Origin of the sequence: Kineosporia sp. R_H_3 (assembly GCF_002198675.1) — a bacterium.
Taxonomy (GTDB): Bacteria; Actinomycetota; Actinomycetes; order Actinomycetales; family Kineosporiaceae; genus R-H-3.
Genome location: NZ_MWLL01000242.1, coordinates 1 through 55445, shown reverse-complemented (window position 1 = coordinate 55445; position 55445 = coordinate 1). Strand labels below are relative to the sequence as shown.

Sequence of the window (55445 nt, the reverse complement as noted above, 5' to 3'; positions counted from 1 at the left end):
CCTGGCACCACCGCGCACACGTCGCTGCTTGACCAACCAACCCATGGGATGTCTGACCGCGCCTCCGACGCACCGGGAGTGCCCTCATCGCTGCTCGGCAGGGTCCTCCGCCACGAGCTCGACCTCGAAGCCGGACTCGTCCTCCAGGTATGCGGCGTAGTGCTGCGGGCCGCCCGCGTAGGGATGACGGTCGGGGAACATGAGCCGCCACCCGTGGTCACCGCAGCCGGCGACGAGCCGGTCGACCTCGTCGCGGCTTCCCGCGTGGAACGCCAGGTGGTTCAACCCCGGTCGGAGACGCTCGTGGCCACCATCGGCCACGTCAGGACCCGCCTCGAGGACGAGGTACGTCTCTCCGTACCGCCAGGAGCGTCCCACCGGCCACGAGCCCTCCTGCGCCCAGCCAAGCTCCGCGAGCAGCCAGCCGAAGGACCGCACGGCGCCGTCCAGATCGGCGACCCAGATCTCGAGGTGGTGCAGCCCGCCTCTCACCACGCCCTCGTTCCTCCCACGCGTCGACGACGTTGCCAAAATGCGTGATGGCCACCCCGTGTGGGGTGGCCATCAGGCAATGGGTGTCCGGCGGCGTCCTACTCTCCCACCCGGTCCCCCGGGCAGTACCATCGGCGCAGGCAGGCTTAGCTTCCGGGTTCGGAATGGGACCGGGCGTTTCCCTGCCGCTATGGCCGCCGTAACTCTGTCGAACTGTCAACACGCGACCCCACCCGATGCTCAGGGCTGTTGGCCCGAGGGGTGGGGGTGTTGGTGGTTCGGGAACCGCACAGTGGACGCGAGCAGTGCTTGAGTACCAGATCCCCGCCGGCACCGGTTTCCCGATGGGTGGGGTGTGGCAAGTTATCGGCTTATTAGTACCGGTCAGCTACACGAGTCTTTCGTCCTCGCGTCCACATCCGGCCTATCAACCCAGTGGTCTAGCTGGGAGCCTCTCAGACCTAAGTCCATGGAGACCTCATCTTGAAGCGAGCTTCCCGCTTAGATGCCTTCAGCGGTTATCCCTTCCGAACGTAGCTAACCAGCGGTGCCCTTGGCAGGACAACTGGCACACCAGAGGTTCGTCCGTCCCGGTCCTCTCGTACTAGGGACAGCCCTTCTCAAGTCTCCTGCGCGCGCAGCGGATAGGGACCGAACTGTCTCACGACGTTCTAAACCCAGCTCGCGTACCGCTTTAATGGGCGAACAGCCCAACCCTTGGGACCTACTCCAGCCCCAGGATGCGACGAGCCGACATCGAGGTGCCAAACCATGCCGTCGATATGGACTCTTGGGCAAGATCAGCCTGTTATCCCCGGGGTACCTTTTATCCGTTGAGCGACCGCGTTTCCACATACCACGGCCGGATCACTAGTCCCGACTTTCGTCCCTGCTCGACATGTCTGTCTCGCAGTCAAGCTCCCTTGTGCACTTACACTCGACACCTGATTGCCAACCAGGCTGAGGGAACCTTTGGGCGCCTCCGTTACCTTTTAGGAGGCAACCGCCCCAGTTAAACTACCCACCAGGCACTGTCCCTGATCCGGATCACGGACCGAAGTTAGACATCCAGAACGACCAGAGTGGTATTTCAAGATTGACTCCACAACCACTGGCGTGGCCGCTTCACAGTCTCCCACCTATCCTACACAAGCCGTTCCGAACACCAATACCAAGCTGTAGTAAAGGTCCCGGGGTCTTTCCGTCCTGCTGCGCGTAACGAGCATCTTTACTCGTAGTGCAATTTCGCCGAGTTCGCGGTTGAGACAGCGGAGAAGTCGTTACGCCATTCGTGCAGGTCGGAACTTACCCGACAAGGAATTTCGCTACCTTAGGATGGTTATAGTTACCACCGCCGTTTACTGGCGCTTAAGTTCTGAGCTTCGCCTTACGGCTAACCCGTCCCCTTAACGTTCCAGCACCGGGCAGGCGTCAGTCCGTATACATCGTCTTGCGACTTAGCACGGACCTGTGTTTTTAGTAAACAGTCGCTTCTCCCTGGTCTCTGCGGCCCTCAAGAGCTAGCCGGCAAGCGGCTTCACCCCTCAGGCCCCCCTTCTCCCGAAGTTACGGGGGCATTTTGCCGAGTTCCTTAACCACGATTCACTCGATCGCCTTGGTATTCTCTACCTGACCACCTGAGTCGGTTTGGGGTACGGGCGGCTCGAACCTCGCTAGATGCTTTTCTTGGCAGCATAGGATCACCCTGCTTCCCGCTGATGCGGTCACCATCAGGTCTCAGACTCCACATTGAAGTGAGAGGTGCGGATTTGCCTACACCTCGCCCTACACCCTTGGACGTGGACTACCATCGCCACGCGGCGGCTACCTTCCTGCGTCACACCATCGCTTACCTACTACCGGATCGGATCCCACGCTCCGCCCAAGCCCCCCGAAGGGAACTCAGGTTTCAGGTGGTTAGCATCACCGGGTTCGATATGGGCGGTTCTTCGCCGGTACGGGAATATCAACCCGTTGTCCATCGACTACGCCTGTCGGCCTCGCCTTAGGTCCCGACTTACCCAGGGCGGATTAGCCTGGCCCTGGAACCCTTGGTCATTCGGCGGACGGGTTTCTCACCCGTCTTTCGCTACTCATGCCTGCATTCTCACTCGTGTGGCGTCCACGACTGGGTCACCCCGCCGCTTCACTCGCCACACGACGCTCCCCTACCCATCCACACGCCTGGATCCGAAGACCTGGCACATGCGTGAATGACACAGCTTCGGCGGTGTGCTTGAGCCCCGCTACATTGTCGGCGCGGAATCACTTGACCAGTGAGCTATTACGCACTCTTTAAAGGGTGGCTGCTTCTAAGCCAACCTCCTGGTTGTCTGTGCAACTCCACATCCTTTCCCACTTAGCACACGCTTGGGGGCCTTAGCTGGTGTTCTGGGCTGTTTCCCTCTCGACTACGGAGCTTATCCCCCGCAGTCTCACTGCCACGCTCTCACTTACCGGCATTCGGAGTTTGGCTGACGTCAGTAACCTTGTAGGGCCCATCGGCCATCCAGTAGCTCTACCTCCGGCAAGAAACACGTGACGCTGCACCTAAATGCATTTCGGGGAGAACCAGCTATCACGGAGTTTGATTGGCCTTTCACCCCTACCCACAGCTCATCCCCCAGGTTTTCAACCCTGGTGGGTTCGGTCCTCCACGCGGTCTTACCCGCGCTTCAACCTGGCCATGGGTAGATCACTCCGCTTCGGGTCTAGAGCATGCGACTCAAACGCCCTATTCGGACTCGCTTTCGCTACGGCTTCCCCACACGGGTTAACCTCGCCACATACCACTAACTCGCAGGCTCATTCTTCAAAAGGCACGCCGTCACCCCGTAAGGCTCCGACGGATTGTAGGCACACGGTTTCAGGTACTATTTCACTCCCCTCCCGGGGTACTTTTCACCTTTCCCTCACGGTACTTGTCCGCTATCGGTCACCAGGGAGTATTTAGGCTTACCAGGTGGTCCTGGCAGATTCACACGGGATTTCTCGGGCCCCGTGCTACTTGGGAACACCCTCAGGAGGCCACGCCATTTCGTCTACGGGGGTACCACCCTCTATGCCGGGCCATTCAAGACCCTTCGACTATGACGCGACTTTCTCACTCCTCGACAGATCGGCAGACCTGTCAGAAAGGTCCCACGACCCCGACCACGCAACGCCTGCCGGCTTGAACACGCAATCGGTTTAGCCTGTTCCGCTTTCGCTCGCCACTACTCACGGAATCACTGTTGTTTTCTCTTCCTGTGGGTACTGAGATGTTTCACTTCCCCACGTTCCCTCCACACGCCCTATATATTCAGGCGCGGGTCACCGGGAATGAACCCGGCGGGGTTTCCCCATTCGGAAATCCTCGAATCACAGCTCGGTTGCCAGCTCCTCGAGGCTTATCGCAGGCTCCTACGTCCTTCATCGGCTCCTGGTGCCAAGGCATCCACCGTATGCCCTTACAAACTTGACCACAGATACAAAGATGCTCGCGTCCACTGTGCAGTTCTCAAACAACCAACGACCCCAACCCCCACACCCAGCACCCACACCCACAAGCCCGTACAGGCAAGGAGCGCGGTATGACTGAGGAGCCGGTCCGCGACCGAAGCAACACACCGCCCCACAACCCCCACCAAGCGAACCTGGCAGGACCTGCGGGGCCGGTCTGTTCCTTCAGGACCCAACAGCGTGCTCCCCACACCACCGTCACCACCCCCGAAGAGACTCCGAAGATGACAGCCGGCGTGCGGATGGCCCCCACGCCCCGCAGACACTCGTTCCTTCCAACCCCCGAAGGCGTTGGCGTACTAGAGACAATCCTGCTGGACCCGAAGGCCGTAGTCGATGTTCCACCCTTGAGCACCACACCCGAGACACTCGCCCGGGTCGTGGCCCCTGACCCAACCCCCACGCAAGCGCAGGACACTGGGTAGGAATGCTCCTTAGAAAGGAGGTGATCCAGCCGCACCTTCCGGTACGGCTACCTTGTTACGACTTCGTCCCAATCGCCAGTCCCACCTTCGACGGCTCCCCCCCTTACGGGTTGGGCCACCGGCTTCGGGTGTTACCGACTTTCGTGACGTGACGGGCGGTGTGTACAAGGCCCGGGAACGTATTCACCGCAGCGTTGCTGATCTGCGATTACTAGCGACTCCGACTTCACGGGGTCGAGTTGCAGACCCCGATCCGAACTGAGACCAGCTTTTTGGGATTCGCTCCACCTTACGGTCTCGCAGCCCTTTGTACTGGCCATTGTAGCATGCGTGAAGCCCAAGACATAAGGGGCATGATGATTTGACGTCATCCCCACCTTCCTCCGAGTTGACCCCGGCAGTCTCCCATGAGTCCCCACCATTACGTGCTGGCAACATGGAACGAGGGTTGCGCTCGTTGCGGGACTTAACCCAACATCTCACGACACGAGCTGACGACAACCATGCACCACCTGTGAACAGCCCTTACGGACCCGACATCTCTGCCGGATTACTGCCCATGTCAAGCCTTGGTAAGGTTCTTCGCGTTGCATCGAATTAATCCGCATGCTCCGCCGCTTGTGCGGGCCCCCGTCAATTCCTTTGAGTTTTAGCCTTGCGGCCGTACTCCCCAGGCGGGGCGCTTAATGCGTTTGCTGCGGCACGGAACTCGTGGAAAGAGCCCCACACCTAGCGCCCAACGTTTACGGCGTGGACTACCAGGGTATCTAATCCTGTTCGCTCCCCACGCTTTCGCTCCTCAGCGTCAGTTACGGCCCAGAGACCCGCCTTCGCCACCGGTGTTCCTCCTGATATCTGCGCATTTCACCGCTACACCAGGAATTCCAGTCTCCCCTACCGCACTCTAGTCTGCCCGTACCCACTGCAGGCCCGGGGTTAAGCCCCAGGTTTTCACAGCAGACGCGACAAACCGCCTACGAGCTCTTTACGCCCAATAATTCCGGACAACGCTTGCACCCTACGTATTACCGCGGCTGCTGGCACGTAGTTAGCCGGTGCTTCTTCTGCAGGTACCGTCACTTTCGCTTCTTCCCTGCTGAAAGAGGTTTACAACCCGAAGGCCTTCATCCCTCACGCGGCGTCGCTGCGTCAGGCTTTCGCCCATTGCGCAATATTCCCCACTGCTGCCTCCCGTAGGAGTCTGGGCCGTGTCTCAGTCCCAGTGTGGCCGGTCGCCCTCTCAGGCCGGCTACCCGTCGTCGCCTTGGTAGGCCATCACCCCACCAACAAGCTGATAGGCCGCGAGCCCATCCCTGACCGAAAAACTTTCCACACCCCACCATGCGACAGGGCGTCATATCCGGTATTAGCCACCGTTTCCGGTAGTTATCCCAGAGTCAGGGGCAGGTTGCTCACGTGTTACTCACCCGTTCGCCACTGATCCACCCCGAAGGGCTTCACCGTTCGACTTGCATGTGTTAAGCACGCCGCCAGCGTTCGTCCTGAGCCAGGATCAAACTCTCCGTTGATGTCTCATACGCAAGAACACTCCCCACGAGGAGGAGCACCCCTACACAACTAGACACACTACGAACATAAAATCCCAGCCGAAACACAGAACGAGCATCTAGCTCAATCTGCAATCAACCAAAGGAATCCCAAGACCCGTAAGACACCAACCAACCATCCGGCCGGCCAGCACCCCACGAGACGAGGTTCTTGGCATCGACTACAAAGCACGCTGTTGAGTTCTCAAGGAACAGACGCACCCGAGTACTTCGACCTCTCGGTCGTTTTCGCGGGGCTTGGTTCCAGCCTAGCCTACCCGGTACCCGCTGTCACATCCGGCTACCCAGTGTGACCTCGAGAGAGGGTTCACCCGTGGAGGAGCCGCGCAGACCTTACGGCCTGCGCCGGATCTCTTCCGAGGGGTGGTGCCCCGGGGGACCGTCCACCTCGCGGTGTCCGTTCCTCCCCGTCGGGGCGACGAGGTGAAACATTAGGCAGGCACGGAGCGCGAGTCAAATCGGGGTGCGGCGACCGTGCTCCGTGCATGGCCGAACCCGCTGGAACCGCCCCGCAACGACTCGGCAACGAGCCCGAAACCTGCTGCGGGGCAGCGCATCAGCCCACCTCGACGGCCGCCAGCGACCGCCGTCCGCGGCGCAGCAGGATCCAGCGCCCGTGCAGCAGGTCGGCCCCACCGACGGTCGCGTCCTCACCCAGGACCTTGGTGTTGTTCACGTAGGCCCCGCCCTCCGCGATCGCCCGCCGTGCGGCGGACTTGCTCTGGACGAGTCCTGTGGCCGCGAACAGGTCCACGACCGGGTGCTCCCCCGCCGGTACCGAGGCGGACGGCAGCTCGGCGACCGCGTCCCGCAGCGTCCCGGCGTCCAGGCCGGCCAGGTCACCGCGCCCGAAGAGGGCCTGGCTCGCCTCCTGCACCCGACGGGTGGCCTCCGCCCCGTGGACGAGGGTCGTGACGTCCTCCGCGAGGGCGCGCTGCGCCTCCCGGGCCTGAGGCTTCTCCCGGGTGGACTCGTCCAGCGCCTCGATCTCCTCCCTCGTGCGGAAGGTGAAGATCTTCAGGTAGTCCCCCACCTTGGCGTCCTCGGCGTTGAGCCAGAACTGGTAGAAGGCGTACGGCGACGTCATCTCCGCGTCGAGCCAGATCGCGCCGCCCTCCGTCTTGCCGAACTTGGTGCCGTCGGCCTTGGTGACGAGAGGCGTCGCGAGCGCGTGGACGCTGACGCCCTCCGCACGGTGGACGAGGTCCGTCCCGGCGGTGAGGTTGCCCCACTGGTCCGAGCCGCCCGTCTGCAGCGTGCAGCCGTGGCGCTTCCAGAGCTCGTGGAAGTCCATCCCCTGGAGGATCTGGTAGCTGAACTCGGTGAAGCTGATCCCCGACTCGGAGTTGAGCCGGGCGCTGACGGCCTCCTTGGCGAGCATCCGGTTCACCCTGAAGTGCTTGCCGACGTCGCGCAGGAAGTCGATCGCCGACATCGGCGCCGTCCAGTCGAGGTTGTTGACGACCTGCGCCGCGTTCTCCCCCTCGAACGACACGAAGCGCTGCACCTGCCCGCGGATCCGCTCGACCCACCCGGCCACCGTGTCGCGGGAGTTCAGCACCCGCTCCCCGGACATCCTCGGATCGCCGATGAGCCCGGTCGCCCCGCCGACGAGCACGAGCGGGCGGTGCCCGAACTCCTGCAGCCGGCGCATCGTGAGCAGCTGGACGAGGTTGCCCATGTGCAGGCTCGGTGCCGTCGGGTCGAAGCCGCAGTAGAAGGTCACGGGGCCTGCCGCCAACGCGGCCCGCAGGGCCTCCTCGTCGGTGGACAGTGCGACGAGCCCGCGCCAGGCGAGCTCGTCGAGGGCGTTGCCCCGGGGGTCACTCACGGCTTCTGCCGTCCTCTCGGTCGGACGCCGGCGGCACCGGCGCCTCTCGGTGGTCGCTCAGAGCGTCTCAGACACCGCCCGTCGAAGGCGACGCGATACCCCGGCGGCGCGTCACCCCGGGGCGGAAGACCGAGACCGTCGGTTCGCCGTCCAGCCAGAACCGCCAGGGGAACGCGACCGCGTCGCCGCCCGCCCCGGCGACGCCGACCCGCGGGCCGGTGCGCAGCAGGGCCGGGTCGTACGGCTCCCCCGCATGCAGCCGCAGGGCGCCGTCCGCTGCGCACAGGTCCGCGCCGTCCTCGGCCTTGGCGATGCCGAGCGCGGTCGCCAGCCGGGCCGGGCCGCGCGCGAGGTCGACGTCCTTGCGCGCCGACGGGCGGCGCGAGCGCGCGAGGTCCAGCCCTTCGACGACCTCGCCGGCGCGCAGCAGGACGGCGGTCGCCTCGCCGTCCGGACCGCACACGACGTTCGCGCACCAGTGCATCCCGTACGTGAAGTAGACGTAGAGCCGGCCGGGCGGTCCGAACATCACCGCGGTCCGCGGGGTGCGGCCGCGGAAGGCGTGCGAGCCGGGGTCCTCGCCGCCCATGTACGCCTCGACCTCGGTGAGCCGGACGCCGACCCGTCCGTGCGGCGTCGTGTGCACGATCACCGCGCCGAGCAGCGCCGGGGCCAGGTCGAGGGAGACCGGCGAGAGGTCGCGCCGGGTGAGCCGTCGTCGCCGAGCCACCCGGCCACCCTACGAGGACAGGGCCTACGCTGACCGGCCGTGGCAGCGAACAGCGCGGACCTGCACGGCCGCACGCACCGGCTCGAGCTCGGCGACCAGACCCTGCGCGAGTGGGACGCCGTCGTCCTCGCGAGCGACGCGGAGACCGGGGTCGTCCTCGACCGGTCGGCGTTCTACCCGGGCGGCGGCGGGCAGCCGCCCGACCACGGCGTGCTGCTGTGGGGCGGCGTCCAGACCCGGATCGTCGGCGTCCGCAAGGGCGACGACCTCGCCCTGCTCCCGGCGGACGGCGACCCGCTGCCGCCGGTCGGCACCGCCGTCCGCGGCGCCGTCGAGGACGACCGCCGGACGGCGCTCATGCGCACCCACTCCGGCCTGCATCTGCTCTCCGGCGTCGTGTTCCGCGACTTCGGCGCTCTCGTGACCGGTGGGAACATGGAGCCCCTCGAGGCCCGGATGGACTTCAACCTCCCCGAGGTGCCCGTTGGCTTCCGGGACGCGGTCGCCGCGGCGTGCGCCGCCGAGGTCGGTGCCGACCGCGCGATCACGACGACGACCCTCCCCCGCGACGTGGCCTTCTCGACCTACCCGGACCTCATCCGGACGGCGACGAACCTGCTGCCCGACGACCTCGAGATCGTCCGGGTCGTCGACATCGCGGGGCTCGACACCCAGGCGGACGCGGGCACCCACGTCGCGTCGACGCGTCAGATCGGCGGGCTCGAGATCGTCAAGATCGAGAACAAGGGCAAGGGGTTCCGCCGGCTGCGGGTGCGCGTCACCGACTGACGATGCTCGCGCCCGGTACCGGAATCAGGAATCGGAGCGGCGCGGAACGGTACCCACCGCGAGCATGAGCGGTCAGGGGGCGGCCTTGGTGGCCGCCCGCGCCACGGGGGTGACCGGTCTGATCGCCCAGCCCCGCAGCGCCGCCAGCCGGTCGTGGAGGCGCTGCCGCTGCTCGGCCACGCGCACGGGTGCCGTCCCGCCGATGCCGTCGCGGGAGGCCAGCGAGCCGGCCACGTCGAGGACGTCGCGCACGTCGGGCGTCAGGTGGGGGCTGATCGCCGCGAGGTCGGCGTCCGACAGGTCGGCGAGCTCGATGCCACGGCCCTCGCAGACCTGCACGCACTCCCCCGCGACCTCGTGCGCGACCCGGAACGGCACCCCCTGACGGACGAGCCACTCCGCCACGTCGGTCGCGAGCGAGAACCCGGCGGGGGCGAGCGCCGCCATCCGGTCGGTGTCGAAGCGCATCGTCGCGACGAGCCCGGAGAACGCCGGCAGCACGAGGAGCATCTGCGTCACCGAGTCGATGACGGGCTCCTTGTCCTCCTGGAGGTCGCGGTTGTACGCCAGCGGCAGCGCCTTGAGGGTCGTGAGGAACCCGGTGAGGTTGCCGACGAGCCGGCCGGCCTTGCCGCGGGCGAGCTCGGCGACGTCCGGGTTCTTCTTCTGCGGCATGATCGACGACCCCGTCGCGTAGGCGTCGTCGAGGCGCGCGAACCCGAACTCGGCGGTCGTCCAGACGACGACCTCCTCGGCGATCCGGGAGACGTCGACCGCGGCCATCGCGAGGACGAAAGCGACCTCCGCGACGACGTCCCGGCTCGACGTGCCGTCCATGGAGTTCTCGCTGGAGCGCGAGAACCCCAGCTCGCGGGCGACGGCGGCCGGGTCGAGGCCGAGGGAGGAGCCGGCGAGCGCGCCCGAGCCGTACGGCGACTCGTCGGCGCGGCGGTCCCAGTCGACGAGCCGCTCGACGTCCCGCGCGATGGCCTGCGCGTGCGCCTGGAGGTGGTGCGCGAGGAGCACCGGCTGGGCGTGCTGGAAGTGCGTGCGCCCCGGCATCGGCGCCTCGGGGTGCTCGGCGGCGCGCGCAACGAGGACGTCGGCGAGGTCGAGCAGGCAGAGCGCGACGTCACGGGCGCGGTCGCGCAGGTACATCCGGTAGAGCGTGGCGACCTGGTCGTTGCGGGAGCGGCCCGCGCGCAGCCGGCCGCCGACCTCGGGGCCGACCCGCTCGATGAGGCCGCGCTCGAGCGCGGTGTGGACGTCCTCGTCGGCAGGCGTCCCGACGAAGGCGCCGCTCGCGACGTCCGCCTCGAGCGCGTCGAGCCCGGCGAGCATCGCCGTCAGCGACGCGTCGTCGAGCAGCCCGGCCGCCGCGAGCACCCGGGCGTGGGCCCGGGAGCCGGCGAGGTCGTACGGCGCGAGCACCCAGTCGAAGTGCACCGACGCCGACAGCGCCTCGAGCGCCGCCGACGGGCCCGAGGCGAAGCGGCCTCCCCACAGCTTGAGCGGCGCACCGGGTGCGGGCGTCGTCGGGTGCTCGGGTGCCTGGGTCACGGGACGTTCTCCTGTCGGGACGTGCGGGTCCGGCGGACCGGACGGTGTCGGACTGCGGTGGACGACGGTACGCGGCTCAGCCGCGGCCCTCTCCGTGCGACGCGAGGGCGAGCAGCCGGGCGGCGACGTCCGCGCCGCCGGCGGGCTCCCGGGTGACGACGAGCACGGTGTCGTCCCCGGCGATCGTGCCGAGGACGGCGGGCAGCACGGACTGGTCGATCGCCGAGGCGAGGAACTGCGCGGCGCCCGGCGGGGTGCGCAGCACGACGAGGTTCGCCGACGCCTCGGCCGTGACGAGCAGCTCCTCGCAGAGCCGCTCGAGCCGCGCGTCGAGCCACTCGGCGTCGATCCCCACGCGCGGGGTGCGGTCGCCGCCCTCGCCCGGGACGGCGTAGACGAGACCGCCCTCGTGGCGCACCTTGACCGCGCCGAGCTCGACGAGGTCGCGGGACAGCGTCGCCTGGGTGACGACGAAGCCGTCGGCGGCGAGCAGCTCCGCGAGCTCGACCTGGGAGCGCACGGTCGTGCGCCGCAGCACGGCGACGATGTGCCGGTGCCGGGCGGTCTTCGTCGTCGCGTGCGTCTCGACGGGCACGGACCGGGCGCCGGTCACCGAGACCGCCCCGCCCGGGACTTCTCCAGGAGCCAGACGAGCAGCGCCTTCTGCGCGTGGAGCCGGTTCTCCGCCTCGTCCCAGACCGCCGACGCCGGTCCGTCGATGACCGATGCGGCGATCTCCTTGCCGCGGTACGCCGGCAGGCAGTGCAGGACGACGCACCCGGCGGCCGCGCGGGCGAGCGCCGCCTCGTCGACGGCGTACGGCACGAAGGGCGCCGACCGGTCGGCGGCCTCGCCCTCCTGGCCCATCGAGACCCAGGTGTCCGTCGCGAGGACGTCCGCGCCGTCCGCGGCCGCGGCCGGGTCGTGGGTCACGAGGACCGAGCCGCCGGTCTGCTCCGCGCGCACCGCGGCGTCCGCGACGACAGCGGGGGCCGGCAGGTAGCCCTCTGGGGTGCCGACCCGCACGTGCATCCCGGCGTTGGCGCCGGCGAGCAGGTACGAGTGCGCCATGTTGTTCGCGCCGTCGCCGAGGTAGGTCAGGGTCAGCCCGGCGAGCCGGCCGTGCCGCTCCCGGACCGTCTGCAGGTCGGCGAGGAGCTGGCACGGGTGGAACTCGTCGGTGAGCGCGTTGACGACGGGGACTCCGGCCGCGGCGGCCATCGCCTCGACGCGGTCCTGGCCGAACGTCCGCCAGACGACCGCGGAGACCTGGCGGCCGAGGACCCGTGCGGTGTCCTCGATGCTCTCGCCGCGGCCCATCTGGCTGCCCTGGGCGTCGATGACGAGCGGGTAGCCGCCGAGCTCGGCGACGCCGACGCTGAAGGAGACCCGGGTGCGGGTCGAGGACTTGTCGAAGATCACCGCGACCGCCTGCGGGCCCTCGAGCGGCCGGGCCGCGAACCGGTCCTTCTTCAGCGCGTCGGCGAGGTCGAGCACCTCGAGGAGCTCGGAGGGCGACAGGTCGTCGTCCCGGAGGAAGTGGCGCAGCGTCATGGGGGTCTCCTGGTCAGGACCGGCGGGGCGTCACAGGGCCGCGGCAGCGGCGTCGAGGGCGGCGGGCAGGGCGGCGACGAACGTGTCGGCCTGCTCCGCGGTGAGGATGAGGGGCGGGGCGAGGCGCAGCGCGTCCGGGCCGACGGCGTTGACGACGAACCCGGCCTGCAGCAACGCGTTCGCGGTCGCGGCGGCGACCGGTGCCCCGAGCTGGACGGCGACGAGCAGGCCCTCTCCGCGGGTGCCGGTGACGAGAGGGTGCCCGAGACCCTCGACGCCGGAACGGATCCGGGCGCCGACGGTGCGGGCGTTCTCGAGCAGGCCGTCGCGCTCGATGACGTGCAGGGTCGCGAGCGCGGCCGCGGCGGCGACCGGGTTGCCGCCGAACGTTGTCCCGTGCTGGCCGGGGCCGAGCAGGCTGCCCGCGCGCTCCCCCAGACCGACGACGGCGCCGACCGGGATGCCGCCGCCGAGGCCCTTGGCGAGGGTGACGACGTCCGGGACGACGACCGGCCCGGTGCCGGCGGCGTCCGCGCCGAGGTGCGGGTGCTGGTGGGCGAACCAGCGCCCGGTGCGGCCGACCCCGGTCTGCACCTCGTCGAGGACGAGCAGGGCGCCGGCGGCCGAGGTGATCTCGCGGGCCGCCGCGAGGTAGCCCGCCGGCGCCGGCCGGACGCCGGCCTCGCCCTGGACCGGCTCCAGGACGACGGCCGCCGTCCGCGGCCCCACCGCGGACCCGAGGGCGGCGACGTCCCCGAACGGCACGTGGACGACGTCCCCGGGCAGCGGTTCGAACGGCTCGCGGTACGCGGGCTTGTGGGTCAGCGCGAGGGCGCCCATGGTGCGGCCGTGGAACGCGCCCTCGGCGGCGACCATGCCGCTGCGGCCGGTGCGGCGCGCGAGCTTGAACGCGCCCTCGTTCGCCTCGGCGCCGGAGTTCGTGAAGAACACCCGCGAGCCGGCGGGTGCGTCGAGCAGCTCGAGGATCCGCTCGGCGAGCGCGACCTGGGGCGCCGTCGCGAAGAAGTTCGAGACGTGCCCGAGCGTGGCCAGCTGCGCGGTCACCGCGGACGTGAGGAACGGGTGCGCGTGGCCGAGGACGTTGACGGCGATGCCGCCGAGCAGGTCGAGGTAGCGGGTGCCGTCGGCGTCCCAGACGTAGCAGCCCTCGCCGCGGACGAGGACGCGCTGGGGCGTGCCGAAGGTGTTCATGACCGCCGAGGAGTACCGGCGCGTCCACGCCTCGCCGCTCAGGCCCGCGGCGGGTTGCTGGAGATCGGCGGTCATGAGGTGGCTCCTGGGGAGTCGGGCGAACGCGGGTCCGGCAGCACCATCGTGCCGACGCCCTCGGGCGTGAAGACCTCGAGGAGCACGCTGTGCGGGACGCGCCCGTCGATGACGGTGGCCTGGGGGACGCCGCCCTGCACCGCGCGCAGGCAGGCCTCCATCTTCGGGACCATCCCGGACTCCAGGGACGGCAGCAGCTTCTCCAGCTCGGTCGTCGTGATGCTCGACAGCAGCGAGGACCGGTCGGGCCAGTCGGCGTAGACGCCCTCGACGTCGGTGAGGACGACGAGCTTCACCGCGCCCAGTGCCACGGCGAGAGCCGCGGCCGCGGTGTCCGCGTTGACGTTGAGCACCTGGCCGTCGTCGTCCGGCGCGACCGTCGAGACGACGGGGACGCGACCGGCCTCGATGAGGTCGAGCACCGCGGCCGGGTCGACCTCGACGACGTCCCCGACGAGCCCGACGTCGACGACCTCGCCGTCGACGACCGCCCCGCGGCGCTCGGCGCGGAACAGGCCGGCGTCCTCGCCCGACAGCCCGACACCGCGACCGCCGTTGGCGTTGACGAGACCGACGAGCTCGCGGCCGACCTGCCCGACGAGGACCATCCGGACGACGTCCATCGCCTCGGGCGTCGTGACGCGGAGCCCGCCGCGGAACTCGCTCGCGATCCCGAGCCGGGCGAGCATCGAGGAGATCTGCGGGCCGCCGCCGTGGACGACGACCGGTTTGAGCCCGACAGACCGCAGGAAGACCATGTCCTGCGCGAAGGCGTGCTTGAGCGTCTCGTCGACCATGGCGTTGCCGCCGTACTTGACGACGACGATCTCGCCCGCGAACCGCTGCAGCCAGGGCAGCGCCTCGACGAGGACCTGCGCCTTGGCACCCGGTGGCAGGGCCGCGACGGCGGCGGTGTGGTCGGTCATGTCGAGTAGGCGCTGTTCTCGTGGACGTAGTCGTGGGTGAGGTCGTTCGTCCAGACCGTCGCCTCGGCCGCACCGGCGTGGAGGTCGACGACGACGTGCACCTCGCGGGCCGCCGCCATGTCGACCTTCGTGCGGTCCTCGCCGACGCCGCAGGCCCGGCAGACCTGGACGCCGTTGATGCTCACGTCGAGGGCGAGCGGGTCGAACTGCGCGGACGTCGTGCCCACGGCGGAGAGCACCCGCCCCCAGTTCGGGTCGTTGCCGAACACCGCGGCCTTGAAGAGGTTGCTGCGGGTCACGGCGCGCGCGACCTCGACGGCCTCGGCCTCGGTCGCGGCGTTGACGACCCGGACGGCGATGTCGTGGCTCGCGCCCTCGGCGTCCCCGACGAGCATCCGGGCGAGCGCCGCGCAGGCCTCCTCGACGGCGGCCGCGAGGTCCTCGGCGGGCGGCGCGACCCCGGACGCGCCGCTCGACAGGAGCAGCACGGTGTCGTTCGTCGACATGCACCCGTCGGAGTCGACGCGGTCGAAGGTACGGGCGGTCGCGGCGCGCAGGACGGCGTCGAGCGCGTCCGGGTCGGCGACGGCGTCCGTCGTGAGGACGACGAGCATCGTCGCCAGCCCGGGCGCGAGCATCCCCGCGCCCTTGGCCATGCCGCCGACGCTCCAGCCCTCCCGCACGACGTGGACCGTCTTCGGGACCGTGTCGGTCGTCATGATCGAGACCGCGGCGTCCGGGCCGCCCGTCACCGACAGCGCCGCCGCGGCCGCGTCGACGCCCGGCAGCAGCCGGTCCATCGGCAGCCGTTCGCCGATGAGACCCGTCGAGCAGACGGCGACGTCGCCGGCGGAGACCCCGAGGACCCCGGCAACATGCTCCGCCGTCCGGTGGGTGTCGAGGAAGCCCTCGCTGCCGGTGCACGCGTTGGCGCCGCCCGAGTTGAGGACGACGGCGTCGACCCGGCCGTCCGCGAGGACCTGCCGGCTCCAGACCACGGGCGCGGCCTGCACCCGGTTGCTCGTGAAGACGCCGGCCGCGGCCCGGGCCGGGCCGTCGTTGACGACGAGGGCGAGGTCCGGGCGGCCGCTCGCCTTGAGCCCCGCGGTGACCCCGGCCGCCCGGAAGCCCGCCGGGCCGGTCACCCCCGCGGGGGCGCCGGCCGCTGCCGCACCGCTCACGACAGCCCCGCGGCCTCGTCAGCCGGGACGACGACCGCCGGGACCCGGTCCGGGTGGCTCGAGTCGCCGGGGGCGCCGGGGTGGTTCGACCGGTCCTCGACGTCGTGCCCGGCCGCGTGCCAGACCGACGCCGCGGCCGCGGCCTTCGCCGCCGGCAGGAGCACCCAGTCGGTGTCGAACGTCGAGACGGTGAGGACCGGGATCCCCGCGTCCGCGAGCGGCTTGAGCAGCGCGACGAGGATGCCGACCTGGCTGAACTCGAGCACCTCGTCGACGGTGACGGCGACGAGCGGGCCCTCGACCGGGCCCGGGACGTCGTCCGGGACGCACGACGTCGCGCACACGACGGACGTCTCGTCCGCGGTCCGGGTGATGCTCACGAGCGGCGGCCCGACGGCCCAGTCGGGGTGGGGCGCGCCCGCCGGCAGGCGGACGACAGCAACAGCTTGGGGGTTGACGACGAGACGCACTCGATCTCCTCCGAGCACCGTGGCCGCAGGACGAGGGTGGCCCGTCGCCGCGGCGTTGTCGAGGGACGTCGGTCCGACGTCCCCGGCCGGGACTTGCGTTGCAGGGCCTCGCACGTCGTCGCGCGAGGTCGTGCCGGATGCCGCCGCCGGACGGGCCGCGCCGGGAGGCAGTGCAGTGAGGGTACTCATGGTGCGAGCCCGCTCACCGGCAGCCCCCGGGCCTCGGGCAGGTCGAGGGCGAGGTTCGCGGACTGGATCGCGCCGCCGGCGGTGCCCTTGGTGAGGTTGTCCTCGCAGGCCACGACGACGACCCGGCCCGTCCGGGCGTCGACCGCGACCTGGAGCAGGACGGTGTTCGCGCCGAGCGTGTCGGCCGTCCGCGGCCAGCGGCCCTCGGGCAGGACGTGGACGAAGGGCTCGTCGGCGTACTGCTCGACCCAGGCGGCGCGGACGGCGGCCGAGTCGGACGGCGCGCCCGCCGCGAGCCGCGCCGTGCAGGTCGCGATGATGCCGCGGGCCATCGGCGCGAGCGTCGGGGTGAACGAGACGGAGACCGGCGCCCCGGCGGCGAGGCCGAGGTTCTGCTCCATCTCGGGGGTGTGCCGGTGGACGCCGCCGACCCCGTACGGGCTCATCGAGCCCATCACCTCGCTGCCGAGCAGGTTCGCCTTGACGGCCCGGCCGGCACCCGAGGTGCCGCTCGCCGCGACGACGACGACGTCCGGCTCGAGCAGGCCCGCGGCGAAGCCGGGCGCGAGGGCCAGGCTCACCGCCGTCGGGTAGCAGCCGGGCACGGCGACCCGGCGGGCCCCGGCGAGGGTCTCGCGCTGGGTCGAGCCGTCGGCCCGGACCAGCTCGGGCAGGCCGTACGGCCACGTGCCGGCGTGGTCGCTGCCGTAGAACTCCTTCCACGCGAGGGGGTCGGAGAGCCGGTGGTCCGCGCCGCAGTCGACGACGACGACGTCCGGCGGGAGCTCGGCGGCGATGGGGCCGCTGGCACCGTGCGGCAGCGCGAGGAAGACGAGGTCGTGACCCGCGAGGTGCTCGGCGTCGGTCGGCACGAGGACCCGGTCGGTGAGCTGCGGCAGGTGCGGCTGGTGGTCGCCGAGCAGGCTTCCGGCGCTGGACGCGGCGGTCAGGGCGCCGATCTCGATGTCGGGGTGACCGAGCAGGAGCCGGAGCAGCTCACCGCCCGCGTACCCGCTCGCGCCCGCTACCGCCGCCCGGATCGCCATGACGCATGACTATACATCGGAGCGCATGTTCATGCACGCATCGGCCGGCCCGGCGTGCTCCTCACCAGGCTACCCCGACCGGTCAGACGTCCCGCAGGACGTACCGGCCGGTCCCGAGGCGTTTCGCCTCGTACATGGCCAGGTCGGCGCGGTGCAGCAGGTCCCCCGCCCCGGTGAGCCGCGCGGGGTCGGCCGCGACGACCCCGCCGACGCTCGCACCGACGCGCACCGAGACGGGCTCGTGGTCGTCGGACCGGCCGTCGAGGCGCACCGGCTCGGCGACGGCGTCGACGACCCGGCGGGCGACGACGTCCGCGTCCGCCGCACGGCCGTGCACGACGAGCGCGAACTCGTCGCCGCCGATCCGTGCGACGAGGTCGCCCTCCCGGACGCACCCGCCGAGCCGGCGAGCGACGACCTCGAGCACCCGGTCCCCCGTCGCGTGCCCGTAGGCGTCGTTGACCGGCTTGAACCCGTCGAGGTCGAGGACGAGGAGCACGAGCCGGTCGTCCTCGCCCGCGGTGCCGATGGCCGCCTCGAGCACCTCCTCGAAGCGGGCCCGGTTCGCCAGGCCGGTCAACGGGTCGTGGAACGCCTGGTGCCGGAGCCTGCCGGCGAGCCGGTCCCGGTCGCGCAGCGCCCGGTCCAGCTCGACGACCACGACGACCTGGCGGGCGACGACGAGCGCCGTGACGCAGACCGCACCCGTCGCGGCGACCCACGCCGGCCCGTCGAGCCCGCGGACGGCGAGCGCCCGGACGAGCAGCGCGTTCGAGATCGCGACGGCCAGGAAGGGCACCAGCGCCAGCCGGCGCGGACCGGCCCGCCCGTCCCCCGCACCCGTCCGGACGTGCGCGAGCTGGACGGTGGCCGCTGCGGCGAGCAGCCCGTTCGCCGCGACGTGCAGCAGGAGCAGCGCGGACAGCCGGCCGTGGGCCACGAGCCCGGGACCGACCGCCTGGAGGACGGCCTCCGCACCCGCCGCCGCGACGAGCAGCAGACCGGCCGGCAACGAGAAGGGCCGGACCTGGCCGAGCGCGACCTTGGCGACGGCGAAGGTCGCGACGATGAACAGACCCGGCCCGGTGAGGACGGCGAGCAGGGTGTCCGTCCGGCTCGACCCGACGGTCACGCCCATGAGGTACGTGCCGCAGGTCGCCGCCACGGCCAGGACGATCACGAGGTCGAGGCAGAACCGCACCGCCGCCCGTCGCGAGCCCAGCCGCAGCGGTTCGAGCAGGAAGACGACGATGACGACGCCGGTCCCGGCGAGCACGAGCAACCCCTGCACCGGGACGCCCACGGCGACGGCGAGCGTCACCTCCGGGCGGGTCGCGACGACGACGAGCTGGACGGCGTCCCCGACGAGGAAGACGAGTCCGGCGACCGCGGCACCGCGCCAGACCCGGCGCGTCGCCGGCCCCGTCGTCGGCGTCCGGACGACCTGCCACGCGCGCACGGCGAGGGTGAGGTGGACGGCGACGAGCAGGACCCAGGCGAGGACGACCCGGACGCGCAGCGGGCCCAGCCCGGCGAGGAGCACGACGGCCGGACCGACACCCGCCGCCGCCGCGAGCAGCGCGGGCGCTCCGCCCGCCCGGGGCCGCGCCGCAGCGCGCAGGGTCGTCACCGACGGGATCACGGTGCTCCTCGCAAGGCAGCCCGATGACCTGGCCGGCGCGGGGCCACGCACCGGTCACCCGGGACCCTGGCTGTCCCGGGACCGGGCAATCTAGCCGGTATCGATCACATCCGGGGCCGTCCCGCCGGGATCCACGCATGCCGCCCGGCGGCGAAGGGCTCCGGGCGTCAGCGGCCGACCGGGTCGCCCGGACCGTACGCGTGGATGCCGAGCGTGCGCGCGTAGCGGCCACGGCCGCCGTCCGACGACGCTGCCGCCGCGAGGCTGCCGGGGGTGTCCAGCCCGGCCCGCAGGAAGCATCCCGACCAGGCGTCGAGGTCGCCGCGGGCCGCGGCGGCGACGAGCGCGACGAGGTCGGCGGGCTCGGTCCACTCGGTGCGGTCCGCGTGCAGGGCCATGGCGGCGGTCATGTCGGTGCGGACCGTCCCCGGGGAGATCTCGAAGGCCCGCAGACCCCGGTCGGCGCCCGCGAGGTGCAGGTTGCCCGCGATCCGCATGAGCCCGGCCTTCGCGGCGCAGTAGGCGGAGTAGATCGCGCGGTCCTCGGCACCGGCTCCCGAGCTGAGGTCGACGACCCGGCCGCCGCCGCGCGCGAGCATCCCGGGGACCACGGCGCGGACGCAGTGGAAGGGGCCGCGCAGGTCGACCTCGACGACCCGCCACCAGTCGTCCGGGTCCGCCTCCCACACGGGCACCTCGACCGGGTCGATGACGCCGGCGTTGTTGACGAGCAGGTCCGCGGGCCCGAGCGCGGCCTCGAGCGCGGCGACGGCCGCGACCACCTCGGGGTACACGGCGACGTCGCCGGCGGCCACCGCGACGGTGCCGCCTCCGGCCCGGATCGCATCGGCCACGGGCGCGGCGCGCGCGGCGTCGCGGACGAGCAGCCCGACGGCCAGGCCGTCGGCGGCGAGCCCCTCGGCGACCGCCCGGCCCAGGCCCCGGTTGCCGCCGGTCACGAGAGCGACACGGGCGGGCGGCGGGGCGGTCGGGCTCGTCATGGTGCCAGCCTGCCAGCCGTGCCGCGCCGCTGCGCCGCGGTGGCCGCGCCCGTGGGGGACGTGTCCCGGTCCCGGTGCGGCGGCGTCAGCAGCCTGCGCCGCGCGTGCGCTGGGCGGCGAGCGCCGCCGTCCGGGCGGAGCCGGTGAGCAGCTTCGGGCGGCCGGAGACGATGACCGCCGGGTCCCAGGCGGTGCTCCTCACCCCGCGGGCGGTCACGGTGAGCGACAGGACGCCGGTCTGCGCACCCGCACCCGGCCGGGCGTAGAAGACGAAGTTCCCCATCCCGTAGTGCACGACCGCGCCGGAGACCTTCGTCTGGGGCTGCAGGACGTGGGCGTGGCTGCCGACGACCGCGTCGGCGCCCGCCGAGGCGAGCGTGCGGGCGACGTCGGCCTGCCGGGCCGTCGGGCAGGTGCGGCGCTCGACGCCCCAGTGGAGCAGGACGACGACCACCTCGACGCCGTCGGCCTTCTCCGCCCGCACGGCGCGGGCGAGCCGGGCCAGCCCGGTGCCCTTCGTCGTCGCCAGGCCCGCCCGGGACGCGGTCGCGGGCCACGTCGTCGTGGCGAACGAGTCGAGGACGTCGGTCGCGGCGAAGACGGAGACCCGCACGCCTCGGATCGTCCGGCGCAGCGGTGCGAAGGCCGCCGCCGAGTCCGCGCCGGCACCGAGAACGGGGAAGGACGCGGCCTTCGCCGCGGCGAGCGAGTCCCGCAGGCCGACGCGCCCGTAGTCCATGCCGTGGTTGTTCGCCATGCTCACGGCGTCGACGCCCGCCGTCCGCAGCGCCGCGAAGGCCTTCGGCGGCGCACGGAACGTGTACTGCTTCGGCTCCGGGGTGCCGCGGGTCGTGACGGCGGTCTCGAGGTTGACGACCGCGAGGTCGGCGGCCTTCAGCACCTTCGCCGCGGACCCGAGGTTGCCGTCCAGGGCCGCCTCGGAGGCCCCCTCGAAGTGGACGTCCCCGGCGAACGCGAGGACGACCGGCTTCGGGTCGCGGACCGGGAGCGCGGTGGCGTCGCGGCCGGTCACGACGAGCACCGAGCCGACGAGGGCCGTGACGAGGAGCGCCCCCGCGGCCCGGACCACCGTCGGGCCCGGGCGGCGTGCGGATGCCGTCGCATGTCTCACGGCGCGCACTGTACGGATCAGCCCCGCGGCACCTGGTGCACCGCGCCGGGACACGCCGCGCGGCGGGCCGCTCAGCAGGCGGCGCCGCGCTCCTCCTGTGCCCGCGCGGCCGCGGTCCTCTCCGCGCCCGTCAGCAGCACCGGGCGACCCGCGCGGATGACGGCGGGCGCCCAGGTGCTGCCGCGCAGGCCGGCTCCGGTGACGGTCACGGTGAGGACGCCCGACTGCACGGCCGCCCCGCCCTTGGCGTAGAAGACGAAGTTGCCCAGCCCGTAGGCGACGAGGGTGCGCCCCACGGTCGTCTGTGGCTGGAGCACGTGCGCGTGGCTGCCGACGACGGCGTCGGCGCCGGCCTCCGCGAGCGCCCGGGCGACCTCCTCCTGCCGGGTCGTCGGGCAGGTGCGCCGCTCGACGCCCCAGTGCGTCATGACGACGACGACGTCGGCCCTGCGGGCCGCGCCGCCGGCCTTCTCGGCCCGGACGGCGTCCGCCAGCCGGGCCAGCCCGGCGTCCTTCACCGAGGCCAGCCCGGGCCGCTGCGGGGCGGCGGGCCAGGAGGTGACCGCGAAGGAGTCCAGGACGTCGGTGGCGGCGAAGACCGACACCTTCACGCCGCGGACGGTGCGGCGCAGCGGGGCGAACGCGGCGGCGTCGTCGGCGCCGCGTTCGCCNCGGCGGCGTCGTCGGCGCCGGCACCGACGACGGCGACCTGCGCGGCGCGGGCCGCGGCGAGGGAGTCGACGAGCCCGGCCCGGCCGTAGTCCATGCCGTGGTTGTTCGCCATGCTCACGGCGTCGACCCCGGCGTCCGCGAGCGCCGTGAACGCCCGGGCCGGCGCGCGGAAGGCGTACTGCTTGGGCTGCCGGTCGCCGCCGGCCGTCACCGCCGTCTCCAGGTTGACGACCGCGAGGTCGGCGTCCGCCAGGACGCGTGCCGCCTCCCCCAGCCCGTCGTCGAGCGCCGCGGCCGACGAGCCCTCGAAGTGGACGTCCCCCGCGAACGCGAGCGTCACGGCGCTCGTCGACGGGGCGGCAGCGGGCCCCGGGCGGCCGGCGTCGGCCCGGACCACACCGACCACGGCGACGACGACCACCGCCGACGCGGCGAGCAGCGCCAGGACGTACGGCAGCGGCACGCCGCGCCGGCCGCGGGCACGGCGCACCGGCCCACGGACCGGTCCGCCGCGCGTCGCCATACGGCGGACGATACGTACCGGCTGTCCCTTTCGCGCGCGCGACGCGCGGGCAGGCACGCCGGACGGGTCAGGCGCCCCGGAGCACCGCCCCGGTGCGTGCGCCGGCCTCGGCGACCGCCGCGTCCCGGACGGCCGCCGCCTCGGCGGCCGTCAGGGTGCGGTCCGGGGCCCGCAGCCGCAGCGCGAACGCGAGCGACTTGCGGCCCTCGCCGACCTGGGGGCCGGTGTAGACGTCGAAGAGCCGGACGCTCTCGAGCAGGCTGCCGCCCCCGTCGCGCAGCGCGGCCTCGACGGCCGCGGACGGGACCGCCTCGTCGACGACGAGCGCGACGTCCTCCTTCGCGAGCGGGAACGTCGGCACCGGGACCGCGCGCCGCAGCTCGCCGGACGCCGCGACGAGGACGTCGAGGTCGACCTCCGCAGCGACGGTCCGGGCGGGCAGCGACAGCGCCGAGACGACCTTGGGGTGCAGCTCGCCCGCGTGGCCGACGAGGGTGCCGTCGACCTCGAGGCGGGCGCACCGGCCGGGGTGCCACGGCGCGTGGCCGCCGTCCTGGGTGACCGTCACGTCGACGCCGAGGGTACGGCCGACGAGCAGGGCGGCGTCGAGGGCGTCGGTCCAGTCCGCGGGCCGGGCCGGGCCGTACCAGCCGGGCAGCACCCGGTTGCCGGCCATGACGATCGCGACCCGGCGCGGCTGCGGCGGCACCGCGGCCTGCAGCGCCGCGAGGTCGCCGTCCGCCGGCAGGACGCCGACCGGCAGCTGCGGGGCGACGGCGTCGAGCCGCTCCGGCCGGGTCACGAGACCGGTCTCGAAGAGCGCGACGTCGGTGGCGCCGCGGCCGACGTTGCGGCGCAGTGCGTCGAGCAGCGTCGCGAGCAGCGACGTCCGCATCTCGGGCTGCTCGTCGGAGAGCGGGTTCGCGAGCCGGACCGCCCGGCGGCGGGCGTCGTCCGCGTCGAGGCCGAAGGCGTCGTGCACCTCGGGCGCGACGAACGGGTAGGTGAGGACCTCGACGATGCCGTGCTCGGCGAGCGCCCGGGACACCGAGCGGCGCGCGGTCTGGCTGTGGCTCAGACCGCGGCCGGCCGGGGCGACCGGGAGCACCGACGGGATGGCGTCGTAGCCGACGAGCCGGGCGACCTCCTCGACGAGGTCGACGGGGATCCGCAGGTCGGGCCGCCACGAGGGCGGCGTGACCGAGAGCGTCGCGTCGCCGGCCGGGGTGACCCGGCAGTCGATCCGCTCGAGGTGCGCGACGACGTCCTCACGGGTCAGCGGAACGCCGATGACCCGTTCGGCGAGCCCGACGGGCAGCTCGATCGCGGGCACCGGGACGCGCTCGTCGACGTCCGTGACGGCAGCGGCCTCGCCACCGCCGTGCTCGACGAGGAGCCGGACGGCGAGCTCCGCGGCCCGGTCGGCGAGGTCGGTGTCGACCCCGCGCTCGAAGCGGCGGCTCGCCTCGGTGGAGAGCTTGTGCCGGCGCGCCGTGCGCGCGACGGTGATCGGGTCGAAATGCGCGGCCTCGACGAGCACGTCGGTCGTGGCGTCCGTCACCTCGCTGCTCGCACCGCCCATGACGCCGGCGAGGGCCAGCACGCGGGCGCCGCCGTCGTCGGTGATGAGCAGGTCCTCGGGGTCGAGGGTGCGCTCGACGTCGTCGAGCGTCGTGAGCTTCTCGCCCGCCCTCGCCCGCCGCACCACGATCGGCGCGGTGAGCCGGTGCAGGTCGAAGGCGTGCAGCGGCTGGCCGACGGCGAGCATGACGTAGTTCGTCACGTCGACCGCGAGCGAGATCGGGCGCATGCCGGCCTGCTCGAGGCGGCGCTGCATCCACGCCGGCGACGGCCGGGTCGGGTCGACGCCGCGGACCACCCGCGCGACGTAGCGGTCGCACCCGGGAATGCCGTGGATCGGGGCGTCGTCCGCGAGCCGGACCTCGAACCCGTCGTCCGTCGGCTTCGGGACGTCGACCGCGGCCGGGTCGGTGAAGGCCGCGCCGGTGCTCAGCGCGTAGTCGCGGGCGACGCCGCGCACGCTCAGCGCGTAGCCGCGGTCGGGCGTGACGTTGACCTCGACGGTCTCCTCGCCGAGGCCGAGCAGGGCGATGGCGTCGGCACCGACGGGGGCGTCGTCCAGCCCCCACTCGACGAGCCGGATGATCCCGTCGTGGTCGTCACCGAGGCCGAGCTCGCGGGCCGAGCAGATCATGCCGTCGGAGACGTGGCCGTACGTCTTGCGCGCGGCGATCGGGAACGGGCCGGGCAGCACGGCGCCGGGCAGGACGACGACGACCTTGTCCCCGACGACGAAGTTGTGCGCGCCGCAGACGATGCCGCGCGGGCTGCGCGTGCCGTCCGGGTTCTCGACGTTGAGGTCGCCGACGTCGAGGGAGCACCAGCGGACGACCTTGCCGTTCTTCTGCGGCTCGTCGACGAACTCGAGGACGCGGCCGACGACGAGCGGGCCGGTGACGCCGCCGCCGTGGATGCCCTCCTCCTCGAGGCCGACCCGCACGAGGTCGGCCGCGACCTGCTCGCCGGTGGCACCCGCGGGCAGCGCGGCGTACTCCGCGAGCCAGGGAAGCGGAACTCGCATCACAGACCCATTCCGTAGTGGAGGCTGAAGCGGACGTCGCCCTCGACCATGTCGCGCATGTCCTCGATGCCGTGCCGGAACATCAGGGTGCGCTCGAGGCCCATGCCGAAGGCGAAGCCCTGGTAGCGCTCGGGGTCGACGCCGCAGGCGGAGAGCACGTTCGGGTGGACCATGCCGCAGCCGCCCCACTCGATCCAGCCGGTGCCGCCGCAGGTGCGGCAGCCGGTGTCGGCGCCGGCGCAGACGAAGCAGCGCAGGTCGAACTCGGCCGACGGCTCGGTGAACGGGAAGAACGAGGGCCGCCAGCGGGTCACGGCGTCCGGCCCGAACATCGCGCGGGCGAAGTGGTCCAGGGTGCCCCGCAGGTGCGCCATCGTCAGGCCCTCGTCGACGGCGAGGCCCTCGACCTGGTGGAAGACCGGCGTGTGCGTCGCGTCGAGCTCGTCGGTGCGGAACACCTTGCCGGGCACGCAGACGTACACCGGGACGCCGCGCTCGAGGAGCGTGCGCGCCTGCACCGGCGACGTGTGCGTGCGCAGGACGAGACCGCTGCTCGGCGGGTCGACGAAGAAGGTGTCCTGCATCTGCCGGGCCGGGTGGTCCGGGCCGAAGTTCAGGGCGTCGAAGTTGAACCACTCGGCCTCGAGCTCCGGGCCCTCGGCGACCTCCCAGCCCATCGCGACGAAGACGTCCGCGACCTGCTCGGCGAGGGTCTGCAGCGGGTGCCGGGCACCGCGCGGCGTCCGCTCGACGGGCAGCGTGACGTCGACGGCCTCCTCGACGAGGACGCGTGCGTCCCGCTCGGCCTCGAGCTCGGTCTGCCGGGCCGCGAGCGCGGCGTTGACCCGCCCGCGCGCCTGGCCGACCCGCTTGCCGGCGTCGGCCCGTGCGGCCGGCGGCAGCGCCCCGATCTCGCGGTTCGCGAGGGCGATCGGGCTGCGGTCACCGGCGTGGTCGAGCCGGGCCTGCTTGAGCTCGTCGAGGGTGCCGGCCTCGGCGATCGCGGCGAGCGCGTCGGCAACGAAGCGCTCGATCTCGGCGTCGCCGAGCGTCGCGACCTCGACCGGGTCGTACTGCGTGTTGGGTCCAGACATGGGGTGTCGTCGTCCAGTCAGTCAGGTTTCGGGTGCCGCGCATCCGCGTCCGCCGGCCGGACCGACGGCTCGGCGGCGGCTGCCCCGAGTCTCCCAGATGTGCGGGGTCGCTCGCGCCCGGGTTACCGGCGCCTCAGAGCGGGCGGTGGGCGCGGGCGGCCGCGTAGAGGCAGACCGTCGCGGCGGTGCCGAGGTTGAGGCTCTCCGCCTGGCCGTGGACCGGGACCCGGACGACGCCGTCGGCGAGCGCCCGGTCGGCCTCGGGCAGGCCCCAGGCCTCGTTGCCGAAGACCCAGGCGACCGGGCCGGCCAGCCCGCCGGACACGTCGGGGGCGGTGCCGGCGCGGCGGGAGTCCTCGGCGGCGTCGAGGAGGACGTCGAGGTCGAGGTCGCCGGCGCCGTCCGCCGCGTAGACGGTGAGACCGGCGGTGCGCAGGGCGGCGACCGCGTCGGCGAGCGGGACGCCGGTGACGACGGGGAGGTGGAACAGGCTGCCGGCGGTCGACCGGACGCACTTGGGGTTGTGGACGTCGACGCTCGCGTCGGTGAGGACGACGGCGTCGGCGCCGGCGGCGTCCGCGGCGCGGATCACCGTGCCGGCGTTGCCGGGGTCGCGGACGTGCGCGAGGACGGCGACGAGCCGCGGCCGGCGGGCGACGACGTCCGCGAGCGGGACGTCGACGAGCCGGCAGACCGCGAGCAGGCCCTGCGGCGTGACGGTGTCCGTCATCGCCGCCATCACCTCGTCGGTGACGGGGACGGGGTCGACGCCACGCGCGCGGGCCGCGTCGAGGATCGCGGCGTGCCGGTCGGCGGCGTCGTCCGTCACGTAGAGCGCGATGACCCCGGGACCGGCGACCGCCTCCCGGACGGCCTGCGGCCCCTCGACGGCGAACCGGCCCTCACGCACACGTGCGGAGCGCCCGGAGAGCCTGCGCACCGCCTTCACCCGGTCGGACCGGGGGTTGGCGAGCGGCGCAGGCCCCGGGCGCTCCGGGACGTGCATGGTGACGTTCAGTGCTGTGCCGTACGGCGCGGGACGACGGTGCTCAGGCCGCGGGCTCGGCGGCCGGCGTCGCCGGCAGCGCCGCCTTCGCCGTCGCGACGAGCGCGGTGAAGGCCGCCGCGTCGTTGACCGCGAGCTCGGCGAGCATGCGGCGGTCGACCTCGACACCCGCGGCCTTGAGGCCCTGGATGAAGCGGTTGTAGGTCATGCCGTTCTGGCGCGCAGCGGCGTTGACGCGCTGGATCCAGAGCCGGCGGAAGTCGCCCTTGCGGGCGCGGCGGTCGCGGTAGGCGTAGCCGAGGGAGTGGGTGACCTGCTCCTTGGCCTTGCGGTAGAGCCGGGACCGCTGGCCCCGGTAGCCGCTGGCGAGCTCGAGGGTCTCCCGGCGCTTCTTCTGGGCGTTGACCGCCCGCTTGACGCGTGCCACGTCGATTCTCCTTGGTACGTCAGCTGCAGTGCTGCAGCGGGGAAGGCTGCTGAGGGCAGGTGTCGGCGCATCGGGCGGTGGCCGCTGAGGTCGCGGCCACGCCCGGCCGGCTCACAGGCCGAGGAGGCGCTTGATGCCCTTGGCGTTGGCCGGGGCCAGCGCGACGTCCTGGGCGAGGCGCCGCGTCCGCTTGGACGCCTTGCTCTCGAACAGGTGGCGGCGGTTGGCCTGCTCGCGCATGACCTTGCCCTTCCCGGTGACCCGGAAGCGCTTCTTCGCGCCGCTGTGCGTCTTCATCTTCGGCATGGCTGCCGTACTCCCTCGTCCGGGCGCCCCGGGGGCGCCCTCGTCCGGTCGGGCCGCGCTCGGCGCACGGCTCGATGGTGCTGTGGTGCGGAGGTGGTTCCTGTGGTGCGTCGTGCTGCTCCGGTGGCCGCCGGCCGCCGGGCTCACGCCTCGGCGGACTCGGTGACCGTCACGTCCGCGACGTGCTCCTCGGCGCCCTGCGGCGCGTCGGCACGGTCCTCGCTCTTGCGGGCCCGCATCTCGGCCTTGGCCTCGGCCTTCTTCTTGTGCGGCCCGATCACCATGACCATGTTGCGGCCGTCCCGGGTCGGCGAGCTCTCGACGAACCCGAGCTCAGCGACGTCCGCCGCCATCCGCTGCAGGAGCCGCTCGCCCATCTCGGGGCGGGACTGCTCACGGCCACGGAACATGATCATGACCTTGACCTTGTCGCCGGCCCGGAGGAACCGCTCGACGTGGCCCTTCTTCGTGCCGTAGTCGTGCGGGTCGATCTTGAGCCGGAGCCGGATCTCCTTGAGGACGGTGTTGGCCTGGTTGCGCCGGGCCTCACGCGCCTTCATGTCCGACTCGTACTTGAACTTGCCGAAGTCCATGAGCTTGCAGACCGGCGGGCGCGCCTGCGGGGCGACCTCGACGAGGTCGAGGTCGGCCTCCTGGGCCAGCTGCAGCGCCTGCTCGATGCGGACGATCCCGACCTGTTCCCCGTTGGGGCCGACCAGCCGCACCTCGGGGACACGGATACGGTCGTTGATCCTCGGCTCGCTGATGTGGTGCTCCTTCTCACGTCGGTGGGACCACCGCGCACGAGAAAGGCTCCCGGACGCGGACGCACGGGAGCCTCGAGGACCACGGCCACGGCAGCGACGCCGTGACTCGGCCCTGCCGACCACGGCAGGGCGACCACGCCCGGAGGCGTGGCCTGGACCGGAACCCGGACCGCTTCGGTGCTGCGGTGACAGGTGGGAGAGACTCCACTTGCGTACCAGGCCTAGACCTGGTCGGTCAGTCCCACAGACTACCAGCACCCGGGGCAGGGTCCGAACCGACCGTCAGGCCGGGACGAGCGCCGCCGCCCGGGACCGCCGCAGCCGCAGGACGCCGAGGCCGGTGAGCGCGAGGACGACGCCTGCCGCACCGACGGCGGCGAAACCGGCCCAGGCGCCGCGCGCGTCGATGGCGGCACCGGCGAGCGGGGCACCGATCGCGCTGCCGACCTGGAGCGCCGACGCGTGCCAGCCCATCGCCTCGCCGCGGACCGCCTCCGGCACGAGCCGGACGATCGCCTCGGACGTCGAGGTGATGACCGGTGCGCACAGGGCGGCCGCGGGGAGCATCGTCAGCGCGAGGAGCCACGGGGACGGCGCGAGACCGACCGGGATGCTCAGCAGACCGAGCCCGAGGAGCAGCAGCAGCGGCGACACCGGCCGGTGCAGCGTGCCGTAGACGAGACCGCCGACGATCGACCCGATCCCCCACGACGCGAAGATCAGGCCGGTGAGGGCGAGCGCACCGTCCGCCCGCAGGTGGGCGACGACCGAGACGTCGGTGCCGGCGAGCACGACGGTCGCGGCCGCCGTCGCGCCGAGGACGGCGAGCATCGCCGGGCTGGTGAGCCGGCCCCGGGAGGGCTCGCGGACGGCGGCCGGGACGGGCCCGCCGGCGGCGCGCCGCTCGTCGGCCTCGACCTCTGCGGCCGCGTCGGCGGCCACGCCGTCGGCGCTGCGGGTCGGCGGGTCGAACGCGATGAGCGCGAGCCCGGAGACGACGATGCAGCCGCCGACGGACAGGATCGCGGCGGACGTCGACAACTGGGTCGCGAGGAGCACGCCGAGCGCGGGGCCGGCCATGAAGGACAGCTCGACGCCGACCGAGTCCAGCGCCATCGCCGACCGGCGGCTCTGCGCCGGGACCATGACGGCGAGCGACTGCCGCATGACCGTGAAGATCGGCAGGCTCAGGACACCGCCGACGACCGCGAGCGCGAGCAGCAGCCGGTAGCCGACGAAGGGGGCGGCGCCCCAGACGAGCGCCGACGCCACGACCGACGGCACGAGCGCGCGGCGCAGCCCCTGGGTGTCGACCGCGCGCCCGCGCCACGGCGAGCCGATGGCCATCCCGACCGTGGACGCCGTCCCGACGAGCCCGGCCGCCGCCCAGCCGCGGCCGAGCGGGCCGACGACGTGCAGCGACAGCACGATGCCGGCCGCCGTCTGCGGGACGCGGGCCAGCACCCCGAACAGGAGCAGGCGGAGGACACCGGGGACGGACAGCACGGCGCGGTAGGGAGCGAGGGGCACTGCTCCATGGTTGCAGGATCGTCCGACAACTTGCCTGCCGATATCGGCCCTCGGACCGGTCGGGGCGGCTGCGTTTGCCCGGTCCGGCGGCTGTGCTCTCCTGGTGCCGTGCCCGGCACCGACCTCCCGGGGTGCCGGACGCCACGAGGGCCGCTCCCCCACGGGGAGCGGCCCTCGGTCGTCGGACGGACGGCCTGCGCTACGGCGCGGTGACCACCGGGCAGGCGACGGCACCGGATGTCGTGCACACGATCCGGCCCTGGATGGACGGCGCGAGCGGGGACGCCGCGACCACGTGGTCGGCGAGCACCTGGTCGAGGAGCTCGCGCGTCACGGACCGCCCGATGACGTTCGGGTAGCCGTCACCGCCGTTCGCCATGAAGTCGTTCGACGCGATCGTGTAGCTCGAGGCCGCCGTGAGGTCGACCGCGGGCCCGGTGCAGGTGCCGTCCGCGGCCTGCCGGACGACGGACGTCACCCGGCTGCCGGCCGCGGCGGAGATGTCGTAGGTGAAGCACAGCCCCGACACCTGCGGGAACTTGCCGTTCGCCCCCGGCATGACCGACACGCCGTTCTCGAGGAACGTCTTCAGCTCGGCCCCCGACACGGTCGTCGTCGTCGCGACGTTGCCGAACGGCAGCACCCCGAGGACCTGCCCCCGGGTGATCGTGAACGGCGGCGGCGTGAAGGCCGGGCAGAAGTCGGTCGCGCTGTCGACGGCGGGGCAGGTCAGGTCGGCCCGCAGACCGCCCGCGTTCGTGATCGCGAAGTCGGTGCCGTAGCGCAGCCGCAGGGCGTCCGTCGCGATGTCCCCGACGAGGGACTCGCAGAGCCGGCCGTCGTTGCGGCCGCACGAGTCCGACCGCGGCACGGCCCGGGTGGCGGAGCCGAGCTGGGTGCTGAGGATCGGCGCGAGCTGCGTGCGGTAGCCCGCGACGAGGTCGGCGACGGTCTGGTCCGGCGTGACGCCGCTGACGACCGGCTGCACGAACGTGACGCTCTTGGCGAGGACGCCGCGCTTGCGGTCGACGGACAGGTTGACCTTGCTGTACGTCACGCCCTTGCTGCGGTTCTCGGTGACGAGCGCACCGTTGATCGTCTCGCTGTACTGGAAGTCGGTGTGGTCGCCGAGGATGACGTCGAAGCCGGTGACGTTCGTCGCGAACTGCACGAGCGGGCCGAACGCCTGGCCCTGGGCGTTGACGCCCTCGATGCCGGCGTGGATGAGCCCGACGACGACCTGGGCACCGGCCTTGCGGGCGGCGAGCCGCTGCTTGTTCGCGGCGACGACCGGGTCGGTGATCGTGATGGTGCCGAAGTTGCCGGGGAAGACCAGGCCCGGCGCCTCGGGGTTCGTCAGCCCGATGACGGCGACCTTGACGCCGCCCACGGTGAAGATCCGCATCTTGTCGACGTGGTCGAGGTTGTCGTCGACGTTCTTGAGGTTCGCCGACAGGTACCGGAACCGCTTGCCCGGGACGGTGGGGTCCTCGCTGCGCGCGAGGTCGATCTGGCGCTGCAGCCGGGCCAGGCCCGCGTCGAAGTTGTGGTTGCCGAGGGTGTCGGCGTCGAAACGCATGAGCCGCATCGCCTGGACCGTCGGGGTGTCCTCGAAGAATGCGGAGACCGGCGGCGTCGCGCCGACGGCGTCGCCGGCGGTGAGCGTCAGGGTGTTCGGGTTCGCGGCCCGGTCCGCCGCGAAGTACGCGGCGAGCGCCGGTGCGCCACCGGTCGGGACCGCGGCGAGCGTCGCGGTCGCCGTCGGCGTCACCGGGTCGAGCTGGCCGTGCCAGTCGGAGACGTTGAGGAGCTGGATGCTCACCGGTCCCGGCTTGGCGGCTGCCTGGGCGGGCAGCGACCCGAGCGCGAGCAGGCTCGCGGAGACGGCGACCCCCGCGGCGACGAGGCGGGCGTGACGAGGACGTGTTCGTCGCATGAGCGACCTCCGGATGTCGGGCTGCGTGCGGGTGGACGCGCGCGGGCCTGACGTCCGAGCCCCCCTCAAGGCCCGTCCGGTCGTGCGCAGTGATCGCTGTCTACCAGGTCCGCACCCCCGGTGTCACCGGGAGCGACGCAGGTCACGGGCTACGCGGGCAGGACGACGAGCTCCATGGAGTCGACGCGGTCGGCGACGTCCTGCTCGCGCCCGAGCGCCGTGCCGACGACCCGGACCACGTCGTCGAGCGCGGCCCGGTCGAGCCCCGCACGGACGCCGAGGACGACCTTGAGCTCCGCCGTCGCCCCCGGCTCGCAGCGGACGCCGACGACCCCGGTCACGCCGGCCGTCGCCCGTTCGACCGCGGCGGCGACGACGGGGTCCTGCGGGGACGGCACCCAGTCCCGGCCCTGGCCGAGCGCCCAGACGGCGGGCCGCCGGACGACGAACGGGTGCGGGCCGGCGAGGTCGACGAGCATCCGGTCGCAGCCCTCGGCCACGGCGGACAGCGCCGCCCGGGCGCTCTCGACCGGCACCGGTCGCGCGGCGGCGTCCCACGCGGCGAGCGCCGCCGTCGAGGTGAAGACGGGCAGCCCGCGGACGCCGTCCGCGCCGGTCAGGGTGACCAGCGCCATGTCGGCACCCTTGTCGGCACGCAGGCCGCCGACGACGGGGTGGTCCTCGCCGAGGACGGCGACGACCGCGACGAGCACCCGCGACGGGGCGAGGGCCGCGACCACCTCGGCCGCCGTCCGCTCCCCCGCCGCGTGCCCGGCGAGCGCCGCGGCGAGCGCGGCGTCCGCACCGCCCTCGTCACCGGTGAAGGGCTGCGGGTTCAGCGTGCGGCCCCGCCACGGGACGCCGGCCGAGTCGCTCTCCCCGCCCGGCTCGAGGGCCGGGTCGGTCATCGCCGGCCGGCGACGTCGAGCGCCTGCTCCAGCGTGAACGCGCCCGCGTAGAGCGCCTTCCCGACGATCGCCCCCTCGACGCCGGCCGGCACGAGCGCCCGCAGCGCCTCGAGGTCGGCGAGCTCGGCGATGCCGCCGCTCGCGACGACCGGGCGGTCGGTGCGGGCCGCGACCTCGCGGAGCAGGTCGAGGTTCGGGCCGCGGAGCGTGCCGTCCTTCGTGACGTCGGTGACGACGTAGCGGGCGCAGCCGTCCTCGTCGAGGCGGGCGAGGGTCTCCCAGAGGTCGCCGCCCTCCTTGGTCCAGCCGCGGGCCGCCAGCGTCGTGCCGCGCACGTCGAGGCCGACGGCGACCCGGTCGCCGTACTCGGCGATGGCCTTGCGGGTCCAGGCCGGGTCCTCGAGGGCCGCCGTGCCGAGGTTGACCCGCGCGCACCCGGTCGCCATCGCCGCGGCGAGGCTCTCGTCGTCCCGGATGCCGCCGCTCATCTCGACCCGGACGTCGAGCGCGGCGACGACGCGCGCGAGCAGCGCGCGGTTCGAGCCGCGGCCGAAGGCGGCGTCGAGGTCGACGAGGTGGATCCATTCCGCCCCGGCGGACTGCCACGCGAGCGCGGCGTCCAGCGGGTCGCCGTAGGAGGTCTCGCTGCCGGCCTCGCCCTGGACGAGGCGGACGGCCTGGCCGTCGGCGACGTCGACGGCGGGCAGGAGCTCGAGGACGGGGGCGGTGCTCACGCGGGGTTCCCTTCCGAGGGTGGTGCGTCCGTGGGTGGTGCGTCGGTCTGCTGCGCGGCCGTGGCGTCGTCCGTGCCGTCCTCGGCGTCGTCCGTGTCGTCCGTGTCGTCGGCGTCCTCGGCACCGCGCCGGGTGACGAGGACGTACCCGGCGAACGCCGCGACGGCGAGCACGACGGTGAGGATCTTCAGCCACCACGGGCCCTGGACGAGCACCCACACGAGCAGGAGGCCGGCCGCGCTCCCGAACGACGTCGCGGTGCCCTTGCGGCGGCGGGTCGTCGTGCTGCGGGTGCGGCTCGTGCCGCGGGCCGGCGTCCGGCGGCGGGTCGTCCGGCGGCGGGTGCCGGTGCTCGTCCGGGTGCTCGCTCGGCGTCGGGTGGCCACGCGCCGACGCTAGCGCACGGGTCGTGGCGGCCGACGCGGCGTCCGGACGCCGGTCAGCGGCTCGCGCGGCGGTCGAACGCGAGGACGGCGAGGACCGGCCAGGCGAGCAGCGAGCCGACGACGGTGGCGCTGCGCCACACCCACGACGGCTCGAGCAGCCACAGCACGGCGTTCAGGGCGACGAGCGCCGCGGCGAGGACGCCGTTCTGCCGACGGCGCTGCCGCTGCAGGGCGCTCTTCGGCTCGTCGCGGCGGCTGAACGGTGCGGTGACCAGCGCGCCGAGCGACCTGCGCCGGGCCGCCCGGGCCTGCGCGCGGGCCCGCCGCTCACGTTCCACCGCCGCGGCGGCCTGCCGCTCGGCGCGCCGCTTCGCGCGTTCCTTGCTCACCGGCCGGCCGCCGCCCCACCGGCGGTCACAGCGTGGCGACCCAGTTCTCGAGCAGGTGCGCCCCGGCGTCCCCGGACTTCTCCGGGTGGAACTGGGTCGCGTTGAGCACGCCGTTCTCGACCGCCGCGACGAACCGGGCGCCGTGGTCGGCCCAGGTCACCGCCGGGGGCCGCTGCTGGTGCTCGCCCTGGCGCTCGACGAACTCCCAGCGCTGCACGGCGAACGAGTGCACGAAGTAGAACCGCTCGTGCTCGACGCCCGCGAAGAGCACGGTGCCCGGCGGCGGCTCGACGGTGTTCCAGCCCATGTGCGGCACGACCTCGGCGGGCAGCCGCTCGACGACGCCGGGCCACTCCCCCAGGCCCTCGACGTGCTCCTGCCCGTGCTCGGTCGACCGCTCGAACATCACCTGGTGGCCGACGCAGATGCCGAGCACCGGGCGGCCGCCGGCGAGGCGCCGGTCGACGATGACGTCGCCGCGGACGGCGCGGAGCTGCTCGGCGACGGCGGCGAAGGCCCCGACGCCGGGGACGACGAGCCCGTCGCAGCTCTCGGCGCGCGCCCGGTCGGCGGTGAGCTCGACGTCCGCGCCGACCCGCATGAGCGCCCGGACGGCGGACCGGACGTTGCCCGACCCGTAGTCGAGGACGACGACCTTCGCCGTGCGGCTCAACGGGTCCGCCCGCGCGCGGCGGTGCCCGTCACAGCGTGCCCTTGGTGCTGGGGATGATCCCCTCGGCCCGCGGGTCGGCCTCGACGGCCGCGCGCAGCGCGCGGGCGACGGCCTTGAACTGGGCCTCGACGATGTGGTGCGGGTCGCGGCCGGACAGCACCCTGACGTGCAGCGCGATCCCGGCGGTGAGCGCGAGCGTCTCGAAGACGTGCCGGGTCAGGGACCCGACGAACGAGCCGCCGATGACGACGTACTGCTGGCCCTCGGGCTCGCCGTCGTGCACGCAGTACGGCCGGCCGGACACGTCGACGGCGGCCTGGACGAGGCACTCGTCGAGCGGCACGAGGGCGTCCCCGAAGCGGCGGATCCCAGCCTTGTCGCCGAGCGCCTCGCGCAGCGCCTGGCCGAGGACGATGGCGACGTCCTCGACGGTGTGGTGCGCGTCGACGTCCGTGTCGCCGTCCGCGGAGACCGTGAGGTCGAGCAGGGCGTGCTTGGCCAGGCTCGTGAGCATGTGGTCGTAGAACCCGACGCCGGTGCTGACGCTCGCCCGGCCCGTGCCGTCGAGGTCGAGCTCGACGAGGACCTTGCTCTCCTTCGTCGCGCGCTCGACGCGGGCGGTGCGGGCGCCCGGGCGGGTCGTGGGGGTGGTCATCGGCTGGCCTCCATGACCGACTCGAGGGCGTCGAGGAACGAGGTCGTCTCCTCGGGGGTGCCGGCGGTGACCCGCAGGTGGTGGGCGATCCCGACGTCGCGGACGAGGACGCCGTACTCGAGGAGCGCCCGCCAGACCCGCTTCTCGTCGTCCAGCCCGCCGAAGAGCACGAAGTTCGCGTCGCTCGCGACGGGCAGCAGTCCGAAGGAGGGCAGTGTCGCGACGATCCGGTCGCGCTGCTCCTTGATCGCCTCGACGGTCGAGAGCAGGACGTCGGCGTGCCAGAGGGCGGCGCGCGCGGCCGCCTGGGTCAGCGCGGACAGGTGGTAGGGCAGCCGGACGAGCCGGAACGCGTCGCAGACGGCGGGGTCGGCGGCCAGGTAGCCGAGCCGGGCACCGGCGAGCGCGAAGGCCTTGCTCATCGTCCGGGAGACCACGAGCCGCTCGCGACCGGGCAGCAGGGTCAGGGCGCTCGGCGTCCCCGGCCGGGAGAACTCGACGTACGCCTCGTCGACGACGACGATCCCGCGGCTGCGCTCGTAGACGGCCTCGACGACGTCCAGGCCGACCGAGGTGCCGGTCGGGTTGTTCGGGGAGCAGAGGAAGACGACGTCCGGGTCGTGCTCCTCGACCTGCGCCGCGGCGTGCTCGGCGGTGAGGTCGAAGACCCCGGACGGCGCCCCGCGGAGCCCGTCGACCCAGGCCGTGCCGGTGCCGGTCGAGATGATCGGGTGCATCGAGTAGGACGGCGTGAAGCCGAGCGCCGTCCGGCCGGGGCCGCCGAAGGCCTGGACGACGTGCTGGAGCACCTCGTTGCTGCCGTTGCCCGCCCACACCTGCGCGGGCGTCACGTCGTGCCCGAGGTAGGTGGCGAGGTCCTCGCGCAGGGCGGTGAACTCGCGGTCCGGGTAGCGGTTGAGGTGCACGGCCTCCTTGCGGACGGCGTCCACGATCGCCGCGACGACCTCGACGGGCACGTCGTAGCTGTTCTCGTTCGTGTTCAGCCGGATCGGGACGGCGAGCTGCGGGGCGCCGTACGGGGTCCTGCCCCGCAGGTCGTCACGCAGCGGGAGGCGCGCGAGGGTGTCCGCGGCGGAGTCCGCAGAGGTGGTGGGAGGCACCGGCCGAGTCTACCGAGCGGGTCGGGGCCGCCCGGACGGGTCGGTGCGCGTCAGTCGGTGTGGTCCGGCAGGTGCAGGTCGGAGTCGGCGTTCCCGAACCGGTCGGCGAGGAAGGCGCCGTTCGCGAGGAGCCGCTCGCCGTCGTCCTCGAGGACGGCGCGGTGCAGCTCGCGGACGCCGATCTCGAGGATGTCGAGCTGCTCCCGGAGGATGTCGAGCGCCGAGCGGCCGCCGAAGCCCGTGTACTCCTGGGCCCACTCCTGCGGCAGCTCGAGGTAGATCCGCAGGGTGGTCGGCAGGTAGTCGGTCGCCACTCGGTGCACGAGGTGGCCGTGCGCGGCACCGGCCGGGAGCCGCTCGTGGGTCTCGCGGAGCTCGACGCAGATCCGCCGGACGGCGTCGACGACGTCCTCGGGGACCCGGCCCTCGACGTGGGCGGGCAGGTCGGCGAGGTCCTCGTCGAGGGAGTCGGCGTGAACGGTGAGGGCGTCCGAGGGTTCCGCGGAGCCGAGGGTCACGAGGACCCGCTGGGCGGCGGCCTCGGCGATCGCGGTCTCCTCCTCGCGGGCGGCGAGGAACGCGTCGAGCCGGGCGAGCCAGGCGCTGAGCCGCAGCCGCCGGCGGGCGACGACGACCCCGCCGACCCGGGTCGCGCTGGTGCACGCGAAGCCGCCCGGGCCCGCGTCGAGGACGAGGAGCCGGCCCTCGCCGGTGTCGACGACCGCAGCGGTCACCGGGCCGGGCCGGCCGGCGAGCCGGTCGCCGACGCCCGGGTCGCGCTCGACCCGGACGACGGCCGGCGGCAACCGGGTCTCGAGCTCCTCGACGAGCCGCAGCACGGTCGCGGCGAGGTCGGCCTCGTCGTCCGCCGCGGCGGTCGACGCCTGGGGCGCGGTGTCGTCGACGGTCACGGGCGGCCTCCGAGCAGCGGCAGGACGATCTCGGGATCCCCCGGCGGGGTGTGGTCGGTGAGCCGGCGGACCGCCGTCCCCCAGGCGACGACCCGGACGTCCTGCGCGCCGGGCGGCGGCGGGACGCCGTCGAACCGCAGGGCGACGACGCCGTCCGCGTCGAGGGCCGCGGCCTCGGCCCGCACCCGGGCGAGGGCGCGGTCGCGGGCGTCGTAGAGCGCCTGGGTCGCCGTCGCCTGCTCGCCGTCCGCCGTGAGGTCGCCCGGGTCCGCGGGCGGGCCGGTCGAGGCACCGAAGGTGATGCCGAGCGGCCGGTAGCCCGTCTTCGCGAGCAGCCAGACGTCGCGGCCCGACAGGGTCGTCGTGAACGGCGCGGTGCTGTCGGTCCGCCAGCTGCCGTCGAAGTCGTCGGCCGTGCGGACCGCCGTGCCGTGCGCGGTCACCGCGACCCGGGTGCCGCGCTCGACGGTGGCGACCGTGAGCTCGACGCCGAGGACGCCGTCCGCCCCGAGGTCCTCGGCCTGGGCCAGCAGCCGTGCCAGGCTCAGCGCCCACGCCGACTCCAGGGCCGTCGTCCGCACGACGTCCTCGCCGGGCGCGCCCGTGTCGTCCGCCGCCTGCTCGGCGGCGGTGAGCGCGGCCGGATCGACCTGGTCGGCCGCGTGCAGGCTGTGGCCGAGGACGACGCCCACCGGTCGCAGCCCGAGCATGCCGGCGAGCAGCAGGTCGTCGACGCCGAGTGCCGCGACGAACGCGGCGCTCTTCGGGGCCCGGCTCACCAGGCCCCCGCCCCGGCGGCGACCGGGACGACGAGCCGCCCGAGGCCGCGCGCGACGTCCCGCGCGGCCGGCGACCGGTCGACCGCCCCGGCGAGGACCGTCGCCGTCGCGAGCAGCACGACCGCGGCGTCGTACCGGCCGCCGGCGCCGCTGCACGGCTCGAGCCCGGAGCGGACGTCCACCGCGCCGACGAGGACAGTGCTCGGGCCGCGCCGGCGGCCGGCCGCCCGCCAGACGCCGGCGGCGAGGTCGTGGACGACGCCGAGGAGGTGGTCGAGCGACGACTCCTCGCCGGGCTGCGGGAACGCCGGCTCCGGCCACCGGTCCGCGGGGTCGTGGAGCGCCGCGCGGCAGGCGCTGAGGACGACGCGGCGCGGCGCCAGCCCGGCCTCCACGGCGAGGTCGGCGGCGTCGAGGGGCAGGTGCGTCGTGAACACCTCGTCGGTGAGGCCGGCCACCGGGACGCGCCGGCGCCGGACCGTGACCCCGCGGCCGACGACGTGGTCGCCGTCGGGCTCGAAGGTCACGCCGACGACGCCGTCGGCGCCGAACGCCCTCGCGGTGCGTCGCAGGTCACGCAGGGCGCGCCGGCGGGCGACGAGCTGCGCGGCCCAGGCCGGCGGCACCTCGTCGAGACCGCGGTCGACCTCGGTGAGCACCATCCGGGGCCGCCACCCGAGCCGGGCGGTCCGGCCCTCGTCCGCGGGGCAGCGGGCCGGCGTCCCGGCGGGGACGGCGACCCGGGCCGCCACGGACCGCTCGGCGTCGAGGCCGGTCAGGCGATGCCGTCCGGGAAGCGGGCCTCGACGGCCTGGCCGTGCGCGGGCAGGTCCTCGGCGTTCGCCAGGGTCACGACGTGGTGCGCGACGTCGCGCAGGGCGGACTCGTCGTAGGAGACCACGTGGATCCCGCGCAGGAACGACTGCACCGACAGGCCGCTGGAGTGGCACGAGCAGCCGCCGGTCGGCAGCACGTGGTTCGACCCGGCGCAGTAGTCCCCGAGGCTCACCGGGGCGTAGGCGCCGACGAAGATCGCGCCGGCGTTCTTCACCCGGGCGGCGACCGAGCCGGCGTCCCGGGTGTGCACCTCGAGGTGCTCGGCGGCGTAGGCGTCGACGACCTCGAGGCCGGCGTCGACGTCGTCGACGAGGACGATGCCGGACTGCGGACCGGTCAGCGCCGTGGTGACCCGCTCGCTGTGCTTGGTGCGGGCGACCTGCTCCTCGAGCTCGGCGTCGACGGCGTCGGCGAGCGCCTCGGAGTCGGTGACGAGGACGGCGGCCGCCATCGGGTCGTGCTCGGCCTGGCTGATGAGGTCGGCGGCGACGTGCCGGGCGTCCGCGGTGTCGTCGGCGAGGATCGCGATCTCCGTCGGACCGGCCTCGGCGTCGATCCCGATAAGGCCCTTGAGCAGCCGCTTGGCCGCGGTGACGTAGATGTTGCCCGGACCGGTGACGAGGTCGACGGGCTCGCAGAGCAGCGCGGGCACGCCGTCGGCCGGGTCGGCGTCCGGGTCGGTGAGCCCGTAGGCGAACATCGCGACGGCCTGCGCACCGCCGACCGCCCAGACCTCCTCGACGCCCAGCAGCGCGCACGCCGCGAGGATCGTCGGGTGCGGCAGCCCTTCGAAGGCGGTCGGGTTGTCGCGCTGCGGCGGGCTCGCGACGGCGAGCGACTCGACACCGGCCTCCTGGGCCGGGACGACGTTCATGACGACGCTGCTCGGGTAGACGGCACGACCGCCGGGCACGTAGAGCCCGACCCGGCCGACCGGGACCCAGCGCTCGGTGACGACCCCGCCGGGCACGACCTGCGTCGCGTGGTCCTCGCGGCGCTGCTCGCGGTGCACGCGACGGGCCCGCAGGATCGACTCCTCGAGCGCCGCGCGGACGGCGGGGTCGAGGGTGTCGAGGGCGCGTGCGAGCGCCTCGGCCGGCACCCGCAGGTGCTCGGGCCGGACGCCGTCGAACTTCTCGCACAGGTCGAGGACCCCGGCGACGCCCCGCTCCCGGACCTCGGCGACGATCGGCCGGACGGTGTCGAGGACGTGCTCGACGTCCACGTCCGCCCGCGGGACGACGCCCCGCAGGGCCCGGGCACGCAGGGTCTGGCCACGCAGGTCGAGTCGGCGTATCACGTGCTCAAGTCTAGGTGCGCCGTCCCGCAGCGGCTCCCCGCGTTCCGGCCTGCGCCTGGCCTTGATCCATGTCACAGCCCTTGCTCGAGGACGACCGGCTCGTCACCGCGCGTGAACCGAAGGCCCGGCTCGCGGGCGAACCCGTCTGATCCGTCACGCTCCGCAGCCGCAGGGCTGGGCCGCCGACCCCGTTCGGCCCTACGGTGATCGCATGCTGCCGCGTCGGGGGACGACGACCCCGTCCCCCACCACCCCCGCCGCGACCGGTGCGCAGGCGGTCCGCCGTCCTGCCGGAGCGCCCAGGTGAGCGGCGGGCCGGCCCCGCTGCCGCTCCAGGCGCCGCTCGACGTCGAGGTGACGCGGGCCCGTGTCGAGGGCCGCGCCGTCCTCGCGCGCCGCACCGACGGGCCCGCCCCGTCGTCGGCCGGGCTGCTCATCGGTCCCGTCGGCCTCGCCGCCGCTGTCGGTGTCACCGCCTGGCTCGGGGCGCACCCGTCCGGTGCGGCCCCGGCCGGAGTCGCGGCCACCGTCGGATGCCTGGTGTGCGCCCGCGCCTGGGTCCGGGCCGAACGCCGGACGGCGCGGGTCGACGTCCTGGTCCGCAACCGGTTCGTGCCCGCCACGGACGTCCCGGACGGCGCGGCGGACACGCCGGCACCGGCCTCGCAGGCGATGACCGTGACGCCCCCCGCTCGGCGGTTCGAGGCCCTGCGCCGGCTGCCCGGCCGGTCGGCGGCGCAGACCCTCGTCGACCGGGTCGGCCGCGGCACGACGATGCTCGCCGTCGTGGTCGCCGGCGCCTTCGTCCTCGTCACCGTCTCGGCCGTCGCCGTCCTCGTCGAGCGCCCCGGGGTGCTCACGGCGCTGGCCCCCGTCGGACCGCTCGCGCTGCTCGCGACGCACGTCCGGTTGCTCGCCGTGCGGGCGACGACGCCCGTCGTCGGCACCGGCCTGCTCGCCCGCTGGGCGGACGCCGCCCTGCTGCGCCGCGACCTGCGCCTGCGGCTCACCGGCACCGCGGCCGCCCCGGTGCTGTACCTGCTCGCCTGGCACGGCCTGCCCGGCTGGTGGTTCACCCTCGCGGTCGTCGCCGCGGGTCTGCTGCTCGCCGTCCAGGTCGCCCTGCTCGTCGGGCTCAACGGGGACGGCGACCTGCTCCCCCGCGCCGCGCCCGCGGCGCCGCAGCCGCTGGCACCGGTCTCGACGTGACGGTGCGGGCTGCGCACGTGCTGCGAGAATCGCCGCTGTGATCGTCGAGGTCGACCCGTCGAGCAGCGTCCCGCCGTACGAGCAGGTCAGGGCCGGGATCGCCGGCCGGATCGACGACGGCTCGCTGCCGGTCGGCACCCGGCTGCCGCCGGTCCGCACCCTCGCGACCGACCTCGGGCTCGCCGCGAACACCGTCGCCCGGGCGTACCGCGAGCTCGAGGAGGCGGGGCTCGTCGAGACCGCCGGGCGGCGCGGCACGCTCGTCGCCGCGTCGGGCGACGCGGTGCGGCGCCGGGCGGCGGCCGCGACCGACTCGGCGTACGCGGCGGCCGCGGCCGCCGCGTACGCCGAGTCGGTCGCGGCGCTGGGCGTCGGGGACGACGAGGCGGTCGCCCTCGTCCGGGCCGCCGTCCACGCGCGCCGGCTGGCCCACTGACCGGGCGGCGGGCCCGGCATGATCGCGGCAGCCGCCCACCGGTCGAGCCCGGGACCCGATCCCACTAGCCTCCTGCGTATGGCGACGCGGCTGCCGCTCTTCCCCCTGGGCACGGTGCTCGTGCCGGGCCTCGTGCTGCCGCTGCACATCTTCGAGCCGCGGTACCGGGTGCTCGTCGAGGCCCTCATGGCGCTGCCCGAAGGCGCGACCCGTCAGTTCGGGATCGTCGCGATCCGCACCGGGCACGAGGTCGGCGAGGGCAACGCGACCGCGCTGCACGCCGTCGGCTGCATCGCCGAGCTGCGCGAGGTGACCCCCTACTCCGACGGGCGGTTCGACATCGTCACCGTCGGCGAGGGCAGGTTCCGGGTCGTCGGCCTCGACGAGTCCGCCGGGACGCCCTACCTCACCGGCCTCGTCGAGCTCATCGACGAGCCGGACGGCGAGGGCGACCTCGAGGCGCTCACCGACCGGGTCGTCGAGCAGTTCGCGGAGTACCGGGCGGTCCTCGACGTCGACGTCACCGAGCTCCCCGACGACCCGCGCGTCGTCTCCTACCTCGTCGCCGCGGCGGTCATCCTCGACCTGCCCGAGCGGCAGCGCCTCCTCGAGGAGCCGACGACCGCGGACCGGCTGGCCGCCGAGATCGGGCTGCTCAAACGTGAGCGCGGTCTCATCACCGCGTTCCGCTGCCTGCCGGCGACCGACCTGACGAAGGGAAGCGTGAGCTCCAACTGAGCAAGAAGGCCAAGGACGCCGTGGGGACGCCGGCGACCGTCCTGCTCACCTCCCAGAAGGTGCCGCACACGATCCGGGCGTACGAGCACGACCCGCGCGCCCACGAACGCGGGCTCTCCTACGGCGAGGAGGCCGCGCTCGCCCTCGGCGTCGAGGCCGAGCGGGTCTTCAAGACGCTCGTCGCCGACGTCGACGGCGCGCTCACCGTGGCCGTCGTGCCGGTCGACGCGCACCTCGACCTCAAGGCGCTCGCCGCGGCGGCCGGTGGCAAGAAGGCCGCGATGGCCGACCCGGCGGCCGCCGAGCGCGCGACCGGGTACGTCGTCGGCGGCATCAGCCCGCTCGGCCAGCGCAAGCGGCTCGCGACCGTCGTCGACGAGTCCGCGCTGGCGTTCGACAGCGTCCTCGTCTCCGCGGGGCGGCGCGGGGTGGACGTCGAGCTCGCACCGGCCGACCTCGTCCGGCTGACGGCGGCACGCACCGCGCCGATCGCGCGGCACTGAGGTGGCCGTCCCCGAGCACGTCCTGCGGCTGCGGGAGAAGGTCGGCACCGACCTGCTCTTCCTGCCGGCGGTCTGCGGCATCGTCGTGGACGACGCGGGGCGGGTGCTGCTCAACCGGCGCACCGACACCGGCCGGTGGGCGCTGCTCGGCGGGATCCTCGACCCGGGTGAGGACGTCGCCGCCGGGGTCGTCCGCGAGGTGCTCGAGGAGACCGGCGTGCACGTGCGTCCGGACCGGATCGTCGGCGTCTGGACCGTGCCGCCCCTGGAGTACCCGAACGGCGACCGGGCCTCGTACGTCGTGACGGCGTTCCGCTGCACACCGCTGACCGGCGAGGCCAGGGTCAACGACGACGAGTCGCTCGAGGTCGCGTGGTTCGCCCAGGAGGCCCTGCCGCCGCTGTCGACGTCGAACCTGGAGCGCCTCGCCGTGGCACTGGGCGACAGCGCCGCGGCGGTCTTCCCGCCGAGCAGCGGACACGCTCTCACCACGTGATCGTGACCGATGCAGCGGCACTGCACCGCGGGATCGGTCACGGTCATCAGGTGTCAGTCCGGCACACCCCACGTGAACCGGTGCGTGTGGATGCCGTAGTACTGCCAGACGCGGGTCGAGAGCACGCCCTCGACCGCCCGGAACCGGTCGTTGACGACCTCGAGCAGCTCCTCGGGCGTGCGGCAGACGACCTCGGCGAGCAGGTCGTGCTCCCCCGAGGTGAGCACGAGGTAGACGACGTTCGGGACGGCGCCGAGCGCGTCGGCGACGGCCCGGACGTCCCCCTGGGTCTGGACGCCCACCATCGCCATGACCGGGAAGCCGGTCGCGATCGGGTCGGTGACGCCGACGACCTGGAGGACGCCCTCGTCGACGAGCCGCTGCACCCGCAGCCGCACCGCGGGCGCCGACAACCCGACCTCGGGCGCCATCGCGGCGTACGAGGCCCGGCCGTCGTGCTGGAGGATCCGCAGCAGGGTCCGGTCGACGGCGTCCAGCTCGACCCGGCCGCCGCTCACGCGACCGGACCCGTCCCCACGAGCTCGTCGACGCACGCGGCGAAGACCTCGGTGTGCCGGTCGACGTCCGCGGTGGTCGTCGTCGGGCACATGAGCGCCATGTTGTGGAAGGGCGTGATGAGGACGCCGCGGTTCGCCATGTAGAGGTGCACGTACTCGTCGAGCTCGTCGTCCCCGCTCTCCGCGGACTCCGTGCCGGTCGTCGGCGCCGGGCTCGCGAAGCGGTACTCGCTGCGGGCCCCGAGCTGCTGGACCGACCAGGCGACGCCGGTGCGGTCGATCGTCGACTGCACGCCCTCGGTGAACCGGGTGGCCAGGGCGATCATGCCGTCGAAGGCCGCCGGCGTGAGGACGTGCTCGAGGGTCGCGCGCATCGCCGAGACGGACAGGGCGTTGCCGGCGAGCGTGCCGCCGACGCCGCCGACGTCGACGAGGTCGGCGTCCGGGTCGGCGCCGACGAGGCGGGCGACCTCCTCGCTGATGCCGTACGCACCCGACGGGATGCCGCCGCCGATGCTCTTGCCGATGACGAAGATGTCGGGCTCGAGGTCCCAGGCCGTCGTCGCCCCGCCCCAGCCGGCCGAGAACGTGTGCGTCTCGTCGATCATGAGCAGGGTCCCGGCGGCGGTGCACAGCGCGCGGACCCGCTCGAGGAAGCCCGGCTCGGGGAGCACGATCCCGATGTTCGTCAGCGCCGGCTCCATGAGGACGGCGGCGACGTCGCCGTGCGCGAGCTCTCGCTCCAGCGCCGCGGCGTCGTTGAACTCGACGACGCGCGTCGTGAGGTCCATCGGGACCGGCGGGCCGGCGTTCCCGGGGCGGGCGACGGCGACGCCGTCCGGGCCGGGGACGGCGAAGATCTCGTCGACGCTGCCGTGGTAGCAGTACGAGAAGACGAGGATCTTCGGGCGCCGGGTCGCGATCCGGGCGAGCCGGATCGCCCACCGGTTCGCGTCCGTCGCGGTGAGCGTGAACGACCACAGCGGGAGCTTGAACCGGCGGGACAGCTCGGCACCGACCCACTCGGCGTCGGCGGTGGGCAGCATCGTCGTCACGCCGCCGCCGACCTCGAGCCGCTCGCGGACGGCGGCCACGGTCGCCGCCGGGCTGTGCCCGGCCATCGCCCCGGTGTCGCCGAGCGCGAAGTCGACGTAGGTGCGGCCGTCGACGTCGGTGATCGTGTTGCCGTGGGCGGTGTCGAGGTACAGCGGGAAGCCGCCGCTCCACTTCGCCATCCAGGTCATCGGCACGCGGCCGAAGAGGTGGTCGGCCGCACCGAAGAGCTCCGCCGAGCGCGGGTGCGCGGCCGTGTAGGCCGAGCGCTCACGCTCGAGGAGGGTCGCGAGCCGGCTGCGGTCGATCGTCACGTCTGAGGACATGACGGCACCGTAGCCGAGCGGATCGAATGTAGCCAGAGCGAATCGCTTACGAATCGCTAGTGGATGACCGGCTACTCGCGCCCGAGCAGATGGACGACGAGCAGGCGCAGCGTGGTCACCGCGCCGAGGACGATCGGCCAGGCGAGGACCATCCCGTCGGCGCGCAGGGCCGGTGCGCCGAGGACCAGGCCCACGGCGAGCCCGACGAACCCGCCGAGCACGCTGCCCGCGAGCGCGACCCCGGCCCGGACGACCTGGCGGTGCCCGGGCAGCACCGCGAGGAGCAGCGCGGACACGAGACCGAAGCCGATGCCGAGGAGCGCGAACGTGCCGTCGGACGCGGCCGCCTGCTCGTCGGGGTCGGTGGCCCCGACGACGGCCGCGCCGACGAGCGCCCACAGCGCCCCGAGCACGACCCCGCCGGCGACGCAGGCGACACCGACCCACACCTCGCCGCGGACCGAGGTTGGCGGGGCCGACCCGGCCACGTGGTGCGTCGTCACGCCGGAAGTGTAGGTGGCCGCGGCACCCCTGCCGGCCGCCGGACCGGTCAGCGCGTCGTCAGCCGCGCGCGGAGGGTCTGCTCGCCGTCGCCGGTGACGACGACGGTGACGCCGAGCGCGGCGAGCGGCGCGAGGTCGGCCCGGGCGCCGGCGGGCATCGTGTCGCCGTAGGCCGTGAGCAGCCCCTGGACGTCGGCGAACGCGACGAAGGCCGCCGCCCCCGCGTCCGGGGCGACGTCACTGAACTCGGGCACCGACGCGAGCCGCGCACCGGGCGCCTCCAGCGCCGCGAGGGCCTCGGGGCCGGTGCCGGCGACGTACCCGCCGTCGACGACCTTCGCCGTGAGCGGCACCCCGGCGTCCGAGGCCAGTCCGGAGAGGGTGTCGACGAGGTCGCCGAGGCGCGCCCCGGACGTCGTGACCTCGAGCCCCACGGACGGCGTCCCGTCGGCGCCGGGACCGCCGACGGAGACGGCCGCCGTGTCACCGAGGAGGGTCGCGAGGTCGCCGGGGAGGTCGAGCCCGACCGTGGTGGACGCGATGTCGACGAGGTCGGCGGCGTCCTCGCAGGTCGCGGCGGAGACCTGCGCGAGCATCTGGTCCCACTGCTTCGTCACGGCCGGACCGAGGCCCGCAGCACCGATCCCGGCCAGCGTGCCGGCCGGCAGCGCCTCGATGCCGGTGCCCGCACCGGAGGCCCCCGCCGCGGGGTCGGCTCCGACGACGCTGCCGAACAGCTCGAGGGACGCGCCGTCGAAGCGCAGCGTCATGGCACCGTGGCCCGGCACCCTGGGTGCCGCCGGAGCGGTCGCCCCCGCGCAGCCGGGGAGCCCGCCGAGCGCCTGCGACGACGCGGAGGCGGACGCGACCGCCGAGATCCCGGGACCGTCGAACCAGGCTGCGGCGACGCCGTCCTCACCGATCCGGTCGAGGTCCTCCGAGAAGGTCTTCGCGTCGGCGAGCGGCGCCGCCTGTGCGGCGGTGACGACGGCCCGCGCGGCGGCGTCGGTCCGCGCGAGGACGAGCCAGCCGTCCGCGGCGGCGACGCCGGCGTTCTCCAGCGACGCCATGTCGGCGACGGCGGCCTTCTCGTCGGTGACGGCGAGGACGCCGACCACCTCCGGGTCGGTCGCCCCGGCCGCGGCGGGCAGCACCGCCAGCGCGGCCCGGTCACCGATCCACGCACTCGCCCGCGACCACGGCGGCGCGCCCTCGACGTCCTTCGTCAGCTTGTCCCACATCCACTCGCGCGGGTCGCCGTCCTCGCGCAGGTCCTTGCCGCCGGGGAACTTCCGGGCGAAGCGGATCGCGTCGATCTTCTGGCCGGCGGACGGGTCGAGGTCGAGCTTGACCATCGCGACGGCCGACGCGGGGAGGTGGTCCTCGGGCTGGTCGCCGCCACCGAGCAGGCCGGTGGCCACATACCCGCCCACCCCGACGCCGCCGACGACGAGCGCCGCGGCGACGCCGGCCGCGACGACCGCGCCCCGGCGGCGGCGCGGTGCGGGCAGGAGCGTCGGGCCGTGGGTGAGCGTCTCGGCGGCGCCCGCGTACCCGGGCGGGGCGTAGCCGCCGCCGTACGGGGACCCGGCGGAAGGGGCGGGGGCGCCGCCGTAGGGCGACGGCGGGAACGGCTGACCGCCGGCCGGTGCGCCCCAGGCCGGACCGCCTGCCGGTGGAGCGTTCTCGCCCTGCTCGTCCCAGCCCGTGCCCGACACGCCGACTCCCTCCGCGACGGGCCCGCGCCGCCGACCGCAGTCGATCACTGTAGGACGGCACGACTGACGTCGGGCCCGGTTCGGTGCGACACCAACCACCCGGCGGACACCAGGTCGTCCGGACGGCCCAACGCCGGGCGGCGGCGCGTCAGACCAGGCAGCTCGGCCCGAGCAGCGCCTTGAGATCGCCGAAGAGCGCCGGGGACGGCGTGACGCGCAGCCGGTCGTCGAGCCGCATGAGCTTGAACCGGCCGGGCTGGGTCAGCTTGAGGTGCACCTCGGTCGGGCCGGGGTGGGTCGAGAGGACGTCCTTGAGCCGCTCGACGACCGGCGGCGTGCAGCGGGTCACCGGCAGCGAGACGACGACCGGGCCGCGGTCGCCCTCGTCGAGGTCGGGGATGCTGAGCTCCTGCGCGAAGATCGACGGCGTGTCGTCGCGGCGGCTCACCCGGCCGCGGACGACGACGACGAGGTCCTCGGCGAGGACGTGCGAGACCGTCTGGTAGGCCTGCGGGAAGAAGAGCACCTCGATCGCGCCGCCGAGGTCCTCGACCGTCGCGATCGCCCACTGGTTGCCGGTCTTCGTCAGCTTGCGCTGCAGGCCGCTGATCATCCCCGCGATCGTCACCTGGGCGCCGTCCGGGCGGCCGTCGTCCCCCGTGAGGGTCGCGATCGAGCAGTCGGCGGCCCGGGACAGGATGTGCTCGACGCCGAAGAGCGGGTGGTCGGAGACGTAGAGCCCGAGCATCTCCCGCTCGAGGGAGAGCTTCTCCTTCTTCTCGAACTCCGGCAGGTCCGGGACGTCCGCGCCGAGCTGGGTCGGCTCGTCGGCGCCGCCCCCGCCGAGGTCGGCGAACAGGTCGAACTGGCCGATCGCCTCCTGGCGCTTGACCCCGACCTGGTTGTCGACCCGCTCCTCGTACACCGACAGCAGCGCGCGGCGGGTGTGGCCGAGGTCGTCGAAGGCGCCGGCCTTGATGAGGGACTCGATGGTCCGCTTGTTGCAGACGACGGCCGGGACCTTCTTGAGGAAGTCGTCGAAGGACGTGAAGCTGCCCTTCTCCTCCCGGGTCGCGACGATCGCGTCGACGACGTTCGCGCCGACGTTGCGGATCGCGGTGAGCCCGAACCGGATGTCGGTGCCGACCGGGGTGAAGTCCGCCGCGGAGGAGTTGACGTCCGGCGGGAGGACCTTGATGCCCATCCGGCGGCACTCGTTGAGGTAGAGCGCCGACTTGTCCTTGTCGTCGCGCACGCTCGTGAGGACCGCGGCCATGTACTCGGCCGGGTAGTTCGCCTTGAGGTAGGCCGTCCAGTAGGAGACGAGGCCGTACGCGGCGCTGTGCGCCTTGTTGAAGGCGTAGTCGGAGAACGGGACGAGGATGTCCCAGAGGGTCTTGATCGCCGCGTCGGAGTACCCGTTCGCGGTCATGCCCGCGCTGAAGCCGACGAACTCGGCGTCGAGGACCTCGCGCTTCTTCTTGCCCATGGCCCGGCGGAGCAGGTCGGCCTTGCCGAGCGTGTAGCCACCCACCTTCTGGGCGATGGCCATGACCTGCTCCTGGTACACGATCAGGCCGTACGTCGTCCCGAGGATCTCCGACAGCGACTCGGCGAGCTCGGGGTGGATCGGCGTGATCGGCTGCTGGCCGTTCTTGCGCAGCGCGTAGTTCGTGTGCGAGCCGGCGCCCATCGGGCCCGGCCGGTAGAGGGCGCCGACGGCGGAGATGTCCTCGAAGTTGTCCGGCTGCATGAGGCGCAGCAGCGAGCGCATCGGGCCGCCGTCGAACTGGAACACCCCGAGGGTGTCGCCGCGCCCGAGGAGCGCGTAGGTGGCCGGGTCGTCGAGGGTGAGCTTCTCGACCTCGATCGGCGGCTTGCCGTTGAGCGTGAGGTTGCGCAGGGCGTCGTCGAGGATCGTCAGGTTTCGCAGGCCGAGGAAGTCCATCTTGACGAGGCCGAGATCCTCGCACGACGGGTAGTCGAACTGCGTGATGATCTGGCCGTCCTGCTCGCGGCGCATGATCGGGATGACGTCGACGAGCGGCTCGCTGGACATGATGACGCCGGCGGCGTGCACGCCCCACTGCCGCTTGAGGTTCTCCAGGCCGCGCGCGGTGGCGACGACCTTCTGCACCTCGGGGTCGGAGGCGTGCAGCTCGCGGAACTCGCCCGCCTCGTTGTACCGCTTGTGCTCGGGGTCGAAGATCCCGGCGAGCGGGATGTCCTTGCCCATGACGGCCGGGGGCATCGCCTTGGTGAGCCGCTCCCCCATGGAGAACGGGTAGCCGAGCACCCGGGAGGCGTCCTTGAGGGCCTGCTTGGCCTTGATCGTGCCGTACGTGACGATCTGGGCGACCCGGTCGTCGCCGTACTTCTCGGTGACGTAGCGGATGACCTCGCCCCGGCGGCGCTCGTCGAAGTCGACGTCGAAGTCGGGCATCGACATCCGCTCGGGGTTGAGGAACCGCTCGAAGATCAGCCCGTGCTCGAGCGGGTCGAGGTCGGTGATCCCCATGACGTACGCGGCCATCGACCCGGCGCCGGAGCCGCGGCCGGGGCCGACCCGGATGCCGTTGGCCTTCGCCCAGTTGATGAAGTCGGCGACGACGAGGAAGTACCCCGCGTAGCCCTTGCTCGTGATGACCTCGATCTCGTAGTTCGCCTGCTTGCGGACGACGTCTGAGATGCCGTTCGGGAAGCGCCGGTGCAGCCCGGCCTCGACCTCCTTGACGAACCAGGACTCCTCGTTCTCGCCCTCGGGGCACGGGAAGTTCGGCATGTACTTGCCGACCGACTCGGTGAACCCGGACTCGCAGCGCTCGGCGATGAGCAGGGTGTTGTCGCACGCCTCGGGCAGCTCCCGCCAGAGGTGACGCATCTCCTGCGGCGACTTGAGGTAGAAGTCGTCGGCGTCGAACTTGAAGCGCTTGGGGTCGGCGAGCGTCGCACCGGACTGCACGCACAGCAGCACCGCGTGGGCCTGGGCGTCCTCGGCCCGGGTGTAGTGCAGGTCGTTCGTCGCCACGAGCGGCAGGTTGAGGTCGCGGGCGAGCCGGATGAGGTCCTTCTGGACCCGGCGCTCGATGCCGAGGCCGTGGTCCATGAGCTCGCAGTAGAAGTTCTCGGCGCCGAAGATGTCGCGGAAGTCCGCCGCGGCCGCGCACGCCGCCTCGTACTGGCCCAGGCGCAGCTTCGTCTGGACCTCCCCGGAGGGGCAGCCGGTCGTCGCGATGAGGCCCTCGCCGTACGTCGAGAGCAGGTCGCGGTCCATCCGGGGCTTGTAGAACATGCCCTCGATGCTTGCCAGCGACCCCATCCGGAAGAGGTTGTGCATCCCCTCCGTGGTCCGGGCCAGGAGCGTCATGTGGGTGTACGCGCCGGTGCCGGAGACGTCGTCCTCGCCGCCGTCGCCCCAGCGGACCCGGGTGCGGTCGAACCGGCTCGTGCCGGGCGTGAGGTACGCCTCGACGCCGATGATCGGCTTGACCCCGTACTTCTTGGCCTTCTTCCAGAACTCGTACGCCCCGAAGAGGTAGCCGTGGTCGGTCGTCGCGACGGCCGGCATGCCCATCCGTGCGGCCTCGGAGAAGAGGTCGTCGATCTTCGCGGCGCCGTCGAGCATGGAGTACTCGGTGTGCACGTGGAGGTGCACGAACGAGTCGCTCGACGAGCTGGCAGGCACGGGGCGGCTCCTCGGGTCGTGCGGGTGGTGCGCTCGGACGGCGCACGGCGGCGCCGCGCCTCCGGGCAGGAGGCGTCGGCGTCGGGCGGCGCGCGTGCGGGCCGGGGGAAGGTCCGGTCGCTCGCGGGGGTGGGGTCCCACGGTGCGGGCCGGACGGCCTCGCGTGCCGGTCAGTCTAGGTCGCCGCACCGACAGACCGCTGGCGGCTCGCGTCAGGGCTGACCGGGACGGCGTGTCGCCGCCCGGCGGCGGCCGGGGCGGGGCCGCCGCCNGCCGCCGCCGGGGGCGGCGGCCGACCGGGGGCCGCCCGTTCGGGACGTGGTGTCGGCGCAGAGCCATGTGATCGTTCCCTGATCAAGTTGCGCAAAGGGCCGCTCGATGCATCTGGGGACGACGGTCCGGCGCACGCCCGGACCGGCACGCCGGTCGGCAGGACCCGCGTGCCACCGAGACCAGGAGTGGTGCATGTTCGAGCACCTGTTCAGCCGCCGTGACGCCGCCCCCGAGCAGGCCGAGCCGGCGGGCATCCCCGCAGACATGGTCCTCGAGAGGCTCGTGACGAACGTCATGCTCGCCGACGCGGACCTGAACATCACGTACGTGAACCCGTCGCTCATGCGGATGCTGCGGGGCATCGAGGCGGACCTGCGCAAGGACCTGCCGGCGTTCGACACGAACAACCTCATCGGCGCCAACATCGACATCTTCCACAAGCGCCCCGACCACCAGCGCCGGCTCCTCGGCGGCCTGCGGGGCCGGCACGACGCGCAGATCGAGGTCGGCGGCCGGGTGCTGTCGTTCTCCGCGAACGGTCTCGACGCCCCCGACGGCACGAGGATCGGGTTCAGCGTCGAGTGGAAGGACGTGACGACCGCCGTCCGTCTGGAGCGCACGCAGAAGGACGTCGCCGACACCCTGGCGGCCGCCGGGCGGGGCGAGCTCGACGCCCGCGCGTCCGTGGCCGGTCTGACGGCCGAGGAGGCCGAGCTGCCGACCGTCGTCAACGGCATCGTCGCGACGCTGGAGAACCTGGACTCCGAGCTCAAGCGGATGGCCGAGGCCCACGACCGAGGCGAGATCGACGTCAAGCTCGACCTCAACCTGTTCAGCGGCAACTTCAGGGCCGTCGCCGAGGCCGTCAACGCGATGGTCTTCGCGCACATCGACGTCAAGACGCGCGCGATCGGCGTCTTCCAGGCGTTCGGCGACGGCGACTTCAGCGCCGACATGCCGAAGCTGCCCGGCCAGAAGGCCTTCATCAACACGGCCATCGAGCAGGTCCGGGGCAACCTCGAGGCCATCGTCGCCGACGCGACGATGCTCGCCCAGGCGGCCGTCGAGGGCCGGCTGGCCACTCGCGCCGACGCGACCCGGCACCGTGGCGGCTTCCGGACGATCATCGACGGCATCAACGACACCCTCGACTCGGTCATCGGGCCGCTCAACGAGGTGAGCCGGGTGCTTGCGGCCCTCGAGGCCGGCGACCTCACCCAGACCATCGACACCCCGTACCAGGGCGACCTCGAGCAGCTGCGGATCGCGACGAACAACAGCGTCTCCAAGCTCGGGGACACCGTCTCCCAGGTCGCCTCGGCGGCCGGCGAGCTCGTCAACGCCGCCTCCCAGATCAGCTCCTCGGCGCAGACCCTGTCGCAGGCGACGACGGAGCAGGCGGCGAGCGTCGAGGAGACGAGCGCGAGCATCGAGCAGATGGCCGCGAGCATCGGCCAGAACTCCGAGAACGCCAAGGCCACCGAGGGCATCGCGAGCAAGGCGGCCGGCGACGCGGAGGCGGGCGGCGAGGCGGTCGAGAAGACGGTCGACGCGATGAAGCAGATCGCGGCGAAGNAAGCTCGCCGAGCGCTCGCAGGTCGCCGCGCAGGAGATCGGCCAGCTCGCGACCGACTCGGTGCAGACCGCCGAGCGGGCCGGCAACCTGCTCGACGCCATCGTGCCGAGCATCGGGCGCACGTCCGACCTCGTCCAGGAGATCGCGGCGGCGTCGGCCGAGCAGACCAGCGGCGTCGGCCAGATCAACCGGGCGATGGCCCAGATGAGCGCGGTCACCGAGCAGAACGCGTCGTCGTCCGAGGAGCTCGCGGCGACGTCGGAGGAGATGATGAGCCAGGCGCACAGCCTGCGCGAGCTCATGCAGTTCTTCCGGCTCGCGGCGGACCGACCGGGCGCGGGCGGGGGCTCCGCGGCGACGCGGGCCCCGGTCCGTCGGGTCGGTGCGCTCCCGCCCGTCCCCGCGCAGCCGGGCGCCGGCGGCTTCGCCGCCGTCACCGCCAAGCCGGACGCCGTCTTCGACGAGGACAAGTTCGAGCGGTTCTGACCCGTCCGGCGACGCCCCGGCACCTGCGGGTGCCGGGGCGTCGCCGTGCCCGCGGTCAGCCGGCCCGCAGCGCCCCCAGCTGGGCCGTGTGCGCGGGCAGGTGCCGGCCCGCCTGGACGGTGACGGCGAGGACGCCCCAGGGCACCGGCTCGTCGAGGACGACGCGGCCGCCGTCGACGACCCGCGCCGGCACCTTCGTGGCGAGCTGCCCGGGGGAGAGCCGCTCGACGAGCAGGACGTGCTCGTCGGTCGCCCGGACGGCGGCCTCGACCAGGGCCGCGAGGTCGCCCGCGTGCGCGCCGACGAGGGCGTCGAGGCAGTCCCGGCTCTCGACGAGCGCGTTGTCGAAGACCGCATCGCGGCCCTCGAGGAGCTCACGGCCGACCGCCGCGAGGGCGGCCGACGTGAGCGCGACGTGGGCGACCACCTGGGCCGCCGTCCAGCCGCCGTCCGACGGATCGGCGAAGCCGCCCGCCCGGGCCTGGTCGAGGAACGCCTGCGAGGCGGCGATCAGCGCCGCGGTGTCGGGCAGGTCGCCGCCCGGCAGACCGGCCGCGGCGTCGACCCGGCGCTCGGCCGTGTCCGCGAAGTGCTCCAGGACCCAGCCCCAGGCGTTCGGGCCCGCGTAGCTGCGCCGACCGGCCGCGGCGCCGTCCCCGAGCACCTCCCACCCGGAGTGGGTGACCTCGACCCGGGTGCCGTCCTCGACGGGGAGGAAGTCGACGACGACGCTCGTCGGCGTCGACCCGTCGCCCCCGGGGTGCCACGTCAGGGCGAGCCGGCGCCCCGGCTCCCAGACGGTCACCCGGCCCCAGACGGCCGTGCGGCCGTCGAGCGACCGCTCGACGAGCGCCCCGTCGACGAAGGCGACGCCGGCGCTGCCCTCGTGGAACAGGCCGTGGGTGCCGAGCGGCCACCAGGCGCCGACGCGGGTCGTGAACAGGTCGAAGCAGTCCTGCGGGCTGCGCCGGACGTGGACGGCGCGCAGCACGGGCGACAGGGTCATCGCGGGTCCTCCTGGTCGGGGGAGTCGGTGGAGCGGGGG

The 55445-nt window shown here is 73.3% G+C and carries 47 protein-coding genes, 3 rRNA genes and 2 pseudogenes; 8 read left to right on the top strand and 44 right to left on the bottom strand.

The features are described 5' to 3' along the window. Nucleotides 1-84: 84 nt before the first annotated feature. From ECOMGDLI_RS30455 to ECOMGDLI_RS30430, 6 genes are all read right to left on the bottom strand, one after another. Nucleotides 85-492 (bottom strand): VOC family protein, encoded by a 408-nt coding sequence (locus ECOMGDLI_RS30455; protein WP_088320578.1) that lies wholly within the window; start codon nucleotides 490-492, stop codon nucleotides 85-87. Between the two features lie 85 nt (nucleotides 493-577). Then, nucleotides 578-694 (bottom strand): 5S ribosomal RNA (rrf, locus tag ECOMGDLI_RS30450). 152 nt (nucleotides 695-846) lie between these two features. Next, nucleotides 847-3955, bottom strand: a 23S ribosomal RNA gene (locus ECOMGDLI_RS30445). Nucleotides 3956-4431: 476 nt separating this feature from the next. Beyond that, nucleotides 4432-5947: ribosomal RNA gene (locus ECOMGDLI_RS30440) — 16S ribosomal RNA — on the bottom strand. The 16S, 23S and 5S rRNA genes sit together here, the layout of an rRNA operon. 595 nt (nucleotides 5948-6542) lie before the next feature. Beyond that, nucleotides 6543-7817 (bottom strand): tyrosine--tRNA ligase, encoded by a 1275-nt coding sequence (tyrS, locus tag ECOMGDLI_RS30435; protein WP_088320572.1) that lies wholly within the window; start codon nucleotides 7815-7817, stop codon nucleotides 6543-6545. A gap of 67 nt (nucleotides 7818-7884) precedes the next feature. After that, nucleotides 7885-8547 (bottom strand): DNA-3-methyladenine glycosylase, encoded by a 663-nt coding sequence (locus ECOMGDLI_RS30430; protein WP_088320571.1) that lies wholly within the window; start codon nucleotides 8545-8547, stop codon nucleotides 7885-7887. 39 nt (nucleotides 8548-8586) lie between these two features. Here ECOMGDLI_RS30430 and ECOMGDLI_RS30425 point away from each other — a divergent pair, with 39 nt between their 5' ends. Beyond that, entirely contained in the window at nucleotides 8587-9336 is a 750-nt protein-coding gene (locus ECOMGDLI_RS30425; protein WP_088320570.1) for an alanyl-tRNA editing protein, read from the top strand. 72 nt (nucleotides 9337-9408) lie between these two features. On the opposite strand, the gene argH is transcribed toward ECOMGDLI_RS30425, so the two are convergent. The 32 genes from argH to hisD form a co-directional block, all read right to left on the bottom strand. Continuing rightward, on the bottom strand, nucleotides 9409-10896 hold the full coding sequence (gene argH / locus ECOMGDLI_RS30420) for an argininosuccinate lyase (RefSeq protein ID WP_088320569.1): 1488 nt from the start codon (nucleotides 10894-10896) through the stop codon (nucleotides 9409-9411). Between the two features lie 76 nt (nucleotides 10897-10972). After that, nucleotides 10973-11509, bottom strand: coding sequence for an arginine repressor (locus ECOMGDLI_RS30415; RefSeq protein ID WP_088320568.1), 537 nt, complete (start codon nucleotides 11507-11509; stop codon nucleotides 10973-10975). Beyond that, nucleotides 11506-12450 (bottom strand): ornithine carbamoyltransferase, encoded by a 945-nt coding sequence (gene argF / locus ECOMGDLI_RS30410; protein WP_198955324.1) that lies wholly within the window; start codon nucleotides 12448-12450, stop codon nucleotides 11506-11508. Before argF ends, ECOMGDLI_RS30415 begins: the two co-directional genes overlap by 4 nt. A gap of 30 nt (nucleotides 12451-12480) precedes the next feature. Then, nucleotides 12481-13737, bottom strand: a complete 1257-nt coding sequence (locus ECOMGDLI_RS30405) for an acetylornithine transaminase (RefSeq protein WP_088320567.1) — start codon at nucleotides 13735-13737, stop codon at nucleotides 12481-12483. After that, the gene (argB, locus tag ECOMGDLI_RS30400; protein ID WP_088320566.1) at nucleotides 13734-14663 is read right to left on the bottom strand and encodes an acetylglutamate kinase; all 930 of its coding nucleotides are present in this window, start codon (nucleotides 14661-14663) and stop codon (nucleotides 13734-13736) included. Before argB ends, ECOMGDLI_RS30405 begins: the two co-directional genes overlap by 4 nt. Further along, nucleotides 14660-15844, bottom strand: coding sequence for a bifunctional glutamate N-acetyltransferase/amino-acid acetyltransferase ArgJ (gene argJ / locus ECOMGDLI_RS30395; protein ID WP_233153689.1), 1185 nt, complete (start codon nucleotides 15842-15844; stop codon nucleotides 14660-14662). Before argJ ends, argB begins: the two co-directional genes overlap by 4 nt. Next, nucleotides 15841-16314, bottom strand: coding sequence for an ACT domain-containing protein (locus ECOMGDLI_RS30390; protein WP_198955323.1), 474 nt, complete (start codon nucleotides 16312-16314; stop codon nucleotides 15841-15843). Before ECOMGDLI_RS30390 ends, argJ begins: the two co-directional genes overlap by 4 nt. Nucleotides 16315-16499: 185 nt before the next feature. Beyond that, nucleotides 16500-17549 (bottom strand): N-acetyl-gamma-glutamyl-phosphate reductase, encoded by a 1050-nt coding sequence (argC, locus tag ECOMGDLI_RS30385; protein WP_088320564.1) that lies wholly within the window; start codon nucleotides 17547-17549, stop codon nucleotides 16500-16502. Between the two features lie 82 nt (nucleotides 17550-17631). Continuing rightward, on the bottom strand, nucleotides 17632-19191 hold the full coding sequence (locus ECOMGDLI_RS30380) for a GGDEF domain-containing protein (protein ID WP_088320563.1): 1560 nt from the start codon (nucleotides 19189-19191) through the stop codon (nucleotides 17632-17634). Nucleotides 19192-19358: 167 nt separating this feature from the next. Beyond that, entirely contained in the window at nucleotides 19359-20192 is an 834-nt protein-coding gene (locus tag ECOMGDLI_RS30375; RefSeq protein ID WP_088320562.1) for an SDR family NAD(P)-dependent oxidoreductase, read from the bottom strand. An 85-nt stretch (nucleotides 20193-20277) separates the two neighbouring features. Beyond that, the gene (locus ECOMGDLI_RS30370; protein ID WP_198955322.1) at nucleotides 20278-21324 is read right to left on the bottom strand and encodes a CapA family protein; all 1047 of its coding nucleotides are present in this window, start codon (nucleotides 21322-21324) and stop codon (nucleotides 20278-20280) included. A gap of 71 nt (nucleotides 21325-21395) precedes the next feature. Continuing rightward, nucleotides 21396-21929 (bottom strand): CapA family protein, encoded by a 534-nt coding sequence (locus tag ECOMGDLI_RS37085; RefSeq protein WP_369812811.1) that lies wholly within the window; start codon nucleotides 21927-21929, stop codon nucleotides 21396-21398. A 67-nt stretch (nucleotides 21930-21996) separates the two neighbouring features. Continuing rightward, the coding region (locus ECOMGDLI_RS37080) for a CapA family protein (RefSeq protein ID WP_369812809.1) at nucleotides 21997-22519 on the bottom strand (523 nt) is incomplete at its 3' end. A 67-nt stretch (nucleotides 22520-22586) separates the two neighbouring features. Then, nucleotides 22587-25121, bottom strand: a complete 2535-nt coding sequence (gene pheT / locus ECOMGDLI_RS30355; RefSeq protein WP_198955321.1) for a phenylalanine--tRNA ligase subunit beta — start codon at nucleotides 25119-25121, stop codon at nucleotides 22587-22589. Beyond that, nucleotides 25121-26215, bottom strand: a complete 1095-nt coding sequence (gene pheS, locus ECOMGDLI_RS30350) for a phenylalanine--tRNA ligase subunit alpha (protein WP_088320558.1) — start codon at nucleotides 26213-26215, stop codon at nucleotides 25121-25123. Before pheS ends, pheT begins: the two co-directional genes overlap by 1 nt. A 133-nt stretch (nucleotides 26216-26348) precedes the next feature. Beyond that, on the bottom strand, nucleotides 26349-27221 hold the full coding sequence (locus ECOMGDLI_RS30345; protein ID WP_088320557.1) for an RNA methyltransferase: 873 nt from the start codon (nucleotides 27219-27221) through the stop codon (nucleotides 26349-26351). A gap of 43 nt (nucleotides 27222-27264) precedes the next feature. Beyond that, on the bottom strand, nucleotides 27265-27648 hold the full coding sequence (rplT, locus tag ECOMGDLI_RS30340) for a 50S ribosomal protein L20 (protein WP_088320556.1): 384 nt from the start codon (nucleotides 27646-27648) through the stop codon (nucleotides 27265-27267). A gap of 111 nt (nucleotides 27649-27759) precedes the next feature. After that, nucleotides 27760-27954 carry a 50S ribosomal protein L35 gene (gene rpmI, locus ECOMGDLI_RS30335; RefSeq protein WP_088320555.1) on the bottom strand — a complete coding sequence of 65 codons (195 nt, stop codon included), beginning with the start codon at nucleotides 27952-27954 and terminating at the stop codon, nucleotides 27760-27762. 143 nt (nucleotides 27955-28097) lie between these two features. Beyond that, entirely contained in the window at nucleotides 28098-28721 is a 624-nt protein-coding gene (gene infC / locus ECOMGDLI_RS30330) for a translation initiation factor IF-3 (protein ID WP_088320574.1), read from the bottom strand. 282 nt (nucleotides 28722-29003) lie between these two features. After that, nucleotides 29004-30251: an MFS transporter gene (locus ECOMGDLI_RS30325; protein WP_088320554.1), complete on the bottom strand. Its 1248-nt coding sequence runs from the start codon at nucleotides 30249-30251 to the stop codon at nucleotides 29004-29006. Nucleotides 30252-30450: 199 nt separating this feature from the next. Further along, a complete protein-coding gene (locus ECOMGDLI_RS30320; protein ID WP_088320553.1) occupies nucleotides 30451-32187 on the bottom strand; it encodes a bifunctional UDP-sugar hydrolase/5'-nucleotidase in 1737 nt (578 codons plus the stop codon). 149 nt (nucleotides 32188-32336) lie between these two features. Next, nucleotides 32337-33095: an SseB family protein gene (locus tag ECOMGDLI_RS30315; RefSeq protein WP_088320552.1), complete on the bottom strand. Its 759-nt coding sequence runs from the start codon at nucleotides 33093-33095 to the stop codon at nucleotides 32337-32339. Next, the gene (gene priA, locus ECOMGDLI_RS30310) at nucleotides 33092-33829 is read right to left on the bottom strand and encodes a bifunctional 1-(5-phosphoribosyl)-5-((5-phosphoribosylamino)methylideneamino)imidazole-4-carboxamide isomerase/phosphoribosylanthranilate isomerase PriA (protein ID WP_088320551.1); all 738 of its coding nucleotides are present in this window, start codon (nucleotides 33827-33829) and stop codon (nucleotides 33092-33094) included. Before priA ends, ECOMGDLI_RS30315 begins: the two co-directional genes overlap by 4 nt. Further along, complete coding sequence (locus ECOMGDLI_RS30305) at nucleotides 33826-34215, bottom strand: hypothetical protein (RefSeq protein ID WP_088320550.1); 390 nt, start codon at nucleotides 34213-34215, stop codon at nucleotides 33826-33828. Before ECOMGDLI_RS30305 ends, priA begins: the two co-directional genes overlap by 4 nt. Nucleotides 34216-34268: 53 nt before the next feature. Next, entirely contained in the window at nucleotides 34269-34604 is a 336-nt protein-coding gene (locus ECOMGDLI_RS30300) for a hypothetical protein (protein ID WP_088288926.1), read from the bottom strand. 25 nt (nucleotides 34605-34629) lie between these two features. Continuing rightward, nucleotides 34630-35277 carry an imidazole glycerol phosphate synthase subunit HisH gene (gene hisH / locus ECOMGDLI_RS30295; protein WP_088320549.1) on the bottom strand — a complete coding sequence of 216 codons (648 nt, stop codon included), beginning with the start codon at nucleotides 35275-35277 and terminating at the stop codon, nucleotides 34630-34632. A 28-nt stretch (nucleotides 35278-35305) separates the two neighbouring features. After that, nucleotides 35306-35932, bottom strand: a complete 627-nt coding sequence (hisB, locus tag ECOMGDLI_RS30290) for an imidazoleglycerol-phosphate dehydratase HisB (RefSeq protein WP_088320548.1) — start codon at nucleotides 35930-35932, stop codon at nucleotides 35306-35308. Beyond that, the gene (locus tag ECOMGDLI_RS30285; RefSeq protein ID WP_088320547.1) at nucleotides 35929-37053 is read right to left on the bottom strand and encodes a histidinol-phosphate transaminase; all 1125 of its coding nucleotides are present in this window, start codon (nucleotides 37051-37053) and stop codon (nucleotides 35929-35931) included. Before ECOMGDLI_RS30285 ends, hisB begins: the two co-directional genes overlap by 4 nt. Nucleotides 37054-37103: 50 nt before the next feature. Beyond that, nucleotides 37104-37964 (bottom strand): hypothetical protein, encoded by an 861-nt coding sequence (locus ECOMGDLI_RS30280; protein WP_088320546.1) that lies wholly within the window; start codon nucleotides 37962-37964, stop codon nucleotides 37104-37106. Continuing rightward, nucleotides 37961-38743, bottom strand: a complete 783-nt coding sequence (locus tag ECOMGDLI_RS30275; RefSeq protein WP_088320545.1) for a heavy metal-binding domain-containing protein — start codon at nucleotides 38741-38743, stop codon at nucleotides 37961-37963. Before ECOMGDLI_RS30275 ends, ECOMGDLI_RS30280 begins: the two co-directional genes overlap by 4 nt. After that, nucleotides 38740-39495: a hypothetical protein gene (locus tag ECOMGDLI_RS30270; RefSeq protein WP_088320544.1), complete on the bottom strand. Its 756-nt coding sequence runs from the start codon at nucleotides 39493-39495 to the stop codon at nucleotides 38740-38742. Before ECOMGDLI_RS30270 ends, ECOMGDLI_RS30275 begins: the two co-directional genes overlap by 4 nt. Before the next feature lie 23 nt (nucleotides 39496-39518). Next, entirely contained in the window at nucleotides 39519-40880 is a 1362-nt protein-coding gene (gene hisD, locus ECOMGDLI_RS30265; protein WP_088320543.1) for a histidinol dehydrogenase, read from the bottom strand. A gap of 303 nt (nucleotides 40881-41183) precedes the next feature. On the opposite strand from hisD, the gene ECOMGDLI_RS30260 reads away from it, so the two are divergent. The 5 genes from ECOMGDLI_RS30260 (at nucleotide 41184) to ECOMGDLI_RS30240 (ending at nucleotide 44262) form a co-directional block, all read left to right on the top strand. Continuing rightward, nucleotides 41184-42089 carry a hypothetical protein gene (locus tag ECOMGDLI_RS30260; protein WP_088320542.1) on the top strand — a complete coding sequence of 302 codons (906 nt, stop codon included), beginning with the start codon at nucleotides 41184-41186 and terminating at the stop codon, nucleotides 42087-42089. Nucleotides 42090-42126: 37 nt separating this feature from the next. Next, nucleotides 42127-42525, top strand: a complete 399-nt coding sequence (locus tag ECOMGDLI_RS36360; protein ID WP_088320541.1) for a GntR family transcriptional regulator — start codon at nucleotides 42127-42129, stop codon at nucleotides 42523-42525. Between the two features lie 78 nt (nucleotides 42526-42603). Further along, complete coding sequence (locus ECOMGDLI_RS30250) at nucleotides 42604-43263, top strand: LON peptidase substrate-binding domain-containing protein (RefSeq protein WP_088320540.1); 660 nt, start codon at nucleotides 42604-42606, stop codon at nucleotides 43261-43263. Beyond that, the gene (gene ybaK / locus ECOMGDLI_RS30245; RefSeq protein ID WP_088320539.1) at nucleotides 43260-43766 is read left to right on the top strand and encodes a Cys-tRNA(Pro) deacylase; all 507 of its coding nucleotides are present in this window, start codon (nucleotides 43260-43262) and stop codon (nucleotides 43764-43766) included. The genes ECOMGDLI_RS30250 and ybaK overlap by 4 nt, the downstream gene beginning before the upstream one ends. Nucleotide 43767: 1 nt before the next feature. Continuing rightward, entirely contained in the window at nucleotides 43768-44262 is a 495-nt protein-coding gene (locus ECOMGDLI_RS30240) for an NUDIX domain-containing protein (protein WP_088320538.1), read from the top strand. 53 nt (nucleotides 44263-44315) lie between these two features. Here ECOMGDLI_RS30240 and ECOMGDLI_RS30235 read toward each other — a convergent pair whose 3' ends face one another. The 5 genes from ECOMGDLI_RS30235 to dnaE all read right to left on the bottom strand — a co-directional run bounded on the left by ECOMGDLI_RS30235 (nucleotide 44316) and on the right by dnaE (nucleotide 52005). After that, nucleotides 44316-44759 (bottom strand): Lrp/AsnC family transcriptional regulator, encoded by a 444-nt coding sequence (locus ECOMGDLI_RS30235; RefSeq protein WP_088320573.1) that lies wholly within the window; start codon nucleotides 44757-44759, stop codon nucleotides 44316-44318. Between the two features lie 17 nt (nucleotides 44760-44776). Then, a complete protein-coding gene (locus ECOMGDLI_RS30230) occupies nucleotides 44777-46159 on the bottom strand; it encodes a transaminase (protein WP_088320537.1) in 1383 nt (460 codons plus the stop codon). 71 nt (nucleotides 46160-46230) lie between these two features. Further along, complete coding sequence (locus ECOMGDLI_RS30225) at nucleotides 46231-46662, bottom strand: hypothetical protein (protein ID WP_143448042.1); 432 nt, start codon at nucleotides 46660-46662, stop codon at nucleotides 46231-46233. A 47-nt stretch (nucleotides 46663-46709) separates the two neighbouring features. Continuing rightward, nucleotides 46710-48380 (bottom strand): hypothetical protein, encoded by a 1671-nt coding sequence (locus tag ECOMGDLI_RS30220; protein WP_143448041.1) that lies wholly within the window; start codon nucleotides 48378-48380, stop codon nucleotides 46710-46712. A 148-nt stretch (nucleotides 48381-48528) separates the two neighbouring features. Beyond that, nucleotides 48529-52005, bottom strand: coding sequence for a DNA polymerase III subunit alpha (gene dnaE, locus ECOMGDLI_RS30215; RefSeq protein ID WP_369812810.1), 3477 nt, complete (start codon nucleotides 52003-52005; stop codon nucleotides 48529-48531). A gap of 438 nt (nucleotides 52006-52443) precedes the next feature. Between dnaE and ECOMGDLI_RS37075 the strand changes: the two are divergent. Together ECOMGDLI_RS37075 and ECOMGDLI_RS35035 are read left to right on the top strand one after the other, a co-directional pair. Continuing rightward, nucleotides 52444-53913: pseudogene (locus ECOMGDLI_RS37075) on the top strand (hypothetical protein); the annotation flags it as partial. Between the two features lies 1 nt (nucleotide 53914). Next, a pseudogene (locus tag ECOMGDLI_RS35035) lies at nucleotides 53915-54400 on the top strand (methyl-accepting chemotaxis protein); the annotation flags it as partial. Nucleotides 54401-54455: 55 nt separating this feature from the next. Here the strand turns inward: ECOMGDLI_RS35035 and ECOMGDLI_RS30205 are convergent. Further along, nucleotides 54456-55406, bottom strand: coding sequence for an SRPBCC domain-containing protein (locus ECOMGDLI_RS30205; RefSeq protein ID WP_088320533.1), 951 nt, complete (start codon nucleotides 55404-55406; stop codon nucleotides 54456-54458). Between the last annotated feature and the right edge of the window lie 39 nt (nucleotides 55407-55445).

Coding starts and splice junctions, on each gene's coding strand:
- pheS (WP_088320558.1), bottom strand. CDS start 26,215: ATGTCTGGACCCAACACGCAGTACGACCCGGTCGAGGTCGCGACGCTC.
- rpmI (WP_088320555.1), bottom strand. CDS start 27,954: ATGCCGAAGATGAAGACGCACAGCGGCGCGAAGAAGCGCTTCCGGGTC.
- hisB (WP_088320548.1), bottom strand. CDS start 35,932: ATGACCACCCCCACGACCCGCCCGGGCGCCCGCACCGCCCGCGTCGAG.
- ECOMGDLI_RS30320 (WP_088320553.1), bottom strand. CDS start 32,187: ATGCGACGAACACGTCCTCGTCACGCCCGCCTCGTCGCCGCGGGGGTC.
- argB (WP_088320566.1), bottom strand. CDS start 14,663: ATGACCGACCACACCGCCGCCGTCGCGGCCCTGCCACCGGGTGCCAAG.
- ECOMGDLI_RS30205 (WP_088320533.1), bottom strand. CDS start 55,406: ATGACCCTGTCGCCCGTGCTGCGCGCCGTCCACGTCCGGCGCAGCCCG.
- pheT (WP_198955321.1), bottom strand. CDS start 25,121: ATGCGAGTTCCGCTTCCCTGGCTCGCGGAGTACGCCGCGCTGCCCGCG.
- ECOMGDLI_RS30230 (WP_088320537.1), bottom strand. CDS start 46,159: ATGTCCTCAGACGTGACGATCGACCGCAGCCGGCTCGCGACCCTCCTC.
- ECOMGDLI_RS30250 (WP_088320540.1), top strand. CDS start 42,604: ATGGCGACGCGGCTGCCGCTCTTCCCCCTGGGCACGGTGCTCGTGCCG.
- argF (WP_198955324.1), bottom strand. CDS start 12,450: ATGACGCTGCGCCACTTCCTCCGGGACGACGACCTGTCGCCCTCCGAG.
- ECOMGDLI_RS30405 (WP_088320567.1), bottom strand. CDS start 13,737: ATGACCGCCGATCTCCAGCAACCCGCCGCGGGCCTGAGCGGCGAGGCG.
- argC (WP_088320564.1), bottom strand. CDS start 17,549: ATGGCGATCCGGGCGGCGGTAGCGGGCGCGAGCGGGTACGCGGGCGGT.
- ECOMGDLI_RS30345 (WP_088320557.1), bottom strand. CDS start 27,221: ATGCACGTCCCGGAGCGCCCGGGGCCTGCGCCGCTCGCCAACCCCCGG.
- ECOMGDLI_RS30375 (WP_088320562.1), bottom strand. CDS start 20,192: ATGACGAGCCCGACCGCCCCGCCGCCCGCCCGTGTCGCTCTCGTGACC.
- dnaE (WP_369812810.1), bottom strand. CDS start 52,005: ATGCTCGACGGCGCCGCGAAGATCGACGACCTCTTCTCCGAGGCCGCA.
- ECOMGDLI_RS30315 (WP_088320552.1), bottom strand. CDS start 33,095: ATGACCGACCCGGCCCTCGAGCCGGGCGGGGAGAGCGACTCGGCCGGC.